We start from the raw sequence: 54,885 nt of genomic DNA on the forward strand, positions 1-54,885 counted from the left end.
AACTTCGCAGTGGCGTTAGTGGCGATATGTGTAGGATAGGCGGGAGGCTTTGAAACCAGGGCGCCAGTCTTGGTGGAGCCGTCCTTGAAATACCGCCCTTATCCTCATTGACGTCTAACCGCGGCCCGTGAACCCGGGCCCGGGACCCTGCGTGGTGGGTAGTTTGACTGGGGCGGTCGCCTCCCAAAGAGTAACGGAGGCGCGCGAAGGTTGGCTCAGAGCGGTCGGAAATCGCTCGTTGAGTGCAATGGCATAAGCCAGCCTGACTGCGAGACTGACAGGTCGAGCAGAGTCGAAAGACGGCCATAGTGATCCGGTGGTCCCGCGTGGAAGGGCCATCGCTCAACGGATAAAAGGTACGCCGGGGATAACAGGCTGATGATGCCCAAGAGTCCATATCGACGGCATTGTTTGGCACCTCGATGTCGGCTCATCGCATCCTGGGGCTGGAGCAGGTCCCAAGGGTTTGGCTGTTCGCCAATTAAAGCGGTACGTGAGCTGGGTTTAGAACGTCGTGAGACAGTTCGGTCCCTATCTGCCGTGGGTGTCGGATACTTGAGAGGAGCTGTCCCTAGTACGAGAGGACCGGGATGGACGCACCTCTGGTGGACCTGTTGTTGCGCCAGCAGCATTGCAGGGTAGCTAAGTGCGGACGGGATAACCGCTGAAAGCATCTAAGCGGGAAGCCCCCCTCAAAACCAGGTATCCCTTGAGAGCCGTGGAAGACCACCACGTCGATAGGCTGGAAGTGGAAGCGCAGCAATGTGTGAAGCGGACCAGTACTAATTGCTCGATCGGCTTGATCTCAGACGCTCATGTTCGGCGATCGCTTCGCCCGCATGAGCCCGATAGTCAGAATGTCTCTACGAAAACCGCGTCGAACGCGCCGAGCGGGTGGTTATAGCGAGGGTTCCGCACCCGTTCCCATTCCGAACACGGCCGTTAAGCCCCTCAGCGCCGATGGTACTATGTCTTAAGGCATGGGAGAGTAGGTCGCCGCCCGCTCCGCACGTTCGACGCCGCCTATATCCTCCGCTTCACGACGACACGAAAACGCCCCCGAAGCTCCGGCTCGGGGGCGTTTTTGTTTGCGCCGCATCACCTTCTGCGCCGCGGACGGCCGCGGCCGGCTGTGCATGTCGCGCGCCTGATCAGACCGGCTTGCCGGCGCGGATCCAGAGGCTTGCGAGCAGCTTGGCGCCCTGGCTCACCGGGGCGCCCGCGTGCAGGGTCTTGGGATCGCCACGCCCGTCGGCGGTGAGATTATCGAAAACGAGCGCTTCGCCCCGTTTGCCGCTCCAGCTCAGATCGAGCCTGGGAAACTGCGTTTCACCGCCTTCGTGCTCATGGTTGAGCTTGACCAGGACGGTGTGCGCCCGTTGCCCGCGGCGCGCCAGATCGCGGCTGGCGCGTCCCTGATCCTCGGCGATGTAGTCGAAGTGCGCGCGATACTCCTCGCCCGGCCGGTAAACTAGGATCGCGAGCGACTCCGCCCGTGAAGCATCCGCGCCGGCCAGGCGCGCCATGCGCTCGCGCATCGCCATGGCGGGCAGGTCCATCGCGCTTATCGGCAACGCAGCGGTCAGCGAGCGCCGGTACGGGTCGGGCCGGGTCTGTCCCGTTCCCGGGTCGTAGATCTCGGCAGGCTTCAGAAAAGGCGCCGCCGCCGCGGCGATATAATCGCACACGGCCGGGTGAACGGCGTTCGGCACTGTCGCGACGCGTGGCGCATCGCTCAAAGCGCGGCGTCCGCCGTCGATCTTGAAGAGCGTCGTTGCGAGCGCCTCCGCGTCGACTGCGGCCGCTCGGGCGCCTGGCTCGGCCTTGCGGCGCGGTAACCCCGCCACGTCCTGAGCCAGAGCCCCGCCGAGCGGATGCGCCTGCGCAAGCGCAGCGGCTTGGCCGGCCGCCGTCTCGCTGACGACGCCGGCGTCAGCCCCGAGGCGCAGCAACGCGGCGACCGCCTCCCCGCCACCTTGGCCGGCGAGGGCTTCCAGCCGAGGGATCGCGGCATTCTCATCGCCGGCGAGCAGACAGAGCAGCGCCAGTTCGAGCGCGGCGCGTCGATCGCCCGACGCGGCGGCATCAGACCGGAGCTTGATCGCGGCGGACCAGTCCGGCGCCGCTCCAATTCCGGAGACGGCCAGAAGCGCCTCCAGCCGGCCTCCCGTCTCCGGTTTAGGCGCAGTCTCGAGCGCTGCGCGAACGCGCGCGGCGGCAGTCTGATCGAGGCCGGCTTCGCTGGATGCGTCGAGCAAGGCCGGCCAGGCGCCTTCGGCGCCGTTCAGGGCGGCGGTCTCGAGCCCGGCGATCGCCCTGTCGAGATCGCCCTCGGACCATGCCTGAAGCGCGCCCCTCAAATCTGCGTCAGCCGTCATCACACCCTGCCTGCGCCGTTTTAAAAATCGTTCGAAGCGCAGCTTAAGCCTTTTGTAGGTCTGAACAATCCCGGCTACAGCCCGCTTTTCGGCGACAGATCAGGCCGCGGCGCGAAATGCTGCAATCTGATGAACCTGGTCCGTTGACGACCGGGCCTGGCCCCGTTACACACGCGTCTCTCCGAAACGGCTGGCCGCAAGCGCGTCTGGCCGCCCTGATGCGGGGTGGAGCAGCCCGGTAGCTCGTCAGGCTCATAACCTGAAGGTCGTAGGTTCAAATCCTACCCCCGCACCCAAAATACCCCATACGGGGCAACACTTTACGGGGTCAGCGAAAGCTGGCCCCGTTTTGCGTTTGGGGTCTTGCCAGCAGATTACCAGCCGGTTCGGGGGCTACGGAAACTCCAGCGCGTAAAATAAGTCCCTGGCAGGGGTTGTGCTCCGTTCGGCGCACCCCCACTTCGTGAAGCCGCCGAACGATCAATTTGAAAAGGAGACATCGATGGCAAATGCCGCTTGGGGAAATTGGACCTTAAATACCAACACCGGCTGTCTGGAGCATCAAGCCGGGGGACCTTACGAGCTCCCGGTTTATGAGATGACGAACTCCGCTGAGATCCTCGACTGGGTTTTCCAGATTGAGGAGAAGACGTGGGCCTCGAGTGAGGATATTGGCGATCTTGTCACTGCCGTTCGTGAAATCATCGGACGAGGAGTGGCGTCTGGAGGCGTCGATCATGAGGTCGACCCGAAAGGCGCGCTGGCTTCGAGATACGGCGTCCAGTTCAAGTAGCGAAAAGGCGGAGGCCACCAAGCTATCAAAGTTTCTAGGTAGCTTCGTGGCCTCGGCACCCCTCGTAACCGTCGCAAAGCCGAAGGGCCGCGACGTCCTCGCTGAAGAACGGCTTTCGGCACTTCATACAGGTGCGCCAGCCCACTTTCCTGACCACGCGCGGCGGGACGCAATCTAGGTCCATGACCGGCTCGCGGCGCTTTCCGCCGTCATTCGGCCAGCGGACCGGCTCCGCGAAGCCCTGCTCCTTGCCTTTGCCGTAGCGCCGCGCAGGCCGGGCTGTAGCGTTTGCGCGGGGCTGGTCGCCGCTACCCCCTTGGCTGGGGTGCACGCGTGGCTGTGGGGGCGCTGTGCGCCCCGCGCGCCATGCGGCCAGCCATTCGGGGACCGCCTCGGCCTCGCTCAACGCCCACGCTCCCACACTTGAAGGTTATTCTGCGCGCGGAACGCGCCCTCGGTATGCCACCGCCGGACGCAGGCGAGGACCATCGGCATGTCGGTGTGGTCATACTTCCCCGCCTCGATCCCGGCGGTGACCTCCGCCTCGAAGGCGTGGAGCGACCCGTAAGCGGCTTCGAAGGGCGAGCGGGGCGCGGCGCGAGCCTGCTCAAGGCGGCGTACCCGCGCCAGCAGCGACCGGGCCCCGGACACCGGCTAACCCTCGCGCGCTTTCAGGGCACGCCCGGCAGCCAGGGCACGCACGAGGTTGGCATCGCTAGCGGCTTTCCGCAGCTGGGCCTCCTCGGCGTACCGCTGGCGCACCGCCTCGCGCTCGGCCTGCGTCAAACCGTGCTTGCGAGGTCGATTCTCAATATCGTCGCCGTTGTTCCTCATGCTGGCACTGCACCGATCTGCACGAGGACATCGAAAGCTTCGGCGCGGACCCTGGTATCACCACAGTCCCGCATGACTGTCGCCATTGCGCGCACGACCGCTTGGCGCAGCTCGCGCCGCTCATAGGGCGTCATGGCGTCGAAGCGCCGCTGGAGGGCGTCACCGTGGTCAGCGCCATATTCCTCCGCAGAGATCGGCACGACGTGGACCGGGTGTTCGAACTGGTCGGCCAAGCTCACCGCCCAATCGACTGCCTGCTTATACTGGTCGATATGCTGGGTGGAGAGCGTGCGGGCGCTGCCGTCGCCGCCGTGAACGATCGTCCGCACCATCATGTCATCAGGCAGCGGCTCGTAAGCCGCGACGATGTTCCGCTTTGTCCTGTGAACCGGCATTAGACCGCCTTCCCTTCGAGGGTGATAATTCTGGCTTCGAGCTCGGCCACCGCCTCGATACCGGCGACGGCGTTGAGGCAGCCGATGAGCACGCGCGCGGTGTCGGGATCCACGTTGCCGTCAGCGACCGCTTGCATAATCTGCCGCGCCTGCTCGGCTAGGGGCGCATCGCTATCGAGCGCGAACTCCACCTTGTCGGCCTGCGCCTTCTTCGGAGGTGAGATGCGGGATAGAACCAGACCGGCGGCTTGAATGTCGCCAGCCAAGGCGGCGTCGATGACCACGCGCGCGACCGCTGGGCCATCGTCATTCAGCGCCTGAGCAATCTTGTCCCGCTTGGACCCCGACCCCTTCGGTCTACCGGCCGGATTAGGACTTTCCATCCCCTTCACCCATTTGCCGGGCTTGGGCGTGTATCCCTTCAGCCATTCGGGCTGCGCTGCATCGGACATACGGTCTTCCCCGTGATCTAATCAGGCTCGATTCAGGCTTCCTTGAAGCCGAGCGCCTTCTCAGCCGCGTCCTGCGCCTTGCGGACCTTGTTCGCCGCTGCGGAGGTGCCGCCGACGGCGCGCTCCACTTCCTTGAAGATCAGCCCCGCGCGCTGTTCCACCAACTCCTTCGCGCCCTGCATGGCCTTCAGCCGCTTGGTCCCCGCCGGGTTGTTCTTCTCGTGGTATTGGCGGAGCAGAACCTTCTGCATCCCCGCCTCGATGCCAGACAGCATGGCGGGCGCGCCGAGGACCGCCGTTGCGACCTCGTGGTCACCCTCAGCGATGGCCTTCTGGATGACCGACATGCGCTGCTCCGTGGGCAGCGCTTTCACATGGGCGCGCACTTCGCCCGCGATGCTCCCTGCCGCCTTGGTCGTGACCGGTTGCGACAGCTCGCCTTCGAGATGGTCGATGCCCTTGTTGAGGCTGACCAACACGCTGTCGAAAGCGCGCGTCATGCGCTCAAAGTGCTTCTTCGCGAACGTATCGACCTGGAGCAGCTTCTGCTCGTCCGTCCAGCCGGGGTTCTGGTGGACGACCGCGCGGGTATCGTGGATCGCCCGTAGACCCTCATACGCGGTGCTGAAGGCGGTGACGGTGGGCGCCAACACAGCCTCGGTGTCGGCGTCATACCCGTCAATCTTGGTGACGGTGTCAGGGTGGAGTGAAGGCGAGATACGGTGGTCAACTTCGGACATGGCAGCCTCTTAAGAGCCTGATACGGCTGTAAACGTGCTGTTAGCGTACCGGCTGCCATTTTCGGTCCGCAAGCGATTTTATAAATAAACCAACATCTTAGGTCCGATTGTTGGCGCTTCGGCGCTCAAACTGTTTGTTTGGCGTGGAAGTCGATTGGCTCAATCGGCACTCACACCATAGTCGTCATCTGGAGTGAAGTTTGCCCGGTCTGTTCCGCAAGCGCCGTTTGGGCGGGTCGCTGCATCAGTAGGCATGTCGAAGTTTAGACACCACGCGCCATCATCCGCTGCATGAACACAACCGACGCATCCGGTGTCTCTTTCGTCGTCGTGGTGGTGGTAGCGGTCATGGCAGTGGCCGCACAACGCTACCAGTTCGAATAAAAACTCCTCCCTCCAATTCCGGTACGTCAAATGGTGGACTTCTGTCGCTCGTTCTTTGCGGCATCCCTCGCAAAGACTATTGGCCCGTTCCATCACAAGCCTTCTACGTTCAGCCCAGTCGGGCGAGGCGAGGTAGGAGTCGTGCGCTTGCTGAAAGTATGTTTTTCCTTCAGAACGGCCTTTCCAGCGGCTCGCTTGAAGAGCAACGTACCGTCGCCTCACTTCATCCTGTCTAGCATCGTACTCGGCCTGATAGGCCGCTCGAAGGGCTTCATCAAATTCATTGAGGTGCTGAGTATCCGGGGATTGCTTGACCGGATTGCCACGAAGTTCTCCGCAGACGAGACACTGTTGGCGAACAACCTTCGACCCGCCCCTATTCAGCCCCTGCCGCAGCTCCGTCCTGGGATGATCGCACAAGGTAGCCGCGAGCTGGTTGATCTCCTGTGCGTACCGAATCGTGAGATCATCATCTAGAGGAACACGATTGCCGGTGTCTGGATCAGTAATGGTCACAATCGCTCCTTCTCAGGGATTCGAAATCACCCCAGTCTGAACCGTCGCGAGTAAAATGGTAATAGCCTGTTGCTGTTTTGTTCGCGTGCGGTTGACTCATATGTGGAAAAGTGTCCGCCCTTTGAGCCGGAGTGCCAAATGACTTCTATCGAGCTTGCGTCTGTCGGCGCGGTTCTCCAAGGCATTGGCTCAATTGCCGGTGCACTTGCGATAATCGGAGCCGCATGGTTCGCCTCCAACACCTTCGATAGCTGGCGGCGGCAGAAGCTGTCTGAGCGACGGATCGAGCAGGCGGAACGTATACTAACGGCCACCTACAAAGCTCGAAGGGCCTTGAGGTATGTCCGCAGCCCGATGTTGTGGGCTCACGAATTGGATGCTGCGGAGAAAGAGCTCACCGAGCGCGATGACTGGCCCATGGCGGATGCCGCTTTGCGGCGGAGAATGGTTTCGGCTCAGACCTACTTCGACCGGCTCAACCGAACCCTTGAGGAACGCAAGTCGATTGACGAATGCCTGCCGATGGCGAGAGCGCTCTTCGGGGAAGAAGTCGAAAACGCGCTGGACGAACTCAACCGACAATTCCATTTGGTCAGCATTGCAGCTGAGGCTAGCGTCGATGCGGGCAACGATAGGGACTTTCAACGGTCGCTTCGCGCTGACCTGAGCAGTGCAGGCGGGAGCAAGGAGCCGAACAAGATGAACGAGACCATCGAAGCTCAGGTGGCGGCGATTGAAGCCGTCTGTCTCCCGGTTCTTCGTCTTGAAGGCACGCTGAAAGGCTAGGACCGGGCTATGCTGTTCTGATGACCACAGCGACGGCGCAAGACCAATCAATCGCTTAGGTCCCGCGTCCGTGAGGTTAGGGGTTTGACGGTCGAGCGATGCCGCCATCGTGGCTTTAATGTTTATTCTTTAATATCGCCCCCTACAGCCGCAAAAGGCTGCTTTAGATATTCCAAGAATAAAATATTAAAGTAATAAAGTTCCCTAGATACCCCATGTTTTACAGGGTGATGCGCTTTAATACGCGATCATAGCGCTAATACGAGAACGACGACGAAAGCGCATCGCTTCCGCCGCCGTATTATTCTCGCCATTAGCCGCCGTAGTCGGGCAGGTTGAGAATTCGATAGCCTTGGCCGTGGTAGTTGAAGCTCTCGATAAGCCGATCCTTCTTCATGTCCATCAAGTGACCGGCTTCTACCAAGCTGCGGACTGTATCGCGCAGCGCCCAGTTCTGCCCGAGCTTGTGGTTATAGAAGGCGGAGTGTTGCGACGTGCGAACGACTAGGTAGCTCAGCGGCACGATCCCGTTCTCGCGCATCCCTTTCGGAACCTTATAGCTGGGCGCAGGCGGTCGGAGCAGGTAGCGCCTCAGAACGTCGACCAGCTTCCGTTCGCGCGCCGTGTCGCCATCGCCCACGTCCCCGCTTTCCAGTCGGCCTGTCATGTTCGCGATGTTTCGGAGGACTAGAGAGATCGCCCACCGGGCTTGGTCCGCTGTCACGGTCGGCGCGACGTAGTTATCTGCAACTGCGAGCAGGGAGGCGACCTTCAGCGCGTTCAGGTGCGCCCGGTTCCACATCTGACGGCGGGACTCGTCCTCAGTCGCGTTCACGTGGTCATCGCAGTGCTTGTCGAATGCCCGAAGAAGCTCGCGCGCCTCCGGGCTTGACGATACTTGCAGCGGCTCGCGGTTCGCCTGCTGCGCCGCTTGGCTTACCAGCGCCGAGAACCATTTGACGCCGACTTCCGGAAACGGCTGGCGGTTCTCATTAAGTGGTGGGCGCGGGCCGTCGTACTCGATGACCACGAACCGGGACAAAAACCCGTCAGCCATCATCTTGCCGTTCAGTGCCTCGAAGAACGTGCCAGGGGTCGTCTCCCCGATAACGCTGTAGCTGGCACTTCCCTCAATCGAGACGTTGTTTTCCAAGCTGGCGTAGCTGATACCGCCCGTCATCGAGGTGGGGGCGGATTTGGAATAGAGCTTTGTCATCTGCTGGCGCAGGGTGGCGTGATGCCCGCTCTTGTCGACCGCCATGAACTGAATGTCGTGGCCGAACTCGCCGCTTACATGCAGCACGCATGAGTAGGGTGCCTCCCCCAGGTATTTGATGAGCCCTTGGCCAGACGCCATGCTGTTGAAGGTGAAGAAGCTGGGCGCATCCCGCTCCCCAGCCTTAACCGATGCGCGGATCAGGGCGGGGATAGCGTCGGAAATTGCCTCCTTACCGATCCCGCTTCTGGCAACCACGGCGATATAAAGGTTCAGGCCCGCTCCGGTGTAGGTGTTCCAGCATTTGCCGCAGACCCCGGCCAAGATCGCAAGCGCCGATGCGATCGCGACCGTCCTCACAGGGCGGGCGGAGCTATAGTAGATCGCCTGAGCGAGCTGCCCTGCGACACCGGGTGGCCACTCCAGCTCCGGCTTATCTTGCTCTTCCGGAAGCGGCGGCAGGTTGGCGTTCTCGTCCATGCTTTGGAGCGCATCGAGGGTGGACATGACCCGATCCCATTCGGCGCTTGTCATCGGGGGATACTCAGTCATGCCAATCCCCCTTCGTATCAATGTGCAGATTTTCGCTGCCGCTTCGGGCGGCCTGTCGTAGCGTATGCATGTGCACCTCCGACGGGTGTGCTCTGTTCCAAAGATCTCGACAGCGACCGGGCGCGCGCCATGCGCTCGGTCGCTTTTCATTGCGGGCGGCTTGCAATGGGCTAGGCAGCCCGCGACTGTTCCGGCGGGCCGTTATGCTGCACCAAGCGAATGCGTCGACCTGGCGGGCGTCTTCGCCGTTTGAGGGTCGAGACGGTCACCCGGCTGCTCGCTCGTGCTGTGGCGGCGGCCTGAGTACATCCAAGCGAGGACATCACGTTCGCTGTACCAGACGCGGCGCGTCCCCTCGGGGCTGAAATACCTCGGGCCGGTTCCGCGAAGGCGGTACTGTGCGACCGTCACCTCGTGGGTGCCGAGCATTTCGGCGACCTCGATGGTGGAGAGCGGCCGATTTTTTGGGGTGTATCCGAACAGCTCACACAGCTGTTCAAAAGACACATCAGTCATAGCTGACGCTCCAGCTTGGCGCCGATTTATGCGGCGCGAAGAAAGGAAGCTGTGGTCAGCAGCACCAGCAGGAACATCCTGCTGGCAGACTGTCCGGGGCCTAGGGGACTTTCACCCTTGCGCCTCTCCGGCTCGTGGTTCTGGAATTTTCCTCGCGGGCGCGCCCCAGTGCGGCGCTGGCGCGCTTTTGTAGCGCACCGTTATGTGCATTTAGCAAGCGCAATTAAAGGTCTGCAAGCGCTAAATTTGTCTGGGCCTTTCCTCATGTTTCATGCGCGGGCTGGTGTCCAGATCGTGCGGCGCGGGCCGCTGGGGCCGGTTACAGTGCATTTAGCGGTTTCGTCGCCCCACCCACGGCGGCGAGCCAGTTGCGCGCGCTGTAGCGGCCTACGCGCGCAATTCCACCACGTTCGCCCCGCTGGCCTTCGCCGCTTCGAGCCTGCCCCGTTCTTCGATCCAATCACCGATGCGTTGAGCCTCGGGATAAAGCCAGTCCAGCTTTGTCAGGTCGAGGTAATTCCGGGCGGTCACGTCCGCTTGCGCTGGAACATGGCAAGTCAAAATGTCAGTTCTGAACTTCTCGATCAAGCATTCTCGCATAGAAATATTTGTAAAAGTCCTTCTTAGATCATGGCAGCTAAGCTTTTTCTTCACGATCTCGCTGACGAGCTTCATCGGTGCGCGCGGATCGAGGATGTGCCCGGCTTTGCTGCGTGAGGTGAAGACGTGAGGGTTCCCTTTAATGGGCGTTCGGCTTTTGAGAATGGCCACGGCCTGCGTGTTCAGCGGCAGGAACACTTCACGCCCGTTCTTCGGGTCGGGAAGATGCCAGTAGCTTCTCTCGGGCTCATCTTCATCAATATGGACCCGGTCCCATGTGAGCATGGCACCTTCGTTCCGCCGAGCGCCGGTCAGGAGTAGGAACAATGTGAGTTCGAAGCCGGAGAGCGCATCAGTGTTCTTCGGGTCCGCGCGAGCATCGTGGAGAGCGTTCCAGACCTTTCCGATCTTGTCCTTCTCGATATAGCGCTGGGTCCGCGTGCCGAGCTTCGCCCAATGGTCTCGTAGCACATCGACCGGGTTGTAAAGGAACAGCGGTGATCCGTCGGCACGCCGATATTGGCGGCTGGCGAAGTTGATGAGCGCCCGGAGCGTGGTCATCACTAGGTTCGCCTGACCGGGGGCAGGGGCCTTTCCACGCAGCCCGCGTTCCATGAGTTCGCGATGGCGCTTGCGAATATCGTATTCACTGATGGCCACAATCGGTTTGTCAGCCCATGCCGCGAGCGCAACTTCGACGTGCCGCCTAACCTCTGACGCGCTGCTCTCTTTGAGCTTGCCCGGGCGGTCCAGGTAGGCGGTCATCACCTCGCGAAGCGTGACCCGCTCCGCCTCCTCAGACTTCTTGACCGCGCGCGGGTCGATACCCTCCCGCATCATCTGAAGGATGCTCTGCGCCTTCCGGCGGGCTTGATCCTCAGTGTAAAGACCGAATGGACCGATGGTGATAATCACCGTCTTACCCTTGAGCCGACCTTGCGCGACAAACGCGCGCTTCCCGCGCGGGTAGTCTGTGGATGGGGGCGAGACCCTCAGCCCATACCCCTTCACGGTCTCATCCCAATGTATCTTGGCCGCTCCTTCGGGCGGTTGAACTTTGTCGATGAACGACTTGGTGAGCTTCGGCATTGATGTCTCCAGAGTGGGTAAAGCTAGCATGTTACCAGCACGCTGCATTTAGCTAGGACACTCTAGCGTTACCCCGCAACGGCGAATTTGCCAGAAAAATCAGCGCCTTGTAATGTAGCGCTATCTGCCGCTATCTCGCGCTAACAGCGCTTGGGCAAACTCATAACCTGAAGGTCGTAGGTTCAAATCCTACCCCCGCACCCAAAGTTCAGACGGGGCCGGCGTTTCGCCGGCCCCGTTTTCGTTTCAGGTTAGGTTTTTCTCCCGGCGTTTCGGGGTCCGCCCTGAAGCCGGGATGAACGCTTTGCTCCGCAAGCGTTCAGCGAGGGTCTGTCTTCATGGCGATGTGACCTTGAAGAGGTGAACCGCCATGAAACCGATCCTTTCGCTCGCCACCACCGCCGCCGCCGCAACGCTGGCCGCCTTCGCAAGCCCCGCGCACGCCGGTCCGATCGGGCCGGGCGGCGCAGGCGAGGCGTGCTGGCTGCGCGCCGAGACCGGCCGCCACATGACCGCGATCAGCGCCTGGACGGCGCCCGGCGTTTCGGGCGTCTGGGAGCTCAGCGTGTCGCGCGGCCGGGGCTTCGCCAGCGAGCAGTCCGGCGAGGTCGGCGCCGACGCGGCCCGGCCGCTCACCCGGATCGTGCTCGGCCAGGGCATGCTGCGTCCGCCGCTCAGGGACTTCCGGGCCGGTGCAGCCGTGCCCGTCGCTGGCGGAACCACCGTGGCGACGTCGAACTATCGCCGTACCGGACCGGCCGAGGCGCCGGTGAGGGCGGAGCTGCGCGTCTACGATCTGGCCGGCGCGCTGATCTGCGAGACGCGAGACGTCTGGGTCTGGGCGGGCCGATAGAGCGGCCGCCTCGCCACGGGATCAGGACTTGAAGTCCCCCGGCCCGTGGCGCTCGTGCATCTGGTCGGCGTCATCGCCCCAGGCCTTGTTCACGCGGCGGCCGCGCTTGACGGCCGGGCGCTCGGCGATCTTTTGCGCCCAGCCGCGGACGTTCCCGTACTCGTGCACCGCCAGGAATTCACCGGCCTCGTAGAGCTTGCCCATGGCGAGCGCGCCGTACCAGGGCCAGATCGCCATGTCCGCGATGGTGTAGTCCCCGCCGGCGATATAGGCCCGCCCGGCCAGCGTCTTGTCGAGGAGGTCGAGCTGGCGCTTGGTCTCCATCGCGAAACGGTCGATCGGGTATTGCAGCTTCTCCGGCGCATAGGCGTAGAAATGCCCGAACCCGCCGCCGAGATAGGGCGCGGACCCCATCTGCCAGAACAGCCAGTTCAAGGTCTCGGTGCGCGCCGCGCCGCTCGCGGGCAGGAAAGCGCCGAACTTCTCGGCCAGGTGCATCAGGATTGATCCGGATTCGAAGACGCGGACCGGCTCGGGTCCGGATCGATCCAGCAGGGCCGGGATCTTCGAGTTTGGATTGATGTCCACGAAGCCTGACGAAAACTGGTCGCCCTCGCCGATATTGATAAGCCAGGCGTCATACTCCGCGTCCGCATGGCCGAGTTCGAGCAGCTCCTCGAACATGACGGTGACCTTCACCCCGTTCGGGGTCGCCAGCGAATAAAGCTGGAAGGGATGCTCGCCGACCGGCAGGTCTTTTTCGTGGGTCGCGCCTGAGACGGGGCGATTGATCTTCGCGAACCGGCCGCCGCTCTCGGCGTCCCAGGTCCAGACCTTCGGCGGGGTGTAGCTCACAAGCGTCTCCTTCTGCGGTGCGCGGCCTAAAGTGGCGTGTTCTCGCAGCGCTGCAACCCGCGCCAACGCCCGAAGGAGATCGCAACTTCGTGAGGCGGGTTTCAGGCCGCCTTCACGATCGCCTCGGCGTCGCCTTCGAGGTCCGAGCGCACGAGCGCGGCTGCAGCCCGGACAAAGTCCCCGCCGGCGAGGTCTGCGAGCTCTTCCGCGTCGTCGGGCAGATCGAGATCCTTGGCCGCCGACTTCGCCTTCTTGTCCAGGAAAGGCGCCATCTCGCCCCAGGCTGATTGCGCTTCGCGGCGGAAGATGTCCGCACCGGACGGGCCGATGCCTTTCAGCTCCTGAAGCGCGTCCATCTCGGCGCCGACCCTGCGGCCGGCTTCGGTGCGCAGCTTGCGCAGATCGCCGTCATACCGGTCGAGAATCTGTTCGGCCATGTCGCCCAGGATCGCCGAGTACCGCTCGTCCATGCGCGCATAGCCGGCTCCGTTCAGAAGCTTCACGCGCTTTTCCCAGCCGGCGTCGCAGAGTTTTTGCGGGGTCGTCAGCCCCTCGTCGAACAGCGCCCTGGCGCCGGCGGTGGCGAGGTCAGCGCCGATGCGGGTCGAGTAGAGGTTCGAGGCGAGAAGCCACTGAAACAGTGCGCTCGGCGTTCCGCTCTCGATGTCGAAACCCAGTTCGCCGCAATAGGTGCGGCCGTGACGGTCGAGTAGGGCCTTGAGTCGATCTGACGGGCTGGACATGGCGAACTCCGCGCTTCTTACGCGCGGCGAACGCGGCACGGGCGCGCCTGGTTCGCCCGCTGCGGTGCAAAACGCGATGCGCGCGAAGAGGACCGGTATGAACACCGGCCCAAACGCCCGCCTTGCTTTCGCCGCGAAACACCGTCATGAGGGGCGTTGCGCATGTCGCCCGGCGATGGAGGGAAGCGGTTACGCTTCATCGAGCCGGGCGCGATCGGATCGGCCCGGAGGCGAGACGCCTCCAGCGGCACAGTGTCCGGGCGTCGGGCGGCCCTGTGGGGCGCGCCCGCCCGTGGCGGCTGATCCATGCAGTTGTCCCTTATGAACGATTGATACGCCGCGCCCGGCGATCCCGGGCGCGCGGGAAAGACGATATATGACCAGGTTCACCGATCTCGCCCTCGCCGCGCCGGTTCTGCGCGCTGTCTCCGAGGCGGGTTACGACACCCCCACCCCCATCCAGGCGCGCGGCATTCCGCCCGTGCTCGACGGCCGCGACGTGGTCGGCCTTGCGCAGACCGGCACCGGCAAGACCGCCGCTTTCGTGTTGCCGCTGATCAGCCGGCTGCTGGCCGAGGGCAAACAGGCGCCGGGCCGCACCTGCCGGGCGCTCGTGCTCGCGCCGACCCGCGAACTCGCCGCCCAGATCGGCGAGAGCGTCGCGGTCTACGGAAAGCATGCCGGGCTCACCCATGCGGTGATCTTCGGCGGCGTGAAGCCGGGCCCGCAGGTGCGCGCGCTCGCCACCGGCCTCGATATTCTTGTCGCCACGCCGGGCCGGCTGCTCGACCATCTGCAGGCGGGCAAGGCCAGGCTGGACCACACTCGTTTTGTGGTTCTCGACGAGGCCGACCAGATGCTGGACCTGGGCTTCATCCCGGCGATCCGGAAGCTCATGAGCATGGTCGCCAAGCCGCGCCAGACGGTGATGTTCTCGGCCACCATGCCGCCGCCGATCCGCGCGCTGGCCGACGATTTTCTGAAGAACCCCGTGACGGTGGCGGTGACCCCGCCGTCAAAGCCCGTCGAGCGGATCGACCAGAAGGTGTTCTATGTCGACGGCGGCGCGAAGCCCGAGGCGCTGATCGATCTGATGGCGCCCGAAGCGGGCAAGAAGACGATCGTCTTCACCCGCACCAAGCGCGGCGCGGACCGCGTGGCCAAGAAGCTCGCCCAGTACGGCCACAAGGCCAGCGCCATTCACGGCAACAAGTCCCAGGGCCAGCGCGAGCGCGCGCTCGCCGCCTTCAAGTCCGGCGAGGCGCCGGTTCTGGTGGCCACCGACATCGCTGCGCGCGGCATCGACGTGGACGCGGTCGAGCTGGTGATCAATTACGAACTGCCCAACGTGTCTGAAAGCTATGTCCACCGTATCGGCCGGACCGCGCGGGCCGGCGCCGAGGGCCGGGCGATCGCTCTGGTCGCGCCCGACGAGCGGGTGCTCCTCAGGGACATCGAAAAGCTGATGGGCTTTGCGGTGCAGGGGCTCAACGACGCCCCGCCCATGCCCAAGGGCGATGCGGCGAAGCCGAAGCGTAATCGCGGCGGTGGCGGTGGCGGTGGCGGCCGGGGCCGTCCGCAAGGCCAGGGCGGTCAGAGCCGCGGTCAGGGCGGCCAGTCTCGCGAAGGTCAGGGTCGCGGCGGTCACGGTCAGAGCGGTCAGGGCGGCGGCAAGCCGCGCCGCCGCAATCGCGGCGGGCGCAAGCAAGGCGCGGCGGCGCAGGGCTGAGGCGCTCGCCGCGAGAAAAAACGAAAGCCCCGGCGCATCACGCCGGGGCTTTTTTGTTCGCTCCGAGTGCGACCCTACTCTGCGGCGGTCCGCTTTGCGCCGTCGGGGCGCGGGGCGGCGGCGCGGACATAGGGCTGCACGTGGTCTTCGAACTTCTCGAAGTTCGCCACGAACATGTCGGCGAGCTTTTCGGCCTGTGCGTCGTAGGCGGCCGGATCGGACCAGGTCTGGCGCGGGTCGAGGATCTTCGGATCGACGCCTTCGACCTTGGTGGGTACGGCGAAGCCGAAGACCGGGTCGATACGGAAGTCCGAACCGGCCAGGGAGCCGTCGAGCGCGGCGTTCAAAAGCGCGCGCGTCGCCTTGATCGGCATGCGTTCGCCCACGCCGTAGGGCCCGCCCGTCCAGCCGGTGTTCACCAGCCAGCAATCCACGCCGTGCTCGGCGATCAGCTCGCGCAGCAGGGCGCCGTATTCGGACGGATGGCGCGGCATGAACGGCGCGCCGAAGCAGGTGGAGAAGGTGGCGCTGGGCTCGGTCACGCCCTTCTCGGTGCCCGCCACCTTGGCGGTGTAGCCCGACAGGAAGTGATACATCGCCTGGGCCGGTGTGAGCTTGGCGATCGGAGGCATGACGCCGAACGCGTCGCAGGTCAGCATCACCAGATTGCTGGGGTGCCCGCAGACATTCTTGTCGCAGGAATTGGGGATGTAGTGCAGCGGATAGGCGCCGCGCGAGTTTTCCGCCAGCGTCGCGTCGTCGAGGTCGAGCTCGCGGGTGACCGGGTCCATGACCACGTTCTCGAGCACCGTGCCCCACATGCGCGTGGTGGCGAAGATCGCAGGCTCGGCCTCCTTGGACAGGCGGATCATCTTGGCGTAGCAGCCGCCTTCGAAATTGAAGAGCCCGTCGGGCGACCAGCCGTGCTCGTCGTCGCCGATGAGCTTGCGCTTGGGGTCGGCCGAAAGCGTCGTCTTGCCGGTGCCGGACAGGCCGAAGAACACCGCGCTGTCGCCGGCCTCGCCGACATTGACCGAGCAGTGCATCGGCATGATGCGGCGCTCGGGCAGCAGGTAGTTGAGGATGGTGAAGACCGATTTCTTGGTCTCGCCGGCGTAGGAGGTGCCGCCGATCAGCACCAGGCGCTGAGCGAAATTGACCGCGATGACGGTCTCGCTGCGCGTGCCGTGGCGCTCCGGATCGGCCTTGAAGCTCGGCAGATTCACGATGGTGAACTCCGCAGCGAAGTCCTCGAGCTCCGACCGGTCGGGCCGGCGCAGCAGATGGCGGATGAACAGCGAGTGCCAGGCCAGCTCGTTGACCACGCGCACCGGCAGGCGATGGCGTTCGTCCGCGCCGCCGAACAGCTCCTGAACGAACAGTTCGCGGCCGGCCATGTGCGCCTTGAAATCAGACCAGAGCGCGTCGAAATGCGCCGGCGTCATCGAGGCGTTGAAGTCCCACCAGATGGTGTTTTCGGTGTCCTCGTCGCGCACGGTGAACTTGTCGCGCGCCGAGCGGCCGGTGTGCTGGCCGGTCTCCACCACCAGCGCGCCGCCCTTGGCCACGCGGCCTTCGCCGCGGCGGACGGCCTCTTCGTACAGCGCCTCTTCAGACCAGTTGACGTTCAGCTTCGCAACGCCGCTCACGCCCAGATCGCTCAGGTCGCGGCCCGTCATCATCCCGTCGGCCATCGGGCTCTCCCCGTCTGAATTTGTATCGACACGCGCCGCGCCCGCCTCGATCCGGGCTGCGGCAGGGGTTCGGTTCTAGCCGCGAGAAAAAGCGGAATCACCCCCAAAACTATGCTGCAGCGCGACAAAGCGCAGGCGGTTCAGCTGGTCGGCGCGTCCTGGGTACGTTTGGGTGGCTGGCCGGGTTCGGGATCGCCGGGCAGGGGGATGTATTCGTTCTCGCCTTCGGGCAGCGCGAAGGCGGCGCCGTCGAACCCTGCCGCGATGCTGGCGCGCCAGTCCGATTTCGCCTGTTCGAGCCGGGCCTTGGAGGAGGACACGAAGTTCCATTCCATCACCCGCATGCCTGGGTTCTCCCCGCCCAGAAGCATGACCCGGCTGTCTGCGCGGGCGCGGACCACGCCGGTCTCTCCCGGCGCCAGGGCGGCCATGCAGCCCGCGCCGACCGGCTCGCCGCCGATCTCGACCTGGCCCGAGACGACGTAGACGCCGAGCTCGGGATAGCCTGACGGCATCTCCACGGCCGCGCCGGCGGGGATTTCCGCATGGGCGTAGAAGGTCGGCAGATAGGCGGTGACCGGCGAAGTCTCCCCCCAGGCCGAGCCCATGATCAGGCGCACCCGCGCGCCGCCGGTCTCGATCTCGGGCAGGGCGTCTGCGGGGTGATGCTCGAAGCCGGGATCGATCTCTTCCGACCCTGTCGGCAAGGCCAGCCAGACCTGGATGCCGTGCAGGTCGTGACCGGCCTTGCGCGCCTTCGGGCCGGTGCGTTCGGAATGCACCACGCCGCGCCCGGCGGTCAGGAGGTTCACCGCGCCGGGCGTGATGGTGCGGTGAACGCCCACCGTGTCGGCGTGGTCGAGCTCGCCGTCGAACAGATAGGTGACCGTGGACAGGCCGATATGCGGGTGGGGCCGCACGTCGATGCCTGTCCCGGGATTAAATCGCGCCGGTCCCATCTCGTCGAAGAAGACGAAGGGGCCGATCTGGCGGCGTTTGGCGAAGGGCAGGACGCGCGCGACCGAAAACCCGCCGAGATCCTTGCTGCGGCCCCTGATGATGCGTTCGACGGCGGACATCGGCGGTTCCTTTCCCTTCACCTGTCAGCGCGACAGGATCACGTTCATGCGGGTGAGCTGGCGCACGGCGTAGCCCTTCGAGCGGGCGAGGGCGGCGGCGTCCGGCGCGTCCCGGTCGCCCATGTCGGCGCGTTCGAGCACCATGAGATCGGGCCAGCGCTCCGGATCGACGGTCTTGAAGAAGGCCGACAGGATCGCGAACTCGCCGCCCTCCACGTCGATCTTCATCGCGTCGATCCTGCCGACGCCCATCTCCTCCATCAGCCGGGGCAGGGTGGTCACCCGCACCGCCTCGCCGGAGGTCTCGCTTTCGCCGGAAAGCAAGGTGCGGCCGAGATTTCCGCCCACCAGCCGCATCACGTCCTCGCCTTCATAATCGGCGAGCGCGACGCCCGTGATCTCGATATTGCCCAGCCCGTTCTGATGCGCGTTGAAGCTCAGCCTTCGGCGCATCTCGGCCTGGGGTTCGACTGCGATCACGCGCGATTTCGGCCCGCCCGCCTTGGCCGCGACCAGGGCGTAGGCGCCCGCGTTCGCCCCGATGTCGAGGAAGGTCCGCCCCGGTCCCATCGCGGCGCGCACCGCGTCCAGCTCGGCCGGATCGAAGCATTGCGGGGTGAGAAACAGCCGCTTTTCAGACAGGTTGTCCCGGGGATGCAGCCGCAGTTTCAGACCCAGCGCCTCGACGTCGCTGCGGCCCTGCCTGAGCCCGGTCAGGGCGAGGGGGCGGGCGGCGCCGGCCAGTCTCAGCCCTGCGCGGCCCGTGGGCAGGCGTCGGCCGACTGCGAGGCCGATTTTCGCAACGAAACCAGGCGCATATGCGCCGTGGCCCGGCGAAAAATCGGGCTGCAGCGCGCCCTCGCCGTCCGTCGGATTCATCGCCTCGTCAGGCGTCTCCATCATGGAGTTCGGGGCGTCCGTCCTGGAATCGGGCTCGTTCGTCATGGGCGGGGTTATAGCCGGGCGGCGCGGGTTGGAACACCGCTCCATCCGTTCGCTGTTTGCTGCGCTTGCGAGACCGCCTCGCGGCTCGCCGACATGCTGGAAACCTTCCTTTTCCAGCCCTGACGGCCTAGGTTCGCCCCGACTGATCTGACCCGGGGAGCCCGCCATGACGCCGACCCTTCGCGCTTTCACCGCCGCTTTCGCGCTGGGCGGGTTCGCCGCCGCGCCGGCGCTGGCCCAGGACCCGGTCCTGCCGGACGCGGCGATGATCGCCACCGCCGAGCGGCTGAAACAGGCCGGGCTGGAGAGCGACCTCGCCTACGAGATCACCGAGGACCTGACCACCGAGATCGGCCCGCGCCTGGCCGGCACGCCGCAGGAGGCGCGCGCCCGGGACTGGGCGGTGGAGATGTTCGAAGAGTTGGGGTTTGAAAACGTCCGGGTCGAGGAGTTTCCGCTCGATCTGTGGACCCGCGGGCGCTCGATCTATGAAGAGGTCGCGATCACCGCGCCCTTCCCTCAGCCGCTTTACGCCACCTCGCTGGGCGGGGCGTCGGCCACGCCCGAAGGCGGGCTGGACGCCGAAGTGGTGTTCTTCGACAGCTATGACGATTTCATCGCCTCCGACGACAGCGCCGACGCGCTTCAAGGCAAGCTGGTCTTCATCAACGACCGGATGACCGCCGCGCGCACCGGCGAGGGATACGGCTGGGCGAACCGCAAGCGCACCCAGGCCTGGCACCAGGCCGAGGATCGCGGCGCGGCGGGCGTTCTGATCCGCTCTGTCGGCACCAGCTCGAACCGTTTCGCGCACACCGGCATGATGAGCTTCCCCGACGATCGCCGGCCCGAAATCCCTGCGCTCGCGGTCTCAGCGCCCGACGCCGACCAGATCGAACGCATCGCGCAAAGCGGCGAGACGCTGCGCATCCGGCTTAAGACCTATGCCGGCTGGCGCGGCGAAGTGGTGAGCGGCAACGTCATCGCGGAGATTCCCGGCGCCGAAGCGCCCGAGGAAGTCGTGATCATCGGCGCGCATCTCGACAGCTGGGACACCGGAACCGGCGCGCTGGACGACGGCGCGGGGGTGGGCATCGTCACCGCTGCGGCCAGGCTCATCGCCGAACTGCCCGAGCGGCCTCGGCGGACCATTCGCGTGGTGCTGTTCGGCGCCGAGGAGGTGGGGCTGGTCGGCGCGCGCGCCTACGCCAACGCACGCATGGCCGACGGCACGGTCGGAAACCACGTCATCGGCTCTGAAAGCGATTTCGGCGCGCGCGAGGTCTGGCGCTTCTCCACCAATGTGGGCGATCACGCGCTGCCCTATATGGACGCGGTGGGCCGCACGATCGCCGATCTGGGGATCATCCGGGGCGGCAACGAGTCCGGCGGCGGCCCGGACATGATCCCGCTGGCCTTCATGGGCGTGCCGATGGCCCGGCTCGACCAGAACGGCGAGGACTATTTCGAATTCCACCACACTCCGAACGACACGTTCGACAAGATCGTGCCGGAGGAGATGGCCCAGAACGTCGCCGCCTGGGCGGCCTTCACCTGGATGGTCGCCGACACCGATCTCGACTTCCGCCCGCAGCCGGACGCCGAGGCCGCGCCCAGCCAGTAGGGCGTTCGGTCTAGAACCCCTCGAAGCGGGCGAATTCGTCCACGGGCGCGCGCTTGGTGCGCAGCTGATTGACGGCCGCGTCGGGATCGGCGCGGCCGATCGCCATGCCGCAATAGACGATATAGGGCGCCTCCACCCCGATCGCGTTCGCCACGGTCCTGCAGTGCGGGGTCCAGGCTTCCTGCATGCAGGAGGCCAGGCCCCGGGCTTCGGCCGCCAGCGCCACGCTCATCATGAACATGCCCAGATGCGCCCACTGGTTCTGGTTCATGCGCTCGTCGATGGCGAAGAACAGCCCCGTCGGCGCGCCGAAGAACTCGTAGTTCTGCATCAGCCAGCTGAGCCGCGCGCCCTTGTCCTCGCGCGGCACGCCCATCAGCGCATACATGTCCTCGCCCACCTCGAACCGGCGCGAGCGGTAAGGCTCCCACAGCTTTTCGGGATAGACGGGGAAGTCCGCCTCGTTGGTGAAGGGATCGGTCTCGAGCTTCTTCTTCACAGCGTCGATGACGCGCTGACGCGCCTCGCCTGCGACGGCGACCACCTTCCAGGGCTGCACGTTGCCGCCCGAGGCCGCGCGCCGGGCGATATCCAGAATGTCGCGAAGATCGGCCTCGCTCACCGGATCGGGCAGGAAGGCGCGCGTGGAGATGCGGCGCGCAAGCGCCTCGTCGACGGTCAGGCTCATGATCCCCCCGGAAGTGCTCTGAAAAACTAGATCGAAAAACTCGTCCCGCAGCCGCAGGCGGCGGTGGCGTTGGGGTTTTTGATCTGGAAGCTCGCCCCGATCAGCTCGTCGACATAGTCGATGACGGAGTCTTTCAGGAACTCCGCGCTCATCGGATCGACCAGCACGGTGGCGCCGGCGTTCTCGATCTTGAGATCGTCGGGCTCGGCGCTGTCGGCCATGTCGTACTGGTAGGAGAAGCCCGAGCAGCCGCCCCCGACCACGCTGACGCGCAGATAGGCTTTCTTCTGCGCGGCCATGATCTGTTTGATCTGCGCGGCCGCGCTGTCTGAAAGGGCGATGTTGGCGTCTGTCGTCGTGGTCATGGCGCGCTCGTCCTGCGGCGGGGTTCGCGTTTTCTGCAATTCACTATATGGAGCGCCTGCAACGCGGTTGCAAAGCCCTACGGTCCACGGAGCTTACATGGCGCGCGCCCCTTACGCCTGCGATCCGGCAAAAACACGCGGCCGGCGCTTCTCTCAGCCCGAGAGCGCGATGCGCACCGCGTTCCAGCGCGATCGCGACCGGATCATCCATTCCTCCGCCTTTCGGCGGCTGAAGGAGAAGACCCAGGTCTTCGTCGCCCATGAAGGCGACGCCTACCGCACCCGGCTGACCCATTCGCTGGAAGTCGCCCAGATCGCGCGCACGCTGGCCCGCGCGCTCGACGTTGACGAGGATCTGGCCGAGGCCGCCGCCCTGGCCCACGATCTGGGCCATCCGCCTTTCGGCCATAGCGGCGAGGACGCGCTGCAGGACGCCATGGAAGGCTATGGCGGGTTCGATCACAACGCCCAGACCCTGCGGGTGATCACCAAGCTCGAAACCCGCTATCCTGAGTTCGAGGGGCTGAACCTGGCCTGGGAGACGCTGGAAGGCGTGGTCAAACATAACGGCCCGCTGATGCGCGCAGGCGAGGACCCAGCCGTGCTGCCCTGGGGCTTTCGCGCCTATGACGGCTGGGAAGGGCTGGAGCTTCACACCCATGCCGGGGTGGAGGCCCAGATCGCCGCGCTGAGCGACGACATCGCATACAACAATCACGACATCGACGACGGGCTGCGCTCGGGGATCCTCGAGCTCGACCAGCTGATGGACCTGCCGCTGGTGGGCGAGGCGTTCCGGCGCTCGCGCGAGCGCTTCCCGGACATCAGCGAGGACATCCTCATCCACGAAGCGGTGCGCGAGATGATCGGCGCCATGGTCGCCGACGTGCTCGACGAGACCCGCCGGCGGCTCAAAGACAGCGGCGCGGACAGCCCCGAAGCGGTGCGCGCGCTGGACGCGCCGGTGGTGAGCTTTTCCGAGTCGATGACCGAGAAGCTCGCCGCGGTCCGGCGTTTCCTCTATGCGAACATGTACCTGCACTACAAGGTCAAGCGCATGAAGGAGAAGGGAAAACGCGTCGTCCGCGATCTCTTCGCCGCCTTCCTGGGCGATCCCATGCTGCTGCCCACCGCGCTCTATGTGCAGTGCGACGGGCCGAAGGGCGAAGCCACGGCGCGCGTGGTCTGCGACTACATCGCCGGCATGACCGACCGCTACGCCGTGGAGGAGCACCGCAAGCTCTTCCATGTGGAGGGATGGCGGTAGGCCTCGCTCGTAATTCCCTCCCCCTTGTGGGGAGGGTGGATCGGCGCATAGCGCCGAGACGGGTGGGGGGAGCGCCAGCGTCTGCAGGTTTCAGCGCTCTACGATCCTCACCCCACCCCCGGCCTGCGGCCGGACCCTCCCCGTCAAGGGGAGGGAGTTGCGTTTCGGCCTTAGGTTCCGACGTTTCCGAGATCGCGACGCCTAACTCCCTCCCCCTTAGTGGGGAGGGTGGGCCGGCGCGCAGCGCCGGGTCGGGTGGGGGAGCGCCGGCGTCTGCAGAAGCTGGCGCTCTACGATCCTCACCCCACCCGCCCGCTTCGCAGGCACCCTCCCCATCAAGGGGAGGGAGTTGCGCTGGCCGTTTCAATTTTCCTGTGGACTTCATATGCCCCGCAAGGGCGCGCGCGGGCGAAAGCCTTGTTAAGGTGCGCACCGAAGCGCTGGGCCGAATCGGTCCGAACCGTCGGGAGCGATGGATGAGCGAGGACAGCCGTTTGGGGGCCTACGCCCCGCCGCCGGACGATTACGAGACCTTCGACGCGCGCGACGCCGAGCAGGATCGGCGCGGCTGGCTGTTCCTGGCTGCGGCCGGCGTGGTCTTCGCCCTGTTCGTCGCGGTGGTCTGGAACACCTTCCAGCTCGGGGTGCGCGAGCGCTCCGACAGCCCGGTGATCGCTGCGGACGCCGAACCCTATCGCGTCGCGCCGGACGATCCGGGCGGCTATGAGACGCCCGATCAGGACCTCACCGTGCACGAGCTGCGTTCCGGCGAAGCCGCCGCCGGCCGCGACGCAGAGCCCGCTCCGGCGCGCGCCTCCCGCGAGGAACCGGTCGATCCGCCCGCCCGCGAAATGCCCGAGGTGCGTATCGAGACCGCCGACGCCGACGAGCTCGACGATCCCGCCCCGGCGGACACCGCGCCGGCCGAGACCGAGCCTGCGCCGGCCGAACCGGCGCGCACGATCGAAGACGTCATCGCCGAGCGCGAGGCGCGCCGCGCGGCCGAGCCTGAAGCCGAGCCCGTCGAACCCGCCCCGGCCTCTGAACCTGCCGCGCCCGAACCTGCGCCGGCGCCCGCCGCGACGGTTCAGGGCGACTGGGTCGCGCAGATCGCCGCCTTCCGCTCCGAAGCCGACGCAGAGGCGGGCTGGACCAGCTTCGTGCGCCGCCTGCCGCAGCTGGCCGAGGGGCGCGCTGCGGACATCCAGTACGCAAATCTGGGCGATCGCGGCGTGTTCTACCGGCTGCGCGTGGCGGGCTTTCAGACTCGTGAGGCGGCGGCGTCCTATTGCGCCCAGCTGACTGCGGCGGGGCAGGCCTGCCTGGTGGCGCGCCGATGAGCGCGGCGGTCATCTACGGCTTCGAGGGCGAAAAGCTCACCGCCGACGAGAAAGCCTTCTTCCGCGACGTCGATCCGTGGGGCTTCAACCTCTTCAAGCGCAATATCGACCGGCCCGGACAGGTGAAGGGGCTGGTGGACTCCCTGCGCGATCTTCTGGGCCGCGAGGTTCCGGTCTTCGTCGATCAGGAAGGCGGCCGCGTGCAGCGCTTCCAGCCGCCGGTCTGGCGTCAGGCGCCCGCTGCGGCGCGCTTCGGAGAGCTCTGGGACCGCGAGCCCGAGCTGGCGCTCGAAGCGGTCCGGCTGAACCACCGCCTGCTCGGCCATGAACTCAAGCAGCTGGGCGTGGACGTCGACTACGCGCCGTGCCTGGACGTGCCGGTCGAAGGCGCTCACGGCGTCATCGGCGACCGCGCCTTCCACACGAAGCCCGACCCGATCGCGGCGATGGGGACGGCGGCGCTGCAGGGCCTGCTCGATCAGGGCGTGCTCGGCGTGATCAAGCACCTGCCCGGTCACGGCCGGGCGGGGGTGGACAGCCATTACGAGCTGCCCGTGGTCGACGCCGAGGAGGAAAGCCTCGTCATGACCGATTTCGCCGCCTTCAAGGCGGTGAAGGGCGCGCTGATGGCGATGACCGCCCATGTGGTCTACACCGCGATCGATCCTGACGACTGCGCGACGGTGTCCGCTGAAGTCATAGGCCGGGTCATCCGCGGCCATATCGGGTTCGACGGTCTTCTGATGACCGACGACCTCTCCATGAAGGCGCTGGGGGGGAGCTTCCGCGAACGCTCGGAGCGCGCGCTGGGCGCAGGCTGCGACATGCTGCTTCACTGCAACGGGGTGATGGCCGAGATGGTCGAGGTCGCCCACGCCGCGCCGCGGCTCGATCATCAGGCGCTGAAGCGCGCCGACGCCGCACTGGCCGCGCGCCGGCCGGCGGACGATTTCGATCCGGACCAGGCCGTGACCCGGCTCGACAAGCTCTTCGCCGAGGCGAAGCTGGAGGTGTAGGTGGCCGGTCTGTTCGACGGGTTCGAGGAGGACGAGGCCTTCGGCGCCGCCGGCGAGGCGGGCGAGGGCGAGACCCTCGTGCTCGACATCGGCGGATGGGAAGGCCCGCTGCACCTGCTGCTGGCGCTGGCGCGCAAGAACAAGATCGACCTTCTGGTGGTCTCCATGGTCGAGCTCGCCGACCAGTATCTCGCCTTCGTCGAGACCGCGCGAGAAAAGCGCCTCGATCTGGCGGCGGAATATCTCGTGATGGCGGCCTGGCTCGCCTATCTGAAATCCCGGCTTCTGCTGCCAAAGCCCCGGCCCGACGACGACGAGCCCGAGCCCGAAGAGATGGCCGCCGCGCTCGCCTTCCGTCTCAGACGCCTCGAAGCGATGCGCGCGGCGGCCAGGGCGCTTTACGCAAGGCCGCTTCTGGGCCGGGACGTCTTCATGCGCGGCGATCCCGAGGGCGTGCGCAGCGTGAAGACCCCCGCCTACGAGGCCGAGCTCTACGACCTTCTCAAGGCCTACGCCGCCCGGCGCGAGCGCCAGGCCTTCCGCACCTATCAGCCCGAGACGCCGAAGGTTTATTCGCTGGAGCAGGCGCGCAAGCGGCTGACGCTGATCGCCCGGTCGCTGCCGGGCTGGGAACGGTTCGACACGCTGCTGCCCGATCCCGGCGAGCTCGGCCCCGACGCGCCGGGCCTTGAGAGCGTGACGGCGAGTTCGCTGCTCGCCGCGCTCGAGATCACCAAGGACGGCGCGGTCGAGATGCGCCAGGAAAAGACCTACGCGCCGATCTTCCTGCGCGGGGCGAACACGGAGAGCGAGGCGTGAGCGAGGACGACCGCGATCCGATCGGCGAGGCGATCCGCGCCCTGCGCGAACAGGCCGAAGCCCGGCCCGCCGGAGACGACGGCCCGCCGGGCGTGCGCCTGGCGATCGACAACGACGCCGAGCTGGTGCGCATGGCCGAGGCGCTGCTCTTCGCCGCGACCGAGCCGCTCGACATCGACACGCTGCGCACGCGCCTGCCCGAGGACGCCGACGTGCGCGCCGTGCTCGCCGCGCTGAAGGCGAAGTACGAGCATGCCGGCGTGAACCTCGTCGAGACAGGCGGGCGCTGGGCGTTCCGCACCGCGCCTGATCTCGCAGGCCTTCTGAAGACCGAGCAGGAAGAACCGCGCAAGCTGTCGCAGGCCGCGCTCGAGACCCTCGCCATCATCGCCTATCACCAGCCGGTCACCCGCGCGGAGATCGAGGAGATCCGGGGCGTGGCCGTCTCCAAGGGCACGCTCGATCAGTTGCTCGAGATGAAATGGATCCGCATGCGCGGCCGGCGGCGCAGTCCCGGCCGGCCGGTGACCTACGGCACCAGCGACGCCTTCCTGGATTATTTCGGCCTGGCCGGGGTGTCCGACCTGCCCGGCGTCTCCGACCTCAAGGCGGCGGGGCTGTTGTCCAATCGTCTGCCGCCGGACTTCGCGGTCCCCAGCCCCGGCGCGATCCCGGGCCAGGAAGAAGACCTCTTCTCCGAGGAGGAGGCCGCCCAGTTCCATGTCGACTTCCTGGAAGGCGAAGACCCCGACGAAGACTGATGTTCGCCTGAGGGGGGGGGAATCGTATAGCATTTCGCCCCGGGCGGGCGAGCGCCTTGCTCTGCGCGCCGACTTATTGTATGTACAAAAAGTCGGGTCGATGCCGATCTACGAATGGGACGAAGCCAAGCGGGCGCAGAATCTCGCAAAGCACAAGGTCGATTTCTCGGCCGTACGAGGCATGGACTGGCGGCAAGCGATTTCCGACCCGCAGTTTCGGGAGGGTGAAACCCGTTTCATCACCGTCGGGCCGATCGGTGATCGGCTGCATTGCCTCATCTGGACGTGGCGGGACGAGAATGTTCGCGTGATTTCGCTGCGCAAAGCGAATTCGAGAGAGGAGCGCGCCTATGACATCGCGACCCAGGAAACTGATCAGCCCGACCCCTGAAGAGGACGAGGAGATCAATCGCGGCATCGCGCTCGATCCCGACACGCGTGAAATGACGCTCGAAGACATGCGTCGCGGCTTTCGTGGCCGCCCGCCTCTGCCGCCGTTTCAGAAGAAGGTGCGCGTGCAGATCCGGCTCGATCCCGAGGTGGTCGAGGAGGCCAAGCGCCGGGCGCCGGAGGGCTACACCACCTTCATCAACGCCACCCTGCGCGAGGCGTTCGGCCTGGACTGAGCGCGGCGGCTCTGCGCAAGGCGGGCGAGCCCGATGGATTATCGGGGCGCGATCGCTTACATGTGGGGCGCACGTTACGGCTCCGCGCGCCGCGCGGTCTACGGGAGAGGCGACATGGGTCCGCATTGGACAGGCATTCTCATCGTGGCGATCCTGCTGCTCGTCCTGTTCGGCGGGCGGGGGAAGATCTCCGCGCTGATGGGCGACATGGCCAAGGGCGTCACCGCCTTCCGCAAGGGCCTCAAGGACGACGAGGCCGACGAAGGCGACAAGGACAAGGACGCCCGGCGCGAGGCGCTGGGGTCTGACGCGACATCCGAGCCGCAGGCGCGCCGCGAGGACGAGCGCGCCGGGAGCTAGGCGATGAACCCGGGCATCGGCGCGCCGGAACTTCTGGTCATCGCGATCATCGCGCTGGTCGTGGTCGGTCCCAAGGACCTGCCGCTGATGGTGCGCCGTGTGGGCCGGTTCGTGGGCAAGATGCGCGGGCTTGCGCGCGAGTTTCAGAGAAGCTTCGACGAGCTGGGCCGCGAGGCCGAACTCGCCGAGATGAAGCGCGAGATCGAACAGCTCAAGCGCAACAACCCGATGGGCGAAATTCGCCGCGAGTTCGAGGCCGCCGAATCCGAAACCCGCGCCGCCGCCGAGGACCGGCCTCATCCCCGGGTCAAAAAAGACGCGCCGCTGAAGGGCGAGCCGCTGAAATTCGGCCCCGCCGCCGAGGCCGGCGACGCAGCGTCAGCGCCGCCGCAGGCCAAGGCCGAACCCGCCGCCGACACGCCCGATCTCGACCAGCTTTCGGGCTCGATCGAAGACCCTGAACCCACCAAGAAGACCGGCTGACCATGGCTGAAGGCGTGGACGAGGAAGACGAGGTCGAGGCCTCGCGCGCGCCGCTGATGGCCCATCTGGAGGAGTTGCGCACGCGGCTCGTCTGGTCGCTGGCCGCCATCGCGGTCGGGTTCGCGATCTGCTTCGTCTACGCCGAGTGGATCTACAACGTGCTGCTGGTCCCGTTCGAGGACGCGGCCCGGCAGGTGCGCGGCGAGGATCTCGAGCTGCAGCTCATCTTCACCGCCCCGCTCGAATTCTTCTTCGTCAAACTCAAGCTCGCTTTGTTCGGCGCGATCGCGCTGGCCTTCCCGGTGATCGCCTATCAGGTCTGGGCCTTCGTCCGGCCCGGCCTTTACAAGAACGAGCGGCTGGCCTTCGCGCCCTTCCTTCTGGCGAGCCCGGCGCTGTTCGCCGCCGGCATGGCGTTCGTCTATTACGTGATCCTGCCCTTCGTGATGAGCTTCGCGCTGGGCCAGGAACAGCTCGGCGCGGACGGCCGCGCGCAGATCCAGCTGCTCACGCGGGTCAGCGAATATCTGAACCTCGTCACCACGCTGGCGCTCGCCTTCGGGATCAGCTTCCAGTTGCCCGTGCTGCTCTCGCTGCTGGGCAAGGCGGGGATCCTGACGAGCGGGGATCTGATCCGCTTCTGGAAGTTCGCGCTGGTCGGCATCGCCGCCTTCGCCGCCTTCGTCACCCCGCCCGATCCCATCAGTCAGATCTTCCTGGGCGCGGCCATGTTCGGGCTTTACGGGATTTCGATCCTGGCCGTGAAGCTGGTCGAGCGGAAGGAAGAGCCCGAAGAGTGACGCCCGCCCCCACTCCCTCCCCTTGATGGGGAGGGTGTCCGCCGGGCCGGCAGGCCCCGGAAGATCGTCGAGCGCCGAGACATGAAGGCGCTGGCGCTCCCCCACCCGACCCGGCGCTTCGCGCCGGCCCACCCTCCCCACAAAGGGAGAGTGAGTAAGACGCTTCAGTATCGCCAACCGCAACTCCCTCCCCTTGATGGGGAGGGTCCGCCCGAAGGGCGGGGGTGGGGTGAGGATCGAAGAACGCCGACCCGTAACAGACGAGCATAAGAGAGCCTCCCCGGTTGCCGCGACCGGCGCGCCCGCGTATCACCGCGGGCGTGATCCGCCCCTGATTTTCGAGCCCTTCTCCCATGCACGACATCCGCCTCATCCGTGACGAGCCGGCCGCCTTCGACGCGACGATGCAAAAACGCGGTCTGGAGCCGCAGGCCCAGCGCCTGATCGATCTGGACGCCCGGCGCCGGGAGGCGACGACGAAGCTTCAGGAGGCCGAGACCCAGCGCAACGCGAAGTCCAAGGAGATCGGCAAGGCCAAGGCCCAGGGCGACGAGGACCTGTTCAACAGCCTGCGCGCCGAGGTCGAGCGGCTGAAAGCCGAGATGGAGCGCCTGGCCGAGGAAGAACGCACCGCGACGGAAGTCCTGAACCAGCACCTCGCCGCTCTGCCCAACAGGCCGATGGACGACGTGCCCGAGGGCGAGGACGAGACCGGCAACGAGGAAGTCCGCGGCTGGGGCGAGCCGCGCGCGTTCGATTTCGACATCGCCGACCACGTCACCGTGGGCGAGCGCCTGGGGCTCGATTTCGAGCGCGCCGCGGCGATGTCGGGCGCGCGCTTTGCGGTGCTGCAAGGTCCGCTCGCCCGGCTCGAACGCGCGCTGGGACAGTTCATGCTGGACGTGCAGACCGAAGAGCACGGCTATCGCGAGACTTCGGTGCCCTACATGGTGCGCGACGAGGCGGTGTTCGGAACCGGGCAGCTGCCGAAATTCTCCGAAGATCTGTTCCGCACCACCGACGACCGCTGGCTCATCCCCACCGCGGAAGTCCCGCTCACAAACATGGTCCGCGACGCGATCCACGCCGAGGGCGACTTCCCGCTGCGCATGACCGCGCTGACTCCGTGCTTCCGCTCCGAAGCGGGCTCTGCGGGGCGCGACACGCGCGGGCTCATCCGCATGCACCAGTTTTTGAAGGTCGAGCTCGTCTCGATCACCACGCCCGAGCAGTCCGAGGACGAGCTCGAGCGCATGACCGGCTGCGCGGAAGAGATCCTGCGCCGGCTGGAGCTGCCCTACCGGGTGATGCTGCTGTGCGCGGGCGACATGGGGTTCGGCGCGCGCAAGACCTACGATCTCGAAGTCTGGATGCCCAGCCAGGACACCTATCGCGAGATCAGCTCGTGCTCGAATTGCGGGGACTTCCAGGCCCGGCGCATGAACGCGCGCTTCCGCCGCGAGGGCGAGAAAAAGCCCGACTTCCTGCACACGCTGAACGGTTCGGGCCTGGCGGTCGGCCGGGCGCTGGTGGCGATCCTTGAAAACCACCAGAACGCCGACGGCTCGGTGACGATACCTCAGGCGTTGCGGCCGTATATGGGCGGGGTTGAGAAGATCGGCTAGCGCGGGCGCGATGTCCTCCCCCGCTTGCGGGGGAGGTGTCTTCCCGGCCTCTAGCCGGGAAGACGGAGGGGGCGGCGCAGCCCCGACGACGGCGCAGCCCCCCTCGGCCCTTCGGGCCACTCCCCCCGCACGCGGGGGGAGACACCGCGACATCGGGATACAGCGATGAAAAACCCCCGCATCCTCATCACCAATGACGACGGCGTTCACGCGCCGGGGCTCGAAGCGCTCGAGGACATCGCCGCCTCGGTGTCCAACGACGTCTGGGTGGTCGCGCCCAGCGACGAGCAGTCGGGGATGAGCCGGGCGCTGACGCTGAACGCGCCTCTGAGAGTGAGCCGGTTCGGGGAGAAGCGCTTCGCGGTGTCGGGCACGCCGACCGACTGCGTGCACATGGCGGTGCACGGCCTGATCGAGGGGGCTGCGCCCGATCTGGTGCTGTCGGGGGTGAATTCCGGGCAGAACATCGCCGAGGACGTGACGTTCTCCGGGACGGTGGCCGGCGCCATGCAGGGCACGCAGCTGGGGATCCCCTCGATCGCCTTCTCGCAGGCCTACGGCTTCGAGGGGCGGGCGAAGATCCGCTGGGAGACCGCGCGGGCTCACGGCCCGGCCGTGCTGAAAAAGCTGCTGGAGACGCCCTGGAGCGAGAACACGCTGATGAACGTGAACTTCCCCGATCGCGCGCCTGACGACGTCGCCGGCCTCGAGGTGACCGTGCAGGGCGTGCGCGACCAGACGATCCTGCGCGCCGAAAAGCGCACCGATCTCAGGGGCCGGGACTATTACTGGCTGGGCTTCACCGGCAAGAAGTCCGACCCCGCCGTCGGCACCGATCTCAGGGCGATCTATGACGGGCGGATCTCGATCACCCCGCTGCATCTCGATCTCACCCGGCACGACGCGCGCGAGCGTCTGAAAGACGCGTTCAGGGATTTCAGGCCGTGACCGCAGACACCCGCGTCATTCAGCTGGTCATGGCGCTCAGGACCGCCGGGATCTCCGACAAGGCGGTCCTGGGCGCGATCGAGCGCACGCCGCGCGACCTGTTCGTGCCCGAGAGCTTCGCCGATCAGGCCTATCAGAACCGGCCGCTGCCGATCGATTGCGGCCAGACGATCTCACAGCCCTTCGTGGTCGCCGCGATGACCCAGGCGCTGAAGCTCGACGACCGGTGCAAGGTGCTCGAGATCGGCACCGGCTCGGGCTATCAGGCCGCCGTGCTCGCAAGGCTCGCACGCCGGGTCTACACCGTGGAGCGCTACCGGACGCTGGCCAAGGAGGCGGAGGCGCGCTTCGCCCGGCTCAGGCTCACCAACATCGTGCCGCGCATCGGCGACGGCGCGAAGGGCTGGCCCGAACAGGCGCCGTTCGACCGGATCATCGTCACCGCAGCCGCGAGCGAGCGGCCCGACGCGCTGCTCGCCCAGCTCAAGCCTGGCGGGATCATGGTCGCGCCGGTCCAGAACGGTCAGGTCCAGACCCTGATGCGCTATGTCGCCGATGAGGCGGGAGACGCCAGCGAAGAAGCGCTGTTCGACGTGCGCTTCGTCCCGCTTGTTCCCGGCGCGGCGAAAACCTTGTAAGTTAAAGAGATCGGGCGGGGGCGCCGCACCGGAACCCGACCGGTTCTGGCGGTGTTGGTGCTGTAGTTGTGAGCTATGCCGGATCGTTCGGTCCGGCAAACCAGAAGGAGCGCGACATGCTTCGCAAGATCTCCATCCTCTCCGCCGCCCTTTTCTTTCTGTCCGCCTGCGCCGCAGGCATGGACGCCGAGATGACGCCCGCCGCCGCCGAGCGGCTTGCCGCCTTCACCATGACCGGCGAAGCGGACAACTGTCTGAGCCTGCGCCGGATCGACGACATCACTCCGCTCGACGACCGCTTCTGGCTCGTCGAGACGACGTCAGGCGCGTTCTATCTCAACGAGGTCAGCGCGGGCTGCAACGGCGCAGCGTCGGGCTTCACCTTCCTTCAGTACGACACGCCGACCGGTCAGCTCTGCGACGGCGAGATTGTCCGGGTGTACGACAATAACGCCGACATCCTGCGCGGCTCGTGCGCGCTGGGCGAGTACCAGCGCCTCGTTCCGAACCGCTGATCTCACGGTCAACGCGCGGTTAACGCTCGCGGGGCGATGATGGTGTGTGAACGTCCATCCGTCCCGCGAGGCCGCCCGTGATACGCGCGCGTTTCCTTGTCTCTTCGCTGTGCGCCGCTCTGGCGCTGAGCGCGTGCGCCTCCGGCCCGCGCGAGCCTGCGCCCGTGGTGCGCGGCGCCGGCGTCGAGCCGTCGTGCCAGGGCGGGGTGACGGTGCAGCGCGGCGACACGCTCTACTCGATCGCCCGGGCCTGCGGGACGAGCGTCGAGGACATGGCGCGCGCGAACGGCCTCAGAGCGCCTTACGACATCAGCCCGGGCCAGCGGCTGACCACGCCGCGCCCGCCGGTCTACACGGTGCGCCGGGGCGACAATCTCTATCGTGTCGCGCTCGCCCACGACATGACGGTCGAGGAGGTGGCGCGGCTGAACGGCCTGCGCGCGCCCTACACCATCTATCCCGGACAGGAGATCGTGGTGCGCGGCGAGCCGCGCGCCTATGCCCGTACCGACGACACGCCGCCTCCTGACACCCGTCCAGCACCGGGCCCGAGGCCCACGCCGCGCCCCGCGCCGCAGCCTGCGCCCCAGCCCGCCCCGGTCACCCAGGTCGCTTTCCAGTGGCCGGTGGACGGTGCGGTGGTCGGCCGGTTCCGGCAGGACGGCGAGCGGCTGGACGGCATCCGCATCGCCGCGCGCGTCGGCCAGCCCGTACACGCCGCTGCGGACGGCGAGGTGGTCTATGCGAACAACGAGATTCCCGATTACGGCCAGCTCGTCCTGATCAAGCATTCCGACCGGCTGGTCACCGCCTACGGGCTCAATTCGCGGCTGCGCGTGCAGCAGGGCCAGACCGTGCGCGCGGGCGATCACATCGCCGACGCCGGCGTGGCGCGGGCGGACGGCGAGGGCGTTCTGCATTTCGAGATCCGGCGCGGGGTGACGCCCATCGATCCGCTGACGCTGCTGCCGCGGCGTTCCGGTGCGGATTCGTGACCTACCTGCACTTGTTGCAACGGCGCCGCGCCCCGATATAGTCGCGCGACTCATCAACCGGGATCGACGGAGCCGACATGTTTTCTGGGACCGAGAGCGTTTTCATCGCCGCCGCGGGCGGCGGCGGGCTGGGCTACATGCTCATTCAGCTCGCGCCGTTTCTGCTGATCTTCGTGGTCTTCTACTTCCTGCTGATCCGTCCCCAGCAGCAGCGCATGAAGAAGCATCGCGAGATGATCGACAGCCTGCGCCGCGGTGACGAAGTGGTCACCCAGGGCGGCGTGATCGGCAAGGTCACCAAGGTCACCGATACTGAAGCCACGGTCGAGATCGCCGAGGGCGTGCGGGTGAAGGTCGTCAAGCCGACCATCACCGAAGTGCGCACCCGGACCGAACCGGCCAACGACAAGTCCGAACCCAAGGACGGCCAGTAGGAGCGCGGGCCCGGCGGTTTCAGTCGGGCCGGTTCTTCGGGCCGAGGTCACATGCTCTATTTCTCTCCGTGGAAGACGGCGCTCGTTCTCGCCGTCTGTCTGATCGGTCTTCTGTTCAGCCTGCCCAATTTCGTGCCGGCCTCGCAGCGTCTCAACGATGCGGGCGAGCCGGTCGGTGTGTGGACGGTGCTGCCCCACCAGACGATCAATCTCGGCCTCGACCTCAGGGGCGGCTCGCACCTGGTGTTCGAGGTGGACATGGAGCAGGTGCGCGAGGAGCGGCTCTCCGACCTCGCCGACGACGTCCGTACGGCTTTCCGCCAGGACCCGCCCATCCTCTCCGCCCCGCCGTCGGTGGTGAACGGGGAGGTGGTGGTGCGCCTGTCGCGGCCCGAGGACATGGAGCGTGCGCTCGAGCGGCTCGACGAGATCAACGAGCCGATCACCAACGCGCAGGGCCAGCAGGGGCTGGGCCAGACGCTGACGATCCGCCGCGGCGAGGACGACCGCACCATCCGCGTCGACATCACCGAGGCGGCGCTGGAATCCATCCGCCAGCGCACGGTCGCCCAGTCCATCGAAGTCATCCGCCGCCGCATCGACGCGACAGGCACGACCGAACCCACCATCGCCCGGCAGGGCGAGGACCGGGTGCTGGTCCAGGTGCCCGGTGAAAGCGATCCGCAGCGCATCATCGATCTGGTCGGCACGACCGCGCGCATGACCTTCCACATGGTCGAGGCGAACGTGAACCCCGGACCTGACGGCCAGGCGCGGACGCCGCCGGGCGTGATGATCCTGCCCACCGACGATCCCGGCGAGCCCTTCCTGGCGGTGCAGAGCCGCGCGCTGGTGACCGGTGAGCAACTCGTCAGCGCCAGCCAGAGCTTCAACGAAGCCGGACAGCCGGCGGTGAGCTTCCGGTTCAACCAGTCCGGCTCGCTCGCCTTCGGCGACGCCACCGCGCAGAATGTCGGCCGCCGCTTCGCCATCGTACTCGACGACACGATCATCTCCGCGCCGCGCATCCGCGTCCCGATCCTGGGCGGTTCGGGCCAGATCGACGGCGGCTTCACCGTGGAGACCGCCAACGATCTCGCCAACATGCTCAACGCTGGCGCGCTGCCCGCCGAGCTGTCGCCGATCGAGCAGCGCACGGTGGGTCCGGGCCTCGGTCAGGACTCCATCGATCGCGGCCAGACCGCCATCCTGATCGGTTTCGCGCTGGTCATTGTGTTCATGCTGTTCGCCTACGGGTTCTTCGGGATTGTCTCGACCGTGGCGCTTCTGGTGAACGTGCTCTTGCTGCTCGGCGCGCTGTCGGGCCTGCAGGCGACGCTGACCCTGCCCGGCATCGCCGGCATCATCCTGACGATCGGCATGGCGGTGGACGCCAACGTGCTGATCTTCGAGCGGGTGAGGGAGGAGTACAGGCTCGGGCGAACCATCGCCAACGCCATCGAGGCGGGCTATGCGCGCGCCCTGTCGGCGATCCTGGACGCCAACATCACCACCTTCATCGCCGCCGCGGTGCTTTACATGCTCGGCGCCGGTCCGGTGCGCGGCTTCGCCGTGACGCTGGGCATCGGCATCATCACCTCGGTGTTCACCGCCTTCGTGCTCTCGCGCCTGATGATTTCCATCTGGCTGAGAACCGCGCGGCCGAAATCGCTGGCCATGTAAGGGCCTGAACCCATGAATCTCGCGCTCGTCCGCTTCATCCCGACCGACACCGACTTCCCGTTCATCAAGATGCGGGTCGGCGCCTTCGTGGTTTCGCTCGCCCTGATGCTGGCTTCGGCGGCCGCCTTTTTCGGCATGGGCCTCAATTTCGGCATCGATTTTCGCGGCGGCACGCTGATCGAGATCCAGACCGAAGGCCCCGCCGATCTCGGCGCGATCCGGTCCGAACTCGGCACGCTGGGCCTGGGCGACGTCCAGGTGCAGGAATTCGGGGCCGAAGACGCCGTGCTGATCCGGGTGGAGACGCTCGATCAGGCCGGCGGCCAAGCTGTTTTCGAACAGGCGCAGGCTCAGGGCCTGGCTCTGCCCGAAAGCCGGGTGCGGGACGGCGTGGAAGACGATGAGGCGGCCCAGCAGGTCGTCCGCGAAGTGATCCAGGCGCGGCTGGATTCCGCGTTTGAGAACATCGACTACCGCCGTGTGGAAGTCGTCGGTCCTCAGGTTTCCGGCGAGCTGGTCGTTGCGGGCACGACCGCGGTCGTCGTCGCGCTCTTCCTGATGCTGGTCTATATCTGGTTCCGCTTCGAGTGGCAGTACTCGGTCGGCGCGGTACTGGCGCTGGTCCACGACGTGGTCGCCACGATCGGGTTTTTCGCGATCACCCAGCTCGAGTTCAACCTCTCCACCATCGCCGCGATCCTGACCATCGTGGGCTATTCGATGAACGACACGGTGGTGGTCTATGACCGGATCCGGGAGAAGTTCAGGAAGTACAAGACCCGGCCCACGCCGGAAGTCCTGAACATGGCGATCAACAAGACGCTGTCGCGGACGATCCTGACCTCGGGCACCACGCTCGTGGCCATCGTGGCGATGGCGGTGATCGGCGGCCCCGCGCTTCAGGGCTTCGCTCTGGCGCTGATCTGGGGCGTGGCGATCGGGACCTATTCCTCGATCTTCGTCGCGGCGCCGCTGCTGACGCTCACCGGCGTGAAGCGCGAAAGCGGCGAAGAGGGTGATAACGCCCTCGTCGACAATGCGCCGTAGGACCCAGCCCGCCTACGCCGTGCCGCCCATCGACGCGTTCGGCGACGGCGGGTTCCGCGTCGCCGGCGCGCGCAAGGACGGCTCGATCCTGATCGTGGACGGCGCGCCCCGGCCCTGGCAGGCCGATCCCGCCGCGCTGACCGCCGCGGATTTCAAGGTGTTCCTCGACCGCCCCGACAGGCCGGACATGGTCGTGCTGGGCACGGGGCCGGCTCTGAAGCATCCTCCGGTAGAGGTTCGCAAGGCCTTCCGCGAGGCCGGCGTGGGTCTCGAAGCGCTCGACACCGCCACGGCCTGCCGCACCTACAACCTGCTCGCCGGCGAAGCCCGCCGCGTCGGCGCGGCGCTGGTGGCGGTTTAGGCGCGAACCCCTGAATTCCCGGCCGGACCCCGGACCTGATCCGGGGGGAGGGCCGGGACCTGTCGCAGAATAAGGCGCTCTATGATCCTTCCCAGGGCCTGCCGGCCCGTTCGCCGCCATCAATCGATCCACGGGATCGATTGATGGGCTGCGCGCACCGGCGCTCACCCCTACCCGTCCGCTATGCGGACACCCTCCCAATCAAGGGGAGGGAGTTGGGTTGAGCTTCATGCCCTGACGTTTCCGAAAGTGCGGCGTCTTCACGTCGTCCCGAACACCCGTTCGAAGATCGTGTCGACATGCTTGAGGTGATAGGCCTCGTCGAAGCAGGCTTCGATCTGGGCCTCGGAAAGGAAGCCGCGCACGTCGGCGTCCGCTTTGAGGTGCTCGACCAGCTGGCCGCCTTCGTCCCAGGTCTTCATGCCGTTGCGCTGAACGAGGCGGTAGCCGTCCTCGCGGCTGGCGCCGGCCTGGGTCAGGGCGAGCAGGACGCGCTGGGAATTATGAATGCCGCCATAGGCTTCGAGGTTTTCCCGGCAGCGGTCGGCGTGCACGATGAGGCCCTCGACCATGCCCGCAGCGCGATGCAGCGCGAAGTCGAGATGAACCACGGCGTCCGGTCCGATGCCGCGTTCGACGCTGGAGTGGGAGATGTCGCGCTCGTGCCAGAGGGCGACGTTTTCCATGGCCGGGACGACCGCGGAGCGTACGAGGCGGGCGAGGCCGGTCAGGTTCTCGGTCAGGATCGGGTTGCGCTTGTGGGGCATGGCCGAGCTGCCCTTCTGCCCCTTGGAGAAATACTCCTGCGCCTCGCGCACTTCGGAGCGCTGCAGATGGCGCACCTCGACGGCGAGGTTCTCGATCGAGCTGGCGATCAGGGCCAGGGCGGCGAAAAACTCCGCATGCCGGTCGCGCGGGATCACCTGGGTGGAGATCGGCTCGACCGCGAGGCCGAGCTGTTCGGCGACATGGGCCTCCACGGACGGATCGACGTTCGCGAACGTGCCCACCGCGCCGGAGATCGCACACGTCGCCACCGCCTCGCGCGCCCGGACCAGCCGTTCGCGCCCCCGGGCGAACTCGGCGTAGAAGCGCGCGAATTTCAGGCCCATCGTGGTCGGCTCGGCGTGGATGCCGTGGCTGCGGCCGATGCAGACCGTGGTCTTGTGCTCGAAGGCGCGGGTCTTCAGCGCGGCGAGGAGCCGGTCGACGCCCTCGAGCAGCAGGTCCGCGCTTCGGGTCAGCTGCACGGCGAAACATGTGTCCAGAACGTCGGAGCTGGTCAGTCCCTGGTGGACGAAGCGCGCCTCCTCGCCGACGAGTTCAGCGAGATGGGTGAGGAAGGCGATGACGTCGTGCTTCACCTCGCGTTCGATCTCGTCGATGCGCTCGACGTCGAACGTCATGTCCTTGGCTTTCCACACCGCCTGAGCGGCCGCCTTGGGCACCACGCCGAGCTCGGCGAGCCGGTCGGTGGCGTGCGCCTCGATCTCGAACCAGATGCGGTACTTGGTCTGCGGCGACCAGATCTCTTCGGCCTGCGGGCGGGTGTAGCGGGGGATCATTCGGTCTCGGTTCCGGTCTGCGGCTGGGCCGGCCGGAGGGCCAGCACGGTGAGGGAGACCCGCGCGCCGGGCGCGGGCAGGGCGCTGACGCCCACGATCGTGCGCGCGGGCGCGGCGGGCTGGAGCCGGGTCGCGAAGCTGCGCCGCCAGGCGCGCGCAACGGCCTCGGTGTCGAGGCTTCCGTCCGGCTCCGCGACGAGGTGGACGGTGACCTGCGCCACATCGCCCAGGCCGAGGCCCTGCTCGGCGAGCGCGTCGGAAAGCAGGCGCAGCGCCGCGCCGGTCTGGCTTTCGACATCGCCGCTGACGCTCCCGTCCTCGCCGGCGGGCGGCAGGATCTGCGACAGGGCGATGATCTCGCCGCCAAGCACGCGGGCGGGCGTGTGCGGGCCGAGCGGCGAGGTGAGGGCCGGCGTCGCGGCGGGTGTCTGCGAGGCGGTATCGCTTTCGCGGTCAGGCTCGGCGCAGGCGGCGAGCAGGCCGATGATGGCGGCGGCGATGAGGCTGGCTCGGATCATGTCCGTCCCCGGCTGGAAGTCCGGCGCAAGAAGAAACGCGCCGCCCGATGAGTCAAGCCGAAGACGCCCCCGCACGGCTGCGCGCCAGATCGCGCGGCAGGGTGACGGCGGCGGCCAGGAACAGCAGGGCGGCGAGCACGTAGACGATCATGCCGCACAGAAGCGCGATCCTCAGCGCCTCGCCTTCGCCCAGTGAGGGTCGCAGCCAGTCCGAAATCGCGCCGATCAGCAGCGGGCCGAGGCCGAAGCCGATCAGGTTGTTGAAGAACCCGATGATGGCGGCGACCGAGGCGCGGATTTCAGGGCGCGACAGGGTCTGCGCGGCGGCCAGGCCCGGCCCGATCCAGGCGTAGCTGAGAATGGTGGGCACGACGAGCAAAGCGAGCGAGGCCCGGCCGTCAGCCACGCTCAGCGCCGCGATATGGAACGGCGCGGCGATCAGAAGCGCCAGCGCCGGCACGAAGGCGTAGGCCGAGGGGCGCTTTTGCCCCAGCCGATCGGCGATCGCGCCGCCGCCCACCGCCCCGATCAGCCCCAGAGCGAAGATCGGCGCGAGAAACACGCCCACCGTCTCGAGCGACAGCCCTTGCGAGCGGATCAGGAAGGAGGGCGCCCACTGGTAAAGCCCGTAGCCGGCGAAGCTGGTCGCCGCCGCCGCGGCGGTGAGCAGAAGCAGCGTCGGCGTGCCGAACACCGCACGTACCGCATCCAGCGGGCGCAGCGGTGCAGCGGTCTGCGCCTCTGGATCCTGCCGGCCGCGCTCGGGCTCCTTGACCAGCACCGCAAGCACGATCGCGAGCAGCACGCCGGGCAGGCCGAGCAGCACGAACGCCCAGCGCCAGCCCAGCGTGTCGGCGATGAGCGCACCGAGAGCCGTCCCCGCCATCAGCCCCAGAGGCGCGCCGATCGTGAAGATCCCGATGGCTAGGCCGCGCCGCGCGGGCGGGAAATAATCGCTGATCACCGAATAGGAGGGCGACACGCCGCCCGCCTCGCCCGACGCCACGCCGATACGCGCCAGCGCCATCGTGAGAAAGTTGGTCGCCGCACCGGACAGCGCCGTGAACACGCTCCACACCGCGCAGGAGATCGCGATCAGCCGGATCCGGTTCGTCCTGTCGGCCAGCCAGGCCAGCGGCAGGCCCAGCGTGGCGTAGAACACCGCGAACATCGTCCCGCCCAGAAGCGCGAGCTGGCTATCAGACAGGTTCAGATCGGCGCGGATTTCTTCCTGCAGGACCGCGAAAAGCTGGCGGTCCATGAAGTTTACGAGATAGACGACGAGCAGCGCGCTCAGTGCGATCCACGCCGGACGCCCCGGCCGGTCGGCCGCCAGCACCGTTTCCGCCTCGCCTGATCCCGGCGCATCTTCGATCCGAGCGCTCATGCGCGTGTTCTCCCGCCTCCGGCCGGCGTGCTAACCGCCCGAGGCCTGCAGGCAAACCTTCGCCTGCACACTCGATGCAGTACGAGCCTAGAGAGATTCCCGGTTCACCGCTCCGGTCCGGTCGATATGTTTTGATCGATCGGCCAGCGGGTATTTAAGCCCCGTCCCGCAGTTGAACAGCATGATCTCCGCGTCGCGTTCGACAAGGCCGGACGAGACCGCATTTCGCGCCGCGGCCAGCGTCGCCGCGCCTTCGGGGCAGAGCAGCAGCCCGTCCGCCCGGCCGCACAGATCGCGCGCGGCCTCGATCTCCGCGTCGGCGACAGACAGCGCCGCGCCGCCGCTTTCGCGCACCGCGCGCAGGATCAGGAAGTCGCCGATCGCCTTGGGCACGCGAATGCCCGCGGCGACGGTGCTCGCGTCCAGCCATTCGGGCGCATGCTCTTCGCCCGCCTCGTAAGCCTTGACGATGGGCGCGCAGCCTTCGGCCTGCACGGCGAACATTTTCGGGCGTTCAGAGCCGATCCAGCCGATCTTCTCCATCTCGTCGAACGCCTTCCACATGCCGATCAGGCCCGTGCCGCCGCCGGTGGGGTAGAAGACCGCCTCGGGCAGGCGCCAGCCCAGCTGGAAGGCCAGCTCGATCCCCATCGTCTTCTTGCCCTCGATCCGGTAGGGCTCCTTGAGGGTGGAGACGTCGAACCAGCCCATCTCCTCCTTCAGCGAGGCGGCCAGCGCGCCGCACTGATGGATCAGCCCGTTCACCCTGTAGACATGGCCGCCATGGGCGGCGATCTCGCGCACGTTCACCTCCGGGGTGTCCTCGGGGCAGAACGACCAGGTCTCGATCCCCGCCCGCGATCCGTAGGCGCTGAGCGCCGCGCCGGCGTTGCCGTTCGTCGGCATCGCCATGCGCGTGATCCCGTACGCGCGCGCCATGGACACCGCCAGCGCAAGGCCGCGCGCCTTGAAGCTGCCGGTGGGCAGCCGGCCCTCGTCCTTCACCCAGAGCCGGCCGGTCGCGCCGATTTCGGCAGCCGTCGCGCGGGTCTCGATCAGCGGCGTGTCGACTTCGCCGAGGCTCGTCACATGCGCATTGTCGGCCACGGGCAGAAGCTCGCGCCATTTCCAGAAGCCGGGGAAACGCACGCCGTCGCGCGCAGCGATCGCGTCGCGGTCAGCCGTCTTCGCCACGGCGTCCAGATCATACCGCGCCAGCAGCGGCCAGCCGTCCGGCGACAGGTTCTGCGCCCGGTCCTTGGCGACCTTCACGCCGGTCATCGAGCATTGAAGATGGGTGAAGTGATTGGACGGCGCGTCGGTCATGGAAGCTTCCGGTCGGTTTGCGGTTCGGTGCGTCCCGGTTCTGGCCCGGCGGGCGCCGCCGGGCAAGGCGCAAACCGGGCCGCGCCAAGCGGTTGGCGCGCGCGTACGCGGCGGCTAAGTTGCCCCGGCAAACAGATTCCATCGTGTCCGGAGCATCCCATGACCGCCGCCGTCATCCGCTCGACCGGCCTTTTCACGCCGGCGGAGTCCATCTCGAACGACGAGCTGGTCGAGAGCTTCAACGCCTATGTGGCCAAATACAACGCCGAGAACGCCGCCGCCATCGAGGCCGGAGAGCTGCAGCCGCTCTCGCCCAGCTCGGTGGAGTTCATCGAGAAGGCCTCGGGCATCAAGTCGCGCTTCGTGATCGACAAGGCCGGGGTGCTGGACACCGACCGCATGGTCCCGTTCATCCCCGAGCGCTCCAACGAGGAGCTCTCCATCCTGGCCGAGATCGGCGTGAAGGCCTGCCAGGACGCGCTTGAGCGCGCCGGCAAGACGGCTGCGGACGTGGACGGGGTGATCGTCGCATGTTCGAACCTGCAGCGCGGCTATCCCGCCATCGCGGTGGAGATCCAGGACGCGCTGGGGATCGAGGACGGGTTCGGCTTCGACATGAACGTCGCCTGTTCGTCCGCCACCTTCGGGCTTCAGGCCGCCGCCGACCAGATCGCCTGCGGCCATGCGCGCGCCATTCTGGTGGTGAACCCGGAGATCTGCTCGGCGCACCTGAACTGGCGCGACCGCGACAGCCATTTCATCTTCGGCGACGTGGCGACCGCGATCCTGCTCGAGCGCGAGGATCTGGGCGAAGGCGGCTGGAAGATCCTGGGCACGAAGCTCAAGACCAAGTTTTCGAACAATATCCGCAACAATTTCGGCTTCCTCAATCGCACCGAAAAGGCGACCGGGGACAATAAGCCGATCCAGAACGGCGCGCCGAAGGACGACAAGCTGTTCGTTCAGGAGGGCCGGAAGGTCTTCAAGGAAGTCGTGCCGATGGTCTCGGAGATGATCCGCGATCATATGGGCGAGCTGGGTCTGGCCCCTGAGGAAATGCGCCGGATCTGGCTGCACCAGGCGAACATCAACATGAACCTGATGATCGCCAAGAAGGTGTTCGGCCGCGACGCCGGCGGCGAGGACGCGCCGACGATCCTGGACGAATACGCCAACACCAGCTCGGCGGGCTCGATCATCGCCTTCCACAAGCACTCCGACGATCTATCTTCGGGCGATCGGGGCGTGATCTGCTCCTTCGGCGCAGGCTATTCGGCCGGCACCGTCTTCGTGGAGAAGCTGTAGCGTGACGCTCCCGGCCGATACGGTCCTGTTTTCCCGCATCCTGGCGAAAGCCTACGAGTATCTCGACTTCCCCAGCGTGGTCGGGCACGAGACCCCGTTCCTGAACCATCTGGCGCGTGATTTCGAGGCCATCGGGGCGAAGGTCGACCGGCCGCGCAATCTGTGCGTCGTCACGCTGGGCGAGGGGCCGGTCTTCCTGGCCCATATCGACCGGCACGGCGCAGTCGCGGCGGAAGACGGCGCGCTCGTCTACGCCGCCCACGCGGTGCAGAACGACAAGTACGGCGCGTCCACAGCTGCGACGGCTGAATTCGCCGCACGGATCTCCAGCCGGTATTCCGGCGAGGAGATGTTCGCCTATGACCGCCGCAACGGCGGACGCATCGCCTATGGCGACGTCAGCGGCGTGTCGCTCGACGATCGCGGGCGGATCGTTCTGAAGATCAAGGACATGCCGCCGCTCGACGCGGGCACGCCGGTCGCCTTCGCGCGCACGATCGACCGGTCACAGCCCGGCTATGTCACCGGCCAGCTGGACAATCCGATCAGCGCGGCGACCTTGCGGGTCTGCGCGGAATTCGGCCTGAAAGGCACGATCGTGTTCACCGCCGAGGAGGAGATCGGCCGCTCAGCCGGGCATTTCCTGGGCTGGGCGCAGTCGGGCGCGCTCAAGCCGCGCCGCGATCTCGTCGTGCTCGACACCACCCCGTTCGACGACGGCGCTGCGGCGCTGGCCGGCGCGGTGATCCTCAGACGCCGCGACGCCACCGCCAGCTTCGACGCCGATCAGGTCGGCCGGCTTGAAAAGGCCGCCTCGACGGCGGCTGCGCCGATCATCTTCAAGGACAGCTTCATCGAGCGCGAGAACGACGTGCGCGCCCGCCGCGGCCAGCCGCCCAAATCGATGGGCCTGACCGAGCTGGGCCGCATCGCGAAGGATTCCAGCGGCGGCTATACTGGCGCGACGCTGCAGATCCCGACCTTCAATTACCACTCGAACAACGAAAGCACGACGCCGCGCGCGTTGACCGCGTTCGCCCGAACCCTGCTGAAAGCGGGCGGGGCGGGGTAGGCGAGAGCGCGCCCCTCACGCGCTCTCGCCGTGCAGCGCCACGTCGAGCCCGGTGACCTCGTCCTCGGGATCGACCCGCAGCGCCATGACCCGTTCCATCAGCCACAGGATCACGAAGGTCGCGATCGCGCACCAGGCGGCTGCGGCCAGCGCGCCCCAGGTCTGGGTCCAGATCAGCATGACGTTGCCTTCGACCGCGCCGCCGGTGCCGCCCACCGCGGAGCTGGCGAACACGCCGGTCAGGATCGCCCCGGCGAGCCCGCCGATGCCGTGCAGGCCGAACGCGTCGAGGCTGTCGTCATACTTGCCGATCTTCTTGACCAGCGTGACGCCGTAATAGGCCGCCGCAGAGACCAGCGCGCCGATCACGAAGGCGGCGTAGGGCTCCACGAAGCCTGCCGCCGGGGTGATGCCGACAAGACCGGCCACCGCGCCAGAGGCGGCGCCCAGCACGCTGGGCTTGCCGCGGGTGAACCATTCCAGAAGCGCCCAGACCAGCGCCGCGGTCGCCGCCGCGATCTGGGTGACGAGGGCCGCGTGCGCGGCCAGCGCATTGGCGCCCAGCGCCGAGCCGCCGTTGAAGCCGAACCAGCCCACCCACAGAAGGCCCGCGCCGATCACGGTGAGCACGAGATTGTGCGGCGGCTGGCCCTCCTTGGGATAGCCGCGCCGCGGGCCGAGCTTGAGCGCCAGGATCAGCCCGGCCACGCCTGAATTGATGTGCACCACCGCGCCGCCGGCGAAATCGAGCACGCCCGCGTCGTAAAGAAAGCCCTCGCCCCAGACCCAGTGCGCGATCGGGGCGTACACGATCACAAGCCAGATCGGCGCGAAGATCATCCACGCCTTGAAGCTCATCCGCTCCGCCCCGGCCCCGGCGATGATCGCCACGGTGATGATCGCGAAGGTGAGCTGGAAGAGGATGAAGACGCTTTCAGGCAGGCCCGCGCCGATGCTCTCCACGGTCAGCCCGCTTAAGAACAACCGGTCGAACCCGCCGAACACGTCCGATCCGCCCCCGCCGAAGGCGAAGGAATACCCCGCGACCGCCCAGGCGATGGTGACCACGGCCGCAGCCGCCATGGCCTGCATCAGCGTGGAGAGCACGTTCGTGCGCCGCACCATGCCGCCATAGAACAGCGCCAGGCCCGGCAGGGTCATCATCAGCACCAGCGCGCACGCGGTCAGGATCCAGGCGACGTCGCCGGCGGCGTATTCAGGGGCGTCCATGAGCGCTCTCCATCGGTTTTCGCGCCTGAGAGCTTAGGCGGGGCGGGGCGGCTGTCAGCGCGCCGGTCGATTTTTGCATCGCAGCATCCGTGCGGCGCCCGCGAGCGAGGCGCCCGTGCACGGGTTTGGTGCATGGGGATATTCACGGGACGTCTGAAAGGTCTTGCGCTCTACGATCCTCACCCCACCCCCGCCCTTTGGGCGGACCCTCCCCATCAAGGGGAGGGAGGGGCGCTCGCAGGCGGGTCAACCCGCTTTTCGGCTGACAAGGGAAACGCAGCCGCTTATGTCTTGTCGGAAGCGAAATTCGCGGATCGCCATGCCCGACGCTGAGACCAGACCGCATTATCACGGCCATCGCGACCGGTTGCGCGCGCGTTTCGCGGACGCCGGCGGCGAGGCGCTGGCCGATTACGAGCTGTTGGAGCTCGCGCTGTTCCGCTCCATCCCGCGCCGGGACGTCAAGCCGCTGGCGAAAGCGCTGATCGCGCGGTTCGGCGATCTGGGACGGGTCTGTGCGGCCGATCTCGACCAGCTGACCGCGGTGCCGGGCGTGTCGGAGAAGACCGCGCTCGACCTGAAACTCATCCAGGCGCTGTCGATCCGCATCGCGCGCGAGCAGGTGACCGGGCGCACGGTGATCTCCTCCTGGACGGCGCTTCTGGATTACCTGCGCGCAGCCATGCAGCACGCCTCCACCGAGGAATTCCGGGTGCTGTTTCTGGACAAGAAGAACCGGCTGGTGAAGGACGAGTTTCAGGCCCGGGGCACGGTCGATCACGCGCCGGTTTACCCCCGCGAGATCGTCAAGAAGGCGATCTCCCTGGACGCCAGCGCGCTCATCCTGGTGCACAACCACCCAAGCGGCGATCCCACGCCCAGCCAGGCCGATATCGAGATGACCAAACGCCTGGTCGAGGCGGCCAGGCCCTTCGACATCGTCGTGCACGACCATATCGTGGTCGGCCGCGAACGGGTGGCCAGCTTCAAGTCTCTGGGGCTGCTTTAGCCTAGTGATGATCGTCGAACGGGTCGTTCCGGCGGCGCTCGCGGCGTTGCTGCCGATCATTGCTTTCGCCGTCGATCACCTCGTGGAGGCTCCTGACGGGCAGGCGCTCGACGCCGTCGCCGTCGATGCAGCGCCAGTCCATGACGCCGGACGGGCCATGCCGGCCGCCGGTGTCACACGTCACGTCAGTCAGCGCGTCGGCGGGCGGCGGGTTCGGCGCCCAGCTCTCGCAGGCGGCGAGCAGAACAGGCAGGGCGACAAGCGCTGATATCCGTCTTGCGGGGCGTTTCATCAGGCGGCCTCCAGAGCCTTCACTTCGTCATGCCGGCAACAGCCCACGAGATGGTCGTTGACCATGCCGGTCGCCTGCATGAAGGCGTAGACGATCACCGGCCCGCAGAACTTGAACCCCAGCCGCTTGAGCTCCTTGCTCATCGCGACCGAGCGGTCGTCCTGTGCGGGCAGTTCGGCCATGGACCGGATCGAATTCTGCACCGGACGGCCGTCGACGAAATCCCACAGCCGGGTCGAGAGATTGCGATCGCTCGCTTCGAGGTCGCACCAGATCTGCGCGCGCTTGATCGCCGCTTCGATCTTCGCGCGGCTTCTGACGATGCCGGCGTCACCGAGCAGGCGGGCGATGTCCGCCTCGCCGTAGCGGGCGATCTTTTCCGGATCGAAGCCGTCGAAGGCGGCGCGGAAATTCTCGCGCTTTCTGAGGATGGTGATCCAGCTCAGACCGGCCTGAAACCCGTCCAGCACCAGCTTTTCATAAAGCGCGCGGGAGTCGTATTCGGGCACGCCCCATTCGGTGTCGTGATAGGCCACGTAAAGCGGGTCGGTCCCGCACCAGGGGCAGCGCTCGGTCATGGTTCTAGCGTAAGCGAGCCGGTGTGCGCCGTCACGCGGCTTCGCGTTACAAAGCGGTGAGGTCGTCTTTAAGAACTGCGGGCGCCTCGCCGGCGGTCAGCGCCTCGCCGGCGTCGAGTGCGGATTGCAGCCTATCGGCACGCACCAGCGCCAGGGCGAGGCCGCCGCCGGCCGACGTGATCGACCCGACCTCGGTCTCGCCCGCTTTCACCGCTGCGCCCGGCGCCGCGCCGGTCTCAATCCGGACGGTGCGTTTGCGCACGCCGCCCTTGCGGTGCATACGGCTGGCGACTTCCTGGCCGACGAAGCAGCCCTTCTTGTAGTCGATCCCGCTGAGCAGGTCGTGATTGACGTCGGTGGAGAACACCTCCGCCGCGCCGTAATCGGCGCCGAACTCCGGCGCGCGCGCCGCGATGCGGGCGATGTCGTAGGCCGCATCGTCGGCAGGCCCGCCGGCGGGAACGACGGCGCGCAGCCCGATCGCGGCGTCGCGCGGGTCGGTCGCGACGACGAGCGCGACCGTGCGCAGCTCGTCCTCGCCTTCGCCCTTCGCTGCGGCCATCGACAGGTCCTCGCGCAAGGTCAGCTCCGCCTTTGCGCGCAGACGGTAGAGGGTGAAGCGCTTGGTGAGGGCGTCAGCCTCGCTCGCAGGCAGGTCGATGAACAGTCCGCCCTCGCCGTCGTCCAGCAGGAACAGATCGGCGAGCACCTTGCCCTGCGGGGTGAGCAGGGCGGAGAACATCGCCCGGCCGGGCGCGACGCCCTCGGGCCCGCGCGTGATCACGCGCTGCAGGAAGGTTTTCGCGTCGGCGCCGGTCACGTGCAGCACGGCGCGGCGGGGCAGGGCGGTGAGATATCCGGTCATCGCCTCTACTTGGCGCCGGGCGGGCCGGGCGATCAAGAGGCTGGCGATGCTGGCGCGCGGGGCGCGAAGCGGGTAAGCCGCGAGGCCATGGAACGCATCCTGTTCATCACCGCCACCCGCATCGGCGACGCCGTCCTGTTTTCAGGGCCGCTGGCTCATCTGGCCGAGACCCGGCCCGAAGCGGAGATCACGGTCGCTTGCGGGCCGCTGGCCGCGCCGCTGTTCCGCGCCGCGCCGGGTGTCGACCGCGTGATCGTGATGACCAAGCAGAAGCAGGGCGGGCACTGGCTCGATCTGTGGCGCGAGGCGGTGACGGCGCGCTGGGATCTGGTGGTCGATCTGCGCGGCTCGGTGACGAGCTGGTTTCTGCTGGCCAAAGACCGCCGTGTGAACCGCAAGACCCCGGGCCGGGAGAATCGGCACCGGGTGCGCGAAGCCGGCGCGGTGCTCGGCCTCGATCCCCCGCCCGCGCCGCAGGTCTGGACCGATGCGGCTGCGGAAAAGACCGCAGATGCGCGCCTGCCATCCGGCCGTCCGGTGCTCGCGCTGGCGCCCGCCGCGTCCGCGCCGTTCAAGGAATGGGCGCCCGAGCGGTTCTGCGAGCTCGCGAACCGGCTGACGGCAGAGGGCGGGGCGCTCGAGGGCGCGGCGGTTGCGATCTTCGGCGGGCCGGGCGATCACGAGACCGCCGGCACGGTCGCCGCAGGGATCGAGGGCGAGGTGATCGACCTCACCGGCCAGCTCGATCTCGTGGAGGCGGCGGCGTGTCTGAAGCGCGCGCGGCTGTTCGTCGGAAACGACAGCGGGCTGATGCATATCGCGGCCGCCTCGGGCGCGCCGACCCTGGGCCTGTTCGGTCCGACCGATGAGGCGCTTTACGGGCCGTGGGGGCCGAACGCGCGGTCCATCCGTGCGGGTGAAGCTGCCGATGAGGCCGAGCGGGCGCGGCTGATGGCGCGCGCCGACAGCATGATGGGCGCGCTCGAGGTCGGGCCGGTGCTCGACGCCGCTGAAGCGCTGATCGCGGAAACGGCCTGAAAGAAAGCGTGACGGGCGAAGCGGGCCGCAGCGGAGTAAGACGCGGTCATGAAGCTCGAACCCCGCCTCCTTGAAAACCCTTTCGTCCGCCTCGAACCGCTGGAGGCGCGCCACCGGACGCCCCTGCGCCCGCTGGCCGACGATCCCTCGCTCTGGGTGCAGACGAGTCTGAACGCCTCAGGCCCCGGCTTCGACGCCTGGTTCGACGCGATGGCGGCGGCGAACGCCAAAGGCGCGCAGATCTCCTTCGCGGTCTTCGACAAGCGCGGTGAGGCGTACGCCGGTCATACGAGCTATCTTTCGATCGCGCCGGAGCATCAGCGGGTGGAGATCGGCTGGACCTGGTACGGCGCTCGGTTTCACCGCACTGCGGTAAATCCCGCCTGCAAGCGGCTTTTGATGGCGAACGCGTTCGCCAGCGGCGCGATGCGGGTCGAGCTCAAGACCGGCGCGCAAAACCGCCGCTCTCAGGGGGCGATGGAGAAGATGGGCGCGACGCGCGAAGGCGTGCTCAGAAGCCATGCGGCGACCTGGGACGGCGCGCGGCGCGACACGGTCTACTACTCCGTGCTGGCCGGCGAATGGCCCGGCGTCCGCGATCGGCTCGACGCAAGGCTGGCCGCGCTTTCAGGCTACTCGATCGCAGAGGACGACCCCGCGGCGCCTGATGTGGTCGCGCTTCTGACCACCCATCTCGCTTTCACAAAGGAAGCTTCCCCGCCCGGCGCCTGCTTCGCGCTCGACGTGGACGGGCTCAAACAGCCCGGCGTCACCTTCTGGACGGCCCGGCGCGCAGGCGTGCTCGCGGGCTGTATCGCGCTGAAGGCGCTGGATGAGGGGCGCGGAGAGATCAAGTCCATGCATGTCGCCGCCGCCGAGCGCGGCCGCGGCGCGGCGCAGGCGCTGGTCTCGACCGCGATCGAAGCGGCGCGCGCCCGCGGCTGGACCTGGCTGGGCCTCGAGACCGGCCGGTCTTACGGATTCGCCGCTTCTCGCGCACTCTATGCGAGTGCGGGTTTCGAGCCCTGCCCAGCCTTCCCGCCCTACGAAGACGGCGGATTCAGCTATTGCATGAGCCGGCCGGTCTAGGCGCGCAGCCGTTCTTCGGCGCTGGGCTGGCTGAGCTCGAGATGAGCCTGGTAGGCGCTGATCTGCTTGAGCACCACGTCGCTGCTCGACGCTGCGAGCGTGTCGTAATCTGCAAGCGGCGAGGCGGCCTGGCTGGCGGTCGAGGGCAGCGCCATCGACCAGGCGGGAAACACGCGGGCCGCAGCACGCTTGAAGGCTAGGATTTTAAAGTCGCTGTGCCTTCTATCGGCAGCCAGCCGCGTCGACAGCGCCTGCAGCGCGGCGTGCGGCCCTTCCAGAAGCTGAACGAAGGCCGAGCGGTTCATCGCGAGGAGTCCGGTGATCGCACGGCGGCGGTTGTTGACCGCGCATTGCGACATCAGCCGTCCGATCTCGTCTTGATCGGTCACGTCGATACGCGGGCGGCTCACATAAAGCAGTCTTGAGAGATCAGACATGATCGCCTCTCGATAAATGAATGAAGGGCGCGCGCCGCCTCAGGCGGCGCGGACCGTAGCAAGGAAGCGTTCGACCTCGCGGGCCAGCGATTGCGACCGCTCCTCCAGCATGGTCGCGGCCTGGCTGACCGTACCGGCGACTTCGGCCGAGCGGCTGACGCTGTCCTGCACGCCGGCGATGTCGGTGGAGACTGTCCGCGCCCCGGTCGCGGCCTGCTGAGCGCCCGCGGCGATTTCAGTCGTCGCAGAGCTCTGCTCCTCGACCGCAGCGGACAGGGCTGTCGCGGTGTGGTCGATCTGAGCGATCTGCTCGATCACCTTGCGCGTGGCGGCGACCGCGGCGTCCGACGCCCCGGAGATGTCGCCCAGGCGTGCGGCGATCTGCTCGGTCAGCTTCTGGGTCTGGCCGGCGAGCTGTTTGACCTCCTCGGCCACGACCGCGAAACCCTTGCCGGCCTCTCCGGCGCGCGCAGCCTCGATGGTGGCGTTGAGCGCGAGAAGATTGGTCTGCTCAGCGACGTCGTTGATCGACCGCACGATCTCGTCGACCCCGGCGACCGCGCCTGCGAGCTTGTCCAGGCCTGCTTCGCTGGCCGACGCCTGTTCGCGAGAGGCGCGGGCGGCTTCGGCCGAGCCGGCGACTTGCTGGGCCACCTCGCGGATCGAGGCACTGAGTTCTTCGGACGCCGACGCCATGGCTTCCACGCTGGCGGTGGCCTGTTCAGCCGCGGCGGCGACAGAGCCTGACCGCTCGCCCGCCGCAGCGACGGCGCCGTCGAGTTCGCCCGCCTGGGCTTTGAGGTCCTCTGCAGAGCGGGTGAGGGCCGCGACGACCTCGCCGACTTCACGTTCGAAGGTCGCCGCCATGGCTTCCAGTTCGGCCTTGCGGGTTTCAGCGGCGCGGCGTTCCTGCTCTTCCTGCTCTGTCTTGAGCTGGGCGACCTCTCTCGCATTGTCGCGGAAGACGGCGAGGGCGCGGGCCATCCCGCCGATCTCGTCGCGCCGGGCTTCGCCTTCGATATCAACGTCGAGATCGCCGCCCGCGAGCCGCTGCATCGAACCGGTCATCCGGCTGAGCGCGGCCGGTATGCGCGCCGAGAGGAACCAGGCGATCGCCGCGGCGATAAGAACGGCGACCGCGACGGCGATCAGAAGCGTGCTGCGGGTCGCCGAGGCGACTTCGTCGGCCTGGCCCAGCACGCTGCTTCCGCCAAGACCGTCATTTCCGGACCGAGCGAATCCATTTGCGCCAGAGCCGCGTCACGGGCGCGGGTCTGCTCTAGGACGGTTTCGAAGGCCGAAGCGGCCCGCTCCAAGCGGTCGCGCGCCTCGGTGGTGAGTGCGCGCCGCTGCGGATTCTGCAGGAAAGGCAGAAGCGTATTGAGCGCGTCCAAGGCGCTGGCGAACTCGGTCGCAGCTCGCTCGGCATTCTCGGCCAGCCCGCTCACGGCGTAGCGATCGACATAGAGCCGGCCGAGCAGCAGGCGCTCCTGGGCGCGGCCTGCGTAATAGGCCGCCTCCGCGTCGCCGTCTGCGTAAGCGGTTTCCGAGATTTCGGTCAGGTTCTGCCTTGTCGCGCGGCCCTCGTCATGGACCGTTTCCAGATTGGCCGTCCGGATTGCGGCCGCCTGCCGCGCCTGTGCGAAAGCGGCGGAGTAGTTGTCCGCCAGCGGAAGGATATCGGCGAGGCCGGCTTCGCCTACTTCGCCGGTCAGCTTCCCTACTGCTGTGTCGAAACGCTCGACGAAGACCTCCTCGCCGCGGGAACGCCAGTTAAAACCCGCCAGCCGCGCATCAGCGAGATCGAGCTTTGTAGCGGAGACGAGCCGGCTCTGTGCACCGGTTTCGGTCAGCGCGATCTTGCTCGCATTCATTGCGCCGACGCCCAGCACGCCGGCAGCGCCGATCGCCAGGACAAGGAGTCCGAGCAGGCCGAAGCCTGCGATCAGCTGTGTTCTCACCGTGATGTTCATGATCGTCCCCATGCCTCGGTTCAATGAGCCGGGGGGAGAGAGCGCCAGCGGATATGAATCGAAACCTAACGAAATAGAGCCGTGCATCGCCTGCAATCGAAACCTATAGGGGCCGCCTATATCGCGGAGACAGCGGAGCCTCCTTCCCAGCTTTCAGGACACGGATCATTTGATTTAAATGCATTCACCAAACGAGTTCGGGTATAAAAAAATATTATGCGGATATGCCTTAGCGCATTAACTGGATTTAATTACTCCAGATAGATGCGCCGCAATTGTTCGCTCAGTGAGCGTCCCCGCGCGGCGAGCCGGCGGACCTCGATCTCCGCTTCGGCGCCGCAGCGCGTGTCGCGGCGCTGCTGGGCGCGGAAGCCGTCGTTGAAGGTCTCGATCAGCCGGTCGCGGAACGTGCCGCGGGCGGGCGCTTCGTGCTCGAGCAGTTCGAGCATGGTCTCGCGCCAGGCCTGCGCGTCGCGGCCCTCGCACTTGAAGGCGATGAAGTGCAATTCGCCCATCACGCCGGCCAGCGCCTCGACCGGATAGGTGTCGGAGACGGGCTGGCGGGCCGCGCCGGGCGCAGCGGCGCCGACGGCGAGAACGAGGGCGGCGGCGAGTGAGACGATCGCTTTCATGAAGTCCTGACTAGCGCTGCTTCGCGGCGTCATTTTGACCGAAAATCCGGCGCGCGCCGTCCAGCGCGGTGCGGGTGTCGTCCCAGCTGACCAGCGCGCGCGCCTCCTCGAAGGGGAAAAAGCGGGCCTCCAGCGCGTCGTCGCCGGGGCGCGGCGCGCCTTCGGTCCAGCGCGCGGCGTAATCGATCATGACGAAATGGCCGTGTTCACCAATGGCTTCGAACACGTCGATCAACCCGCAGATCGCCGCTCGCGTTCCGGTTTCCTCGTAAAGCTCGCGCAGCGCGGCGTCCGCGGCGCGCTCGCCCGGTTCGATCCGTCCGCCGGGGATCGACCAGGCGCCTTCGAACGGCGGCTTGCCCCGCCGGACCAGCAGGATCGCGCCGTCGCGCTCGACGACGAGACCGGCGGCCAGAGTGATCGATCCGCTCACGGACTTGACGGGGCGGGGCGGGGGAGGGAGGGAAAGGTCATGTGCGGACGATATGTCATCTCCCTCACGCTCGACCAGCTGGCCGACATCTTCGGGTTCGAGGACCGGCCCAATCTCGCGCCGAACTATAACGCCGCGCCGACGCAGGCGCTGCCGATCGTGCGCCGGGGTCGCGACGGCGAGCCGCGGCTGAGCGAAGTGCGCTGGGGGCTGGTGCCCCACTGGTCGAAGACCGGGCCGGACGGCGCCAAGCCGCTGATCAACGCGCGCGCCGAAACCGCTGCGGAGAAACCCACCTTTCGCACAGCGCTGAAGCGCCGTCGGGCGCTGGTCCCGGCGGACGGGTTCTACGAATGGGAAAAGACTGCAGACGGCAAGCAGCCCCATTTCATCACGCGGACGGACGGTGCGCCCATGGTGTTCGCCGGGCTGTGGGAGCGCTGGGGCGAGGGCGAGGCGAAGATCGACAGCTTCGCGATCCTGACCACCGCGGCCAACGCCGACATCGCCCATCTGCATCATCGCTGCCCGGTGATGATCAGGCCCGAGGACTTCGCGGCCTGGCTCGACCCGGAGGCCGATCCCGCCGCCT

Annotated in this window: 58 protein-coding genes, 1 tRNA gene and 2 rRNA genes (2 of these 61 running past the window's edge); 33 read left to right on the forward strand and 28 right to left on the reverse strand. The window is 66.9% G+C overall.

What is annotated here, in order from left to right; genetic code table 11:
- Together ABL308_09385 and rrf are read left to right on the forward strand one after the other, a co-directional pair.
- Nucleotides 1-807, forward strand: a 23S ribosomal RNA gene (locus tag ABL308_09385) (it extends 1,980 nt beyond the left edge of the window).
- Between the two features lie 83 nt (nt 808-890).
- Nucleotides 891-1,005 (forward strand): 5S ribosomal RNA (gene rrf, locus ABL308_09390).
- 146 nt (nt 1,006-1,151) lie between these two features.
- Here the strand turns inward: rrf and ABL308_09395 are convergent.
- Nucleotides 1,152-2,378 (reverse strand): 2OG-Fe(II) oxygenase, encoded by a 1,227-nt coding sequence (locus tag ABL308_09395; GenBank protein ID XBQ15170.1) that lies wholly within the window; start codon nt 2,376-2,378, stop codon nt 1,152-1,154.
- A gap of 219 nt (nt 2,379-2,597) precedes the next feature.
- Between ABL308_09395 and ABL308_09400 the strand changes: the two genes are divergently transcribed.
- A tRNA-Met gene (locus tag ABL308_09400) sits at nt 2,598-2,674 on the forward strand.
- Between the two features lie 206 nt (nt 2,675-2,880).
- Nucleotides 2,881-3,171, forward strand: a complete 291-nt coding sequence (locus ABL308_09405; GenBank protein ID XBQ15171.1) for a hypothetical protein — start codon at nt 2,881-2,883, stop codon at nt 3,169-3,171.
- Between the two features lie 830 nt (nt 3,172-4,001).
- On the opposite strand, the gene ABL308_09410 is transcribed toward ABL308_09405, so the two are convergent.
- From ABL308_09410 to ABL308_09425, 4 genes are all read right to left on the reverse strand, one after another.
- Nucleotides 4,002-4,400 (reverse strand): hypothetical protein, encoded by a 399-nt coding sequence (locus tag ABL308_09410; GenBank protein ID XBQ15172.1) that lies wholly within the window; start codon nt 4,398-4,400, stop codon nt 4,002-4,004.
- On the reverse strand, nt 4,400-4,852 hold the full coding sequence (locus tag ABL308_09415) for a DUF5681 domain-containing protein (GenBank protein XBQ15173.1): 453 nt from the start codon (nt 4,850-4,852) through the stop codon (nt 4,400-4,402). Before ABL308_09415 ends, ABL308_09410 begins: the two co-directional genes overlap by 1 nt.
- Nucleotides 4,853-4,884: 32 nt before the next feature.
- The gene (locus ABL308_09420; protein XBQ15174.1) at nt 4,885-5,592 is read right to left on the reverse strand and encodes a hypothetical protein; all 708 of its coding nucleotides are present in this window, start codon (nt 5,590-5,592) and stop codon (nt 4,885-4,887) included.
- 159 nt (nt 5,593-5,751) lie between these two features.
- A complete protein-coding gene (locus ABL308_09425; GenBank protein XBQ15175.1) occupies nt 5,752-6,492 on the reverse strand; it encodes a hypothetical protein in 741 nt (246 codons plus the stop codon).
- Nucleotides 6,493-6,630: 138 nt separating this feature from the next.
- Between ABL308_09425 and ABL308_09430 the strand changes: the two genes are divergently transcribed.
- Nucleotides 6,631-7,278 (forward strand): hypothetical protein, encoded by a 648-nt coding sequence (locus tag ABL308_09430; GenBank protein ID XBQ15176.1) that lies wholly within the window; start codon nt 6,631-6,633, stop codon nt 7,276-7,278.
- Nucleotides 7,279-7,591: 313 nt separating this feature from the next.
- Here ABL308_09430 and ABL308_09435 read toward each other — a convergent pair whose 3' ends face one another.
- From ABL308_09435 to ABL308_09445, 3 genes are all read right to left on the reverse strand, one after another.
- On the reverse strand, nt 7,592-9,046 hold the full coding sequence (locus ABL308_09435) for a DUF3987 domain-containing protein (GenBank protein XBQ15177.1): 1,455 nt from the start codon (nt 9,044-9,046) through the stop codon (nt 7,592-7,594).
- Nucleotides 9,047-9,247: 201 nt separating this feature from the next.
- Nucleotides 9,248-9,562, reverse strand: a complete 315-nt coding sequence (locus ABL308_09440) for a hypothetical protein (protein ID XBQ15178.1) — start codon at nt 9,560-9,562, stop codon at nt 9,248-9,250.
- A gap of 387 nt (nt 9,563-9,949) precedes the next feature.
- On the reverse strand, nt 9,950-11,251 hold the full coding sequence (locus ABL308_09445) for an integrase family protein (protein ID XBQ15179.1): 1,302 nt from the start codon (nt 11,249-11,251) through the stop codon (nt 9,950-9,952).
- Between the two features lie 370 nt (nt 11,252-11,621).
- Between ABL308_09445 and ABL308_09450 the strand changes: the two genes are divergently transcribed.
- On the forward strand, nt 11,622-12,104 hold the full coding sequence (locus tag ABL308_09450) for a hypothetical protein (protein XBQ15180.1): 483 nt from the start codon (nt 11,622-11,624) through the stop codon (nt 12,102-12,104).
- A 21-nt stretch (nt 12,105-12,125) separates the two neighbouring features.
- On the opposite strand, the gene yghU is transcribed toward ABL308_09450, so the two are convergent.
- Both yghU and ABL308_09460 read right to left on the reverse strand, forming a co-directional pair.
- The gene (gene yghU / locus ABL308_09455) at nt 12,126-12,959 is read right to left on the reverse strand and encodes a glutathione-dependent disulfide-bond oxidoreductase (GenBank protein XBQ15181.1); all 834 of its coding nucleotides are present in this window, start codon (nt 12,957-12,959) and stop codon (nt 12,126-12,128) included.
- A 101-nt stretch (nt 12,960-13,060) separates the two neighbouring features.
- Nucleotides 13,061-13,702, reverse strand: coding sequence for an endonuclease (locus ABL308_09460; GenBank protein XBQ15182.1), 642 nt, complete (start codon nt 13,700-13,702; stop codon nt 13,061-13,063).
- Between the two features lie 376 nt (nt 13,703-14,078).
- On the opposite strand from ABL308_09460, the gene ABL308_09465 reads away from it, so the two are divergent.
- Nucleotides 14,079-15,431: a DEAD/DEAH box helicase gene (locus ABL308_09465; GenBank protein ID XBQ15183.1), complete on the forward strand. Its 1,353-nt coding sequence runs from the start codon at nt 14,079-14,081 to the stop codon at nt 15,429-15,431.
- Nucleotides 15,432-15,505: 74 nt separating this feature from the next.
- Here the strand turns inward: ABL308_09465 and ABL308_09470 are convergent, their stop codons facing one another.
- The 3 genes from ABL308_09470 to ABL308_09480 all read right to left on the reverse strand — a co-directional run bounded on the left by ABL308_09470 (nt 15,506) and on the right by ABL308_09480 (nt 19,149).
- The gene (locus ABL308_09470; protein ID XBQ15184.1) at nt 15,506-17,125 is read right to left on the reverse strand and encodes a phosphoenolpyruvate carboxykinase; all 1,620 of its coding nucleotides are present in this window, start codon (nt 17,123-17,125) and stop codon (nt 15,506-15,508) included.
- A gap of 140 nt (nt 17,126-17,265) precedes the next feature.
- Nucleotides 17,266-18,204, reverse strand: coding sequence for a pirin family protein (locus ABL308_09475; GenBank protein XBQ15185.1), 939 nt, complete (start codon nt 18,202-18,204; stop codon nt 17,266-17,268).
- A gap of 24 nt (nt 18,205-18,228) precedes the next feature.
- Nucleotides 18,229-19,149: an FkbM family methyltransferase gene (locus ABL308_09480; protein XBQ15186.1), complete on the reverse strand. Its 921-nt coding sequence runs from the start codon at nt 19,147-19,149 to the stop codon at nt 18,229-18,231.
- Nucleotides 19,150-19,315: 166 nt separating this feature from the next.
- Here ABL308_09480 and ABL308_09485 point away from each other — a divergent pair, with 166 nt between their 5' ends.
- Nucleotides 19,316-20,773, forward strand: coding sequence for a M20/M25/M40 family metallo-hydrolase (locus ABL308_09485; protein ID XBQ15187.1), 1,458 nt, complete (start codon nt 19,316-19,318; stop codon nt 20,771-20,773).
- 10 nt (nt 20,774-20,783) lie between these two features.
- Here the strand turns inward: ABL308_09485 and ABL308_09490 are convergent, their stop codons facing one another.
- Both ABL308_09490 and erpA read right to left on the reverse strand, forming a co-directional pair.
- On the reverse strand, nt 20,784-21,461 hold the full coding sequence (locus tag ABL308_09490; protein XBQ15188.1) for a nitroreductase: 678 nt from the start codon (nt 21,459-21,461) through the stop codon (nt 20,784-20,786).
- 26 nt (nt 21,462-21,487) lie between these two features.
- Nucleotides 21,488-21,826, reverse strand: coding sequence for an iron-sulfur cluster insertion protein ErpA (erpA, locus tag ABL308_09495; protein ID XBQ15189.1), 339 nt, complete (start codon nt 21,824-21,826; stop codon nt 21,488-21,490).
- Between the two features lie 97 nt (nt 21,827-21,923).
- On the opposite strand from erpA, the gene ABL308_09500 reads away from it, so the two are divergent.
- From ABL308_09500 to ABL308_09590, 19 genes are all read left to right on the forward strand, one after another.
- Nucleotides 21,924-23,093, forward strand: a complete 1,170-nt coding sequence (locus tag ABL308_09500; protein ID XBQ15190.1) for a deoxyguanosinetriphosphate triphosphohydrolase — start codon at nt 21,924-21,926, stop codon at nt 23,091-23,093.
- 476 nt (nt 23,094-23,569) lie between these two features.
- Nucleotides 23,570-24,433, forward strand: coding sequence for an SPOR domain-containing protein (locus tag ABL308_09505; protein ID XBQ15191.1), 864 nt, complete (start codon nt 23,570-23,572; stop codon nt 24,431-24,433).
- Nucleotides 24,430-25,449 carry a beta-N-acetylhexosaminidase gene (nagZ, locus tag ABL308_09510; GenBank protein XBQ15192.1) on the forward strand — a complete coding sequence of 340 codons (1,020 nt, stop codon included), beginning with the start codon at nt 24,430-24,432 and terminating at the stop codon, nt 25,447-25,449. The genes ABL308_09505 and nagZ overlap by 4 nt, the downstream gene beginning before the upstream one ends.
- A complete protein-coding gene (locus ABL308_09515) occupies nt 25,450-26,268 on the forward strand; it encodes a ScpA family protein (GenBank protein XBQ15193.1) in 819 nt (272 codons plus the stop codon).
- Nucleotides 26,265-27,029 carry an SMC-Scp complex subunit ScpB gene (gene scpB / locus ABL308_09520; GenBank protein XBQ15194.1) on the forward strand — a complete coding sequence of 255 codons (765 nt, stop codon included), beginning with the start codon at nt 26,265-26,267 and terminating at the stop codon, nt 27,027-27,029. Before ABL308_09515 ends, scpB begins: the two co-directional genes overlap by 4 nt.
- Nucleotides 27,030-27,129: 100 nt before the next feature.
- Nucleotides 27,130-27,420: a BrnT family toxin gene (locus tag ABL308_09525; GenBank protein XBQ15195.1), complete on the forward strand. Its 291-nt coding sequence runs from the start codon at nt 27,130-27,132 to the stop codon at nt 27,418-27,420.
- Nucleotides 27,380-27,655 carry a BrnA antitoxin family protein gene (locus ABL308_09530; protein XBQ15196.1) on the forward strand — a complete coding sequence of 92 codons (276 nt, stop codon included), beginning with the start codon at nt 27,380-27,382 and terminating at the stop codon, nt 27,653-27,655. The genes ABL308_09525 and ABL308_09530 overlap by 41 nt, the downstream gene beginning before the upstream one ends.
- Nucleotides 27,656-27,769: 114 nt before the next feature.
- Nucleotides 27,770-28,015 carry a Sec-independent protein translocase TatA gene (locus tag ABL308_09535; protein XBQ15197.1) on the forward strand — a complete coding sequence of 82 codons (246 nt, stop codon included), beginning with the start codon at nt 27,770-27,772 and terminating at the stop codon, nt 28,013-28,015.
- Nucleotides 28,016-28,018: 3 nt separating this feature from the next.
- Nucleotides 28,019-28,498: a Sec-independent protein translocase protein TatB gene (gene tatB / locus ABL308_09540; GenBank protein XBQ15198.1), complete on the forward strand. Its 480-nt coding sequence runs from the start codon at nt 28,019-28,021 to the stop codon at nt 28,496-28,498.
- A 2-nt stretch (nt 28,499-28,500) separates the two neighbouring features.
- Entirely contained in the window at nt 28,501-29,298 is a 798-nt protein-coding gene (tatC, locus tag ABL308_09545) for a twin-arginine translocase subunit TatC (protein XBQ15199.1), read from the forward strand.
- A gap of 353 nt (nt 29,299-29,651) precedes the next feature.
- Nucleotides 29,652-30,923, forward strand: a complete 1,272-nt coding sequence (serS, locus tag ABL308_09550; protein ID XBQ15200.1) for a serine--tRNA ligase — start codon at nt 29,652-29,654, stop codon at nt 30,921-30,923.
- Nucleotides 30,924-31,088: 165 nt separating this feature from the next.
- On the forward strand, nt 31,089-31,871 hold the full coding sequence (gene surE / locus ABL308_09555) for a 5'/3'-nucleotidase SurE (GenBank protein XBQ15201.1): 783 nt from the start codon (nt 31,089-31,091) through the stop codon (nt 31,869-31,871).
- Nucleotides 31,868-32,509 carry a protein-L-isoaspartate(D-aspartate) O-methyltransferase gene (locus ABL308_09560; protein ID XBQ15202.1) on the forward strand — a complete coding sequence of 214 codons (642 nt, stop codon included), beginning with the start codon at nt 31,868-31,870 and terminating at the stop codon, nt 32,507-32,509. Before surE ends, ABL308_09560 begins: the two co-directional genes overlap by 4 nt.
- A 116-nt stretch (nt 32,510-32,625) precedes the next feature.
- Nucleotides 32,626-33,024, forward strand: coding sequence for a DUF6491 family protein (locus ABL308_09565; protein ID XBQ15203.1), 399 nt, complete (start codon nt 32,626-32,628; stop codon nt 33,022-33,024).
- Nucleotides 33,025-33,101: 77 nt separating this feature from the next.
- Complete coding sequence (locus ABL308_09570) at nt 33,102-34,019, forward strand: M23 family metallopeptidase (protein XBQ15204.1); 918 nt, start codon at nt 33,102-33,104, stop codon at nt 34,017-34,019.
- A 77-nt stretch (nt 34,020-34,096) separates the two neighbouring features.
- Nucleotides 34,097-34,453 carry a preprotein translocase subunit YajC gene (gene yajC, locus ABL308_09575; GenBank protein XBQ15205.1) on the forward strand — a complete coding sequence of 119 codons (357 nt, stop codon included), beginning with the start codon at nt 34,097-34,099 and terminating at the stop codon, nt 34,451-34,453.
- A 51-nt stretch (nt 34,454-34,504) separates the two neighbouring features.
- Nucleotides 34,505-36,136 carry a protein translocase subunit SecD gene (gene secD, locus ABL308_09580; GenBank protein XBQ15206.1) on the forward strand — a complete coding sequence of 544 codons (1,632 nt, stop codon included), beginning with the start codon at nt 34,505-34,507 and terminating at the stop codon, nt 36,134-36,136.
- A 12-nt stretch (nt 36,137-36,148) separates the two neighbouring features.
- Nucleotides 36,149-37,183 carry a protein translocase subunit SecF gene (gene secF, locus ABL308_09585; protein ID XBQ15207.1) on the forward strand — a complete coding sequence of 345 codons (1,035 nt, stop codon included), beginning with the start codon at nt 36,149-36,151 and terminating at the stop codon, nt 37,181-37,183.
- Nucleotides 37,173-37,544 carry an Mth938-like domain-containing protein gene (locus tag ABL308_09590; protein XBQ15208.1) on the forward strand — a complete coding sequence of 124 codons (372 nt, stop codon included), beginning with the start codon at nt 37,173-37,175 and terminating at the stop codon, nt 37,542-37,544. The genes secF and ABL308_09590 overlap by 11 nt, the downstream gene beginning before the upstream one ends.
- Nucleotides 37,545-37,804: 260 nt before the next feature.
- Here the strand turns inward: ABL308_09590 and purB are convergent, their stop codons facing one another.
- The 4 genes from purB to ABL308_09610 form a co-directional block, all read right to left on the reverse strand.
- Nucleotides 37,805-39,109 carry an adenylosuccinate lyase gene (gene purB, locus ABL308_09595; protein XBQ15209.1) on the reverse strand — a complete coding sequence of 435 codons (1,305 nt, stop codon included), beginning with the start codon at nt 39,107-39,109 and terminating at the stop codon, nt 37,805-37,807.
- Nucleotides 39,106-39,627, reverse strand: coding sequence for a Rid family hydrolase (locus ABL308_09600; GenBank protein ID XBQ15210.1), 522 nt, complete (start codon nt 39,625-39,627; stop codon nt 39,106-39,108). Before ABL308_09600 ends, purB begins: the two co-directional genes overlap by 4 nt.
- A gap of 52 nt (nt 39,628-39,679) precedes the next feature.
- A complete protein-coding gene (locus ABL308_09605; protein XBQ15211.1) occupies nt 39,680-41,014 on the reverse strand; it encodes an MFS transporter in 1,335 nt (444 codons plus the stop codon).
- 87 nt (nt 41,015-41,101) lie between these two features.
- Nucleotides 41,102-42,340, reverse strand: coding sequence for a threonine synthase (locus tag ABL308_09610; protein ID XBQ15212.1), 1,239 nt, complete (start codon nt 42,338-42,340; stop codon nt 41,102-41,104).
- Between the two features lie 159 nt (nt 42,341-42,499).
- Between ABL308_09610 and ABL308_09615 the strand changes: the two genes are divergently transcribed.
- Nucleotides 42,500-43,645 carry a beta-ketoacyl-ACP synthase III gene (locus ABL308_09615; GenBank protein ID XBQ15213.1) on the forward strand — a complete coding sequence of 382 codons (1,146 nt, stop codon included), beginning with the start codon at nt 42,500-42,502 and terminating at the stop codon, nt 43,643-43,645.
- A 1-nt stretch (nt 43,646) separates the two neighbouring features.
- A complete protein-coding gene (locus ABL308_09620) occupies nt 43,647-44,717 on the forward strand; it encodes a hypothetical protein (protein ID XBQ15214.1) in 1,071 nt (356 codons plus the stop codon).
- Nucleotides 44,718-44,732: 15 nt separating this feature from the next.
- Here the strand turns inward: ABL308_09620 and ABL308_09625 are convergent, their stop codons facing one another.
- Nucleotides 44,733-45,947 carry an ammonium transporter gene (locus tag ABL308_09625; GenBank protein ID XBQ15215.1) on the reverse strand — a complete coding sequence of 405 codons (1,215 nt, stop codon included), beginning with the start codon at nt 45,945-45,947 and terminating at the stop codon, nt 44,733-44,735.
- A 319-nt stretch (nt 45,948-46,266) separates the two neighbouring features.
- Here ABL308_09625 and radC point away from each other — a divergent pair, with 319 nt between their 5' ends.
- Nucleotides 46,267-46,956 (forward strand): DNA repair protein RadC, encoded by a 690-nt coding sequence (gene radC, locus ABL308_09630; GenBank protein ID XBQ15216.1) that lies wholly within the window; start codon nt 46,267-46,269, stop codon nt 46,954-46,956.
- Nucleotide 46,957: 1 nt separating this feature from the next.
- Here the strand turns inward: radC and ABL308_09635 are convergent, their stop codons facing one another.
- From ABL308_09635 to ABL308_09645, 3 genes are read right to left on the reverse strand one after another with little or no spacing between them, the layout of a single operon-like run.
- A complete protein-coding gene (locus tag ABL308_09635; GenBank protein ID XBQ15217.1) occupies nt 46,958-47,248 on the reverse strand; it encodes a hypothetical protein in 291 nt (96 codons plus the stop codon).
- Nucleotides 47,248-47,826 carry a DNA-3-methyladenine glycosylase I gene (locus ABL308_09640; protein ID XBQ15218.1) on the reverse strand — a complete coding sequence of 193 codons (579 nt, stop codon included), beginning with the start codon at nt 47,824-47,826 and terminating at the stop codon, nt 47,248-47,250. Before ABL308_09640 ends, ABL308_09635 begins: the two co-directional genes overlap by 1 nt.
- A gap of 46 nt (nt 47,827-47,872) precedes the next feature.
- Complete coding sequence (locus ABL308_09645; GenBank protein XBQ15219.1) at nt 47,873-48,691, reverse strand: folate-binding protein; 819 nt, start codon at nt 48,689-48,691, stop codon at nt 47,873-47,875.
- Between the two features lie 87 nt (nt 48,692-48,778).
- On the opposite strand from ABL308_09645, the gene ABL308_09650 reads away from it, so the two are divergent.
- Together ABL308_09650 and ABL308_09655 are read left to right on the forward strand one after the other, a co-directional pair.
- The gene (locus ABL308_09650) at nt 48,779-49,729 is read left to right on the forward strand and encodes a glycosyltransferase family 9 protein (GenBank protein XBQ15220.1); all 951 of its coding nucleotides are present in this window, start codon (nt 48,779-48,781) and stop codon (nt 49,727-49,729) included.
- A 48-nt stretch (nt 49,730-49,777) separates the two neighbouring features.
- A complete protein-coding gene (locus tag ABL308_09655; GenBank protein XBQ15221.1) occupies nt 49,778-50,818 on the forward strand; it encodes a GNAT family protein in 1,041 nt (346 codons plus the stop codon).
- Here the strand turns inward: ABL308_09655 and ABL308_09660 are convergent.
- The 5 genes from ABL308_09660 to ABL308_09680 all read right to left on the reverse strand — a co-directional run bounded on the left by ABL308_09660 (nt 50,815) and on the right by ABL308_09680 (nt 54,293).
- Nucleotides 50,815-51,255, reverse strand: coding sequence for a BLUF domain-containing protein (locus ABL308_09660; protein ID XBQ15222.1), 441 nt, complete (start codon nt 51,253-51,255; stop codon nt 50,815-50,817). The two genes, ABL308_09655 and ABL308_09660, sit on opposite strands and share 4 nt — an antisense overlap.
- A gap of 39 nt (nt 51,256-51,294) precedes the next feature.
- Nucleotides 51,295-52,455, reverse strand: coding sequence for a HAMP domain-containing methyl-accepting chemotaxis protein (locus tag ABL308_09665; protein XBQ15223.1), 1,161 nt, complete (start codon nt 52,453-52,455; stop codon nt 51,295-51,297).
- Nucleotides 52,404-53,228: a hypothetical protein gene (locus ABL308_09670; GenBank protein ID XBQ15224.1), complete on the reverse strand. Its 825-nt coding sequence runs from the start codon at nt 53,226-53,228 to the stop codon at nt 52,404-52,406. Before ABL308_09670 ends, ABL308_09665 begins: the two co-directional genes overlap by 52 nt.
- Nucleotides 53,229-53,479: 251 nt before the next feature.
- Complete coding sequence (locus ABL308_09675; protein XBQ15225.1) at nt 53,480-53,860, reverse strand: TIGR02301 family protein; 381 nt, start codon at nt 53,858-53,860, stop codon at nt 53,480-53,482.
- A 10-nt stretch (nt 53,861-53,870) separates the two neighbouring features.
- A complete protein-coding gene (locus tag ABL308_09680; protein ID XBQ15226.1) occupies nt 53,871-54,293 on the reverse strand; it encodes an NUDIX hydrolase in 423 nt (140 codons plus the stop codon).
- 39 nt (nt 54,294-54,332) lie between these two features.
- Between ABL308_09680 and ABL308_09685 the strand changes: the two genes are divergently transcribed.
- Nucleotides 54,333-54,885: the 5' portion of an SOS response-associated peptidase gene (locus tag ABL308_09685; GenBank protein ID XBQ15227.1), read on the forward strand. It continues 101 nt past the right edge of the window; 553 of the gene's 654 nt are visible here — the first part of the coding sequence; it begins with the start codon at nt 54,333-54,335; the stop codon falls past the right edge of the window.

The sequence above is a fragment of the Oceanicaulis sp. genome (assembly GCA_040112665.1).
GTDB lineage: Bacteria > Pseudomonadota > Alphaproteobacteria > Caulobacterales > Maricaulaceae > Oceanicaulis.

Coding starts and splice junctions, on each gene's coding strand:
- ABL308_09625 (XBQ15215.1), bottom strand. CDS start 45,947: ATGGACGCCCCTGAATACGCCGCCGGCGACGTCGCCTGGATCCTGACC.
- ABL308_09505 (XBQ15191.1), top strand. CDS start 23,570: ATGAGCGAGGACAGCCGTTTGGGGGCCTACGCCCCGCCGCCGGACGAT.
- ABL308_09480 (XBQ15186.1), bottom strand. CDS start 19,149: ATGACGAACGAGCCCGATTCCAGGACGGACGCCCCGAACTCCATGATG.
- surE (XBQ15201.1), top strand. CDS start 31,089: ATGAAAAACCCCCGCATCCTCATCACCAATGACGACGGCGTTCACGCG.
- ABL308_09435 (XBQ15177.1), bottom strand. CDS start 9,046: ATGACTGAGTATCCCCCGATGACAAGCGCCGAATGGGATCGGGTCATG.
- ABL308_09615 (XBQ15213.1), top strand. CDS start 42,500: ATGACCGCCGCCGTCATCCGCTCGACCGGCCTTTTCACGCCGGCGGAG.
- ABL308_09655 (XBQ15221.1), top strand. CDS start 49,778: ATGAAGCTCGAACCCCGCCTCCTTGAAAACCCTTTCGTCCGCCTCGAA.
- ABL308_09590 (XBQ15208.1), top strand. CDS start 37,173: ATGCGCCGTAGGACCCAGCCCGCCTACGCCGTGCCGCCCATCGACGCG.
- radC (XBQ15216.1), top strand. CDS start 46,267: ATGCCCGACGCTGAGACCAGACCGCATTATCACGGCCATCGCGACCGG.
- ABL308_09490 (XBQ15188.1), bottom strand. CDS start 21,461: ATGAGCCTGACCGTCGACGAGGCGCTTGCGCGCCGCATCTCCACGCGC.
- ABL308_09565 (XBQ15203.1), top strand. CDS start 32,626: ATGCTTCGCAAGATCTCCATCCTCTCCGCCGCCCTTTTCTTTCTGTCC.
- erpA (XBQ15189.1), bottom strand. CDS start 21,826: ATGACCACGACGACAGACGCCAACATCGCCCTTTCAGACAGCGCGGCC.
- ABL308_09605 (XBQ15211.1), bottom strand. CDS start 41,014: ATGAGCGCTCGGATCGAAGATGCGCCGGGATCAGGCGAGGCGGAAACG.
- ABL308_09470 (XBQ15184.1), bottom strand. CDS start 17,125: ATGGCCGACGGGATGATGACGGGCCGCGACCTGAGCGATCTGGGCGTG.
- ABL308_09415 (XBQ15173.1), bottom strand. CDS start 4,852: ATGTCCGATGCAGCGCAGCCCGAATGGCTGAAGGGATACACGCCCAAG.
- ABL308_09405 (XBQ15171.1), top strand. CDS start 2,881: ATGGCAAATGCCGCTTGGGGAAATTGGACCTTAAATACCAACACCGGC.
- ABL308_09535 (XBQ15197.1), top strand. CDS start 27,770: ATGGGTCCGCATTGGACAGGCATTCTCATCGTGGCGATCCTGCTGCTC.
- ABL308_09420 (XBQ15174.1), bottom strand. CDS start 5,592: ATGTCCGAAGTTGACCACCGTATCTCGCCTTCACTCCACCCTGACACC.
- ABL308_09485 (XBQ15187.1), top strand. CDS start 19,316: ATGACGCCGACCCTTCGCGCTTTCACCGCCGCTTTCGCGCTGGGCGGG.
- ABL308_09610 (XBQ15212.1), bottom strand. CDS start 42,340: ATGACCGACGCGCCGTCCAATCACTTCACCCATCTTCAATGCTCGATG.
- ABL308_09650 (XBQ15220.1), top strand. CDS start 48,779: ATGGAACGCATCCTGTTCATCACCGCCACCCGCATCGGCGACGCCGTC.
- ABL308_09450 (XBQ15180.1), top strand. CDS start 11,622: ATGAAACCGATCCTTTCGCTCGCCACCACCGCCGCCGCCGCAACGCTG.
- ABL308_09635 (XBQ15217.1), bottom strand. CDS start 47,248: ATGAAACGCCCCGCAAGACGGATATCAGCGCTTGTCGCCCTGCCTGTT.
- ABL308_09645 (XBQ15219.1), bottom strand. CDS start 48,691: ATGACCGGATATCTCACCGCCCTGCCCCGCCGCGCCGTGCTGCACGTG.
- ABL308_09675 (XBQ15225.1), bottom strand. CDS start 53,860: ATGAAAGCGATCGTCTCACTCGCCGCCGCCCTCGTTCTCGCCGTCGGC.
- ABL308_09500 (XBQ15190.1), top strand. CDS start 21,924: ATGGCGCGCGCCCCTTACGCCTGCGATCCGGCAAAAACACGCGGCCGG.
- tatB (XBQ15198.1), top strand. CDS start 28,019: ATGAACCCGGGCATCGGCGCGCCGGAACTTCTGGTCATCGCGATCATC.
- ABL308_09640 (XBQ15218.1), bottom strand. CDS start 47,826: ATGACCGAGCGCTGCCCCTGGTGCGGGACCGACCCGCTTTACGTGGCC.
- ABL308_09530 (XBQ15196.1), top strand. CDS start 27,380: ATGACATCGCGACCCAGGAAACTGATCAGCCCGACCCCTGAAGAGGAC.
- secF (XBQ15207.1), top strand. CDS start 36,149: ATGAATCTCGCGCTCGTCCGCTTCATCCCGACCGACACCGACTTCCCG.
- ABL308_09460 (XBQ15182.1), bottom strand. CDS start 13,702: ATGTCCAGCCCGTCAGATCGACTCAAGGCCCTACTCGACCGTCACGGC.
- ABL308_09465 (XBQ15183.1), top strand. CDS start 14,079: ATGACCAGGTTCACCGATCTCGCCCTCGCCGCGCCGGTTCTGCGCGCT.
- nagZ (XBQ15192.1), top strand. CDS start 24,430: ATGAGCGCGGCGGTCATCTACGGCTTCGAGGGCGAAAAGCTCACCGCC.
- serS (XBQ15200.1), top strand. CDS start 29,652: ATGCACGACATCCGCCTCATCCGTGACGAGCCGGCCGCCTTCGACGCG.
- yajC (XBQ15205.1), top strand. CDS start 34,097: ATGTTTTCTGGGACCGAGAGCGTTTTCATCGCCGCCGCGGGCGGCGGC.
- ABL308_09395 (XBQ15170.1), bottom strand. CDS start 2,378: ATGACGGCTGACGCAGATTTGAGGGGCGCGCTTCAGGCATGGTCCGAG.
- ABL308_09670 (XBQ15224.1), bottom strand. CDS start 53,228: ATGAACATCACGGTGAGAACACAGCTGATCGCAGGCTTCGGCCTGCTC.
- tatC (XBQ15199.1), top strand. CDS start 28,501: ATGGCTGAAGGCGTGGACGAGGAAGACGAGGTCGAGGCCTCGCGCGCG.
- ABL308_09445 (XBQ15179.1), bottom strand. CDS start 11,251: ATGCCGAAGCTCACCAAGTCGTTCATCGACAAAGTTCAACCGCCCGAA.
- ABL308_09410 (XBQ15172.1), bottom strand. CDS start 4,400: ATGCCGGTTCACAGGACAAAGCGGAACATCGTCGCGGCTTACGAGCCG.
- ABL308_09440 (XBQ15178.1), bottom strand. CDS start 9,562: ATGACTGATGTGTCTTTTGAACAGCTGTGTGAGCTGTTCGGATACACC.
- ABL308_09525 (XBQ15195.1), top strand. CDS start 27,130: ATGCCGATCTACGAATGGGACGAAGCCAAGCGGGCGCAGAATCTCGCA.
- ABL308_09430 (XBQ15176.1), top strand. CDS start 6,631: ATGACTTCTATCGAGCTTGCGTCTGTCGGCGCGGTTCTCCAAGGCATT.
- purB (XBQ15209.1), bottom strand. CDS start 39,109: ATGATCCCCCGCTACACCCGCCCGCAGGCCGAAGAGATCTGGTCGCCG.
- secD (XBQ15206.1), top strand. CDS start 34,505: ATGCTCTATTTCTCTCCGTGGAAGACGGCGCTCGTTCTCGCCGTCTGT.
- ABL308_09475 (XBQ15185.1), bottom strand. CDS start 18,204: ATGTCCGCCGTCGAACGCATCATCAGGGGCCGCAGCAAGGATCTCGGC.
- ABL308_09660 (XBQ15222.1), bottom strand. CDS start 51,255: ATGTCTGATCTCTCAAGACTGCTTTATGTGAGCCGCCCGCGTATCGAC.
- ABL308_09600 (XBQ15210.1), bottom strand. CDS start 39,627: ATGATCCGAGCCAGCCTCATCGCCGCCGCCATCATCGGCCTGCTCGCC.